This window comes from Streptomyces sp. enrichment culture (genome assembly GCF_964273255.1).
In the GTDB taxonomy this organism is placed as follows: Bacteria; Actinomycetota; Actinomycetes; order Streptomycetales; family Streptomycetaceae; genus Streptomyces.
The window spans coordinates 1-57196 of the sequence record NZ_OZ186835.1 but is presented as its reverse complement, the minus strand read 5'-3'; the positions used below and the strand labels follow the sequence as shown (position 1 = coordinate 57196).

Here is a 57196-nt window from a genome sequence, read left to right as displayed (position 1 = left end):
GACACCCAGGATGTTGAGCACCGTCGACATCCCCAGGAAGTGGTCGACGCGGTGCACGTGGTCCTCGGGCACGAAACCGTGGAGCAGTTCGTTCAGCGCGGTGGCGCTGGCCGCGTCCGTGCCGAAGGGCTTCTCGAGCACCAGGCGCGTCCCGGCGGGCACGCCGGTCCGGGCCAGCACCCGGCACGCCTCCACGGTGACGGCCGGCGGCAACGCGAAGTACAGGGTCAGACGGCCCCGGCAGGAGGCCATCACACGGCGCAGGTCGTCCTCGGCGGTGGCGTCCGCGACCACGTAGCGCGTGTCGCGGACGACGGCGTCGACGGCCGGCCCCTCCGCCCCGCCCGCCTCGAACGCCCGCGCCACCAGCGTCCGCCACTCCTCGTCACTGCTCTCTCCCCGGTCACTGCCGACCAGGTGGAGACCGGTCAGCCCGGACGACGCGACGAGATTGCCCAGGCCGGGCAGGAGCAGCCGCTGTGTCAGGTCTCCGCCCGCACCGAGGACGAGCAGCGTCTGGGTCCGCTCGTCGTCCGGGCCCGCCGCGGTGGCGTCGGGGGCGCTCATCCGGCGAACTCCCTCACCGGCACGCCCCGCACCCCTGGCGTGCAGGCGAACAGCGCGCCCGCCTCCGGCTCGCTCCCGGGCTCGAGGTGCTCACGCGACGTGGTGACGAACAGCCGGTCGAGGCCGGGCCCGCCGAAGGTGCACGCCGTGACCTTGCTGACCGGCAGCTCCACGACCTCGTCCAGGGTGCCGTCGGGCGCGTACCGCCGCACCGAGAAACCGCCGTACAGCGCGACCCACACCCCGCCCTCCGCGTCCACCGTCAACCCGTCCGGGCCGCCGTCCCCGTCCGGCACGGAGGCGAACGGACGCCTCCCGCTCAGCCCCGTCCCGCGGTCGTAGTCGAAGACGTCGACGCGCCCCGTCGCGGTGTCCGCGTAGTACGCGCGGTCCCCGTCCGGGCTCCACTCCAGACCGTTGGAGACCGTCACCTCGCCCAGGACCGTCGTCGTCGAGCCGTCCGCGTCGAGGCGGTACAGCGAGCCGGCCCCCTCACGGCCGTCGTAGGCCATCGAACCGCAGTAGAAGCGTCCGTCGGGGTCGCATCCCCCCTCGTTCATACGGACGCCTTCGTCGCTCCACAGGGAGTCCAAGACCGTCACCGTTCCGTTCGTGTCCTCGAGGGCGAAGCCGCGTTCGACACCGATCACGGCGCCTCCTCCTCGCCGGGGCCGGACCGCGGCCACGACGGTGTCGATGTGCCGCCGGGTCACGCTCTGGTCCGGGGCGAGCGACAGCACGTCGCCCGCCAGCATGTCCAGCCACCGCAGTCCGCCCCACGCCTCGGACCAGACGGGTCCCTCGGCGTGGTACGCCAGCGGCTCGGTGATCTGGTCGACCTTCACCATCACCACGTCCTTTCCACCGTGAGCCGCAGCACGGGCGCGGCTCGCCCGGGGCAGCAGGCGCCGGGTGCGCGAGGCGGCCGGCTGGCATAGTGGGCCGGGTGAGCGCGCCGCGAACCCGCACAAAAGTGCTCGCCGCGCGCGCACTGGTCCGCCGAGCGGCATCGCGGTTCGTGGCCGGCTGCCGCCGCGCCGTCCTGGACGTGTGGCTGCTCCTCCAGGCCACCGCCGGCGCCGCCGCGGCGTGGCTGGTCGCCCGGTACGTGCTCGACCACCCCGCCCCGTACTTCGCACCCATCACCGCGGTCATCGCCCTGACCGCCAACCTCGGCGAACGCGGCCTGCATGCGCTGCGGCTGCTGTTCGGGGTGTTCCTCGGGCTGCTGATCGGCCAACTCGTGCTCGCCGCACTGGGGACCGGTCCCGGCACGATGACCCTCGCGGTCTTCGTCTCCCTCGCCGCCGCCCGCGCCCTGCGGGGCGCGCAGATCGTCCTCGTCCAGGCCGCGGTGAGCGCCATCCTGGTCGTGGCGCTGGGGGACCAGGCGAACGGCGTCCAACGCCTCCTGGACGCACTGACGGGCGCGGGTATCGCCCTGGTGTTCTCGCAGCTCCTCTTCCCGCCCGAACCCCTGGCACTGCTGCGCCGTGCGGAGACCGCCGCGCTCCAGGCGATCGCCGGCGGGCTGTCCACCCTGGCCTCCGCCATCGCCCGCGACGACGACGGGCTGGCCCGGCAGGCGGTCGGGGAACTCCGCCGCGGCCTGGACCACCTGCAGGACCTGCGCCGGGCGGGCCGGACCAACACCCGCGTCACCCGGCGCGTCCTGGCGCGGGGGTCGAAGGTCGTCGTGCGGGAGCGGGAGAACGCGGAACACCTCGACCTGCTCGGCGCCAGTTGCCTCCTGCTCGCACGCCTGCTCACCTCGGCGGACGCCGGCACCCGCAGCCGGCTGGAGCAGCCGGTGCGCGGCCTGGCCGACGTCATCGAGGCGCTGGCCGGCGGACTCGGCGACCGCGCAGTACGCCAGCGCGCCGCGGACCGCTCGCTGGAACTGGCCACGCGGATCACCGCGGAGTCCGGGCCGGCCGACTCGGAGCGCACCTTCCTGGCCTACAGCCTGCGCACGGTCGCCACCGACGTCATCACGTTCGCCGGGGTGGACCTCGCCGACGCACTCGAGGCGATCCGTACGGGTGCCCTGGACCGCCGCGTGCCCCCCGCCGCGGAGCCGCCCGGCCGACTCCACCGCTGGGCCGGACGGCTGGTTGACCGGTCGCGACGGGCCCGGGACAGGATCGGCCGCTCGTTCGCCCGGAACGACGGGCCGTGAGAACGGCCGCCGCCGGACCGGGGGAGCGGGTGGTGCTCCGGTGGTGCTCCGAGGCATCGTGACTCCGTCCGGGGCATGCGGGGAAGGGGCTGGGCTGAGCGGACAGGGGGTGGCTCGCAGACGGCAGGCGCACCCTCACCACCCGTCCGATCGTCACCCGAGCCCCGGGCGCCCGCATCTCCACCGCACGGCCCGGGAGATCGGCGAGAAACGCCGGCGGGAGACACACCGGGTCGCGGGCGGGGGCCGGTGCGTACGTGTCCCGGAGGGTGTGGGGAGCCGGCCGACCGGCGCCGGCCGACGCCGGTCGACCGGCCCTCCGACCGGCGACGGGGCGGCTTGGGCGGCATCCGTGCGCGCGCCGCGGGACCGGCAGCCCGCGTTCCGCCTCCCTCCGGGTGAGGAGGCCGCCCGAGGCCGGCCACGGCGTCAGCGGGCAACGCGTCGACACCGTCGACCACGGACACGCGGCACGCGGACCGGCCTCGTCAGCCGCATGCGGCGCCTCCCCGACCGTGGCGGAGCAGCGGTCGGCCCGTCGGCGCAAGGGCCGGACGAGGAGGTCCACGGACGGCGCACCCCCTTCCCGCCCGCCCTCCCGGACGCTCCGCCGGCTCTCCCCGGCCGCCGCCCGTCCCGCCGGCGCGGCCCGCGTGTCCCGGGTGCCGTGCCACCCGGCGAAGCCCATCCTTGACTCACCGGCGCACGACACACGCAGAGAGAGGACTGGTGATGAGCGGACCGGTCAGCACCGCCGACGCGCCCGCCGACCAAGCCGACAGCGGCCACCCCGAACCGCCCTGCCTGGAGGTGAGCGACAGCCGTGAGGCGACCGTCGGCGCGATCCGGGTGCGCCGGGCCCTGCCCCGCAGGGGCCGGCGCACGGTCGGTGCCTGGTGCTTCGCCGACCACATGGGACCGGCCGACGTCACCGAGAACAGCGGACTGGACATCGGCCCGCACCCCCACATCGGTCTCCAGACGGTCACCTGGCTGACCGACGGGCAGGTACTCCACCGCGACAGCCTCGGTTCCGAACAGGTCATCCAGCCCGGCCAGCTCAATCTGATGACCTCCGGCAGCGCCGTCTCCCACGCGGAGGAGGCCACCGGTCACTACCGCGGCACCCTGCAGGGCATCCAGATGTGGACCGCCCTGCCGGAAGCCACTCGGCACGGCGCACCGGCGTTCGAGCACCACGCGGAGCTGCCGCGGACCGACCTCGACGGCGGGGCGGGCGTCGCCACGGTCCTGCTGGGCGAGTTCTGCGGCCTGACCAGCCCCGCCCGCCACGACACCCCGCTCGTCGGAGCCGAGCTGGATCTGCGGGCCCCGGTCACGGTCCCGCTGCGTCCGGACTGGGAGTACGCCCTCGTCGTCCTCCAGGGCGCCGTGGCCCTGCGCGGGCAGCCCCTGCACCCGGGGCGCCTCGGCTACCTCGGGGAGGGCCGGGACGAACTCCCCCTGGACGTCCGCGAACCCACCCGCCTCATGCTCATCGGCGGGGAGCCCTTCCCCGAGCCGATCCTGATGTGGTGGAACTTCGTCGGCCGGGACCGTGCCGAGATCGACGCCGCCCACGCCTCCTGGGCCCGCCGGGACGACCGCTTCGGGCGCGTGGACACCTCCCTCCCGTACATCCCGGCCCCCGTCCCCTTCTGGCAGCGGAAGCCGGGACACCCGTGAGCGGCCGGACGGCCGGCTGAGAACGGCCGGACGGCCCCGCCCAGGGAACCCGCTGAACTCCCGGCCTCGATCTGCCGTGTCGCCAGGCCGGACAGCTCCTCCCCGCGGTGCCGTCGCGGCCATTCCGCGATCCTCACCCGCCCCACCGTGGAGCGGGCCCTCGGCCTGCTCGTCGACACCTCCGACGCGGACCGAGCGCGCGGGGGACCGGAGCGGGCAACGGCGACCCCGGAGCAAGCAACGGCGACCCCGGAACAGGCAACGGCGGACGGCCTCGGCCAGGAACAGGCGAGCCGTACGCCCCGGCGCGCTGTCGAGCGGGCGGCGTCGGCCGGTGCCCGGGGGAGTGCGGCACGCGCACCGCCGCAGGGCGGGCCGTCCCCGCTGCCCGGCGAGCGACGGGCCACCCCGGGGGGGTGGCGACTGGACAAAAGCGTGCCGCTTCACCCGTGTTCGTCCCGTTGTGCACGGCGCGCCGCGGGGGCCAGGAGACCCCGATGGGCACTCTGTGCGCTCTTACGGTCCCAGTGAGTGACGGAAAGGATGGGCGGCACCGCACACGAACCGGGTGATCCGCCGGCCCTGACGGCCCCTCGGCCGAGGGGCCGGCGGCGAAAGGAGTTCACGGTGTTGCTTCTCATCTCCCCGGACGGTGTCCAAGAGGCGCTCGACTGCGCGAAAGCCGCGGAGCACCTCGACATCGTCGACGTCAAGAAGCCCGACGAGGGCTCCCTCGGCGCCAACTTCCCCTGGGTCATCCGGGAGATCCGGGACGCCGTACCGGCGGACAAGCCGGTGTCCGCGACCGTGGGGGACGTCCCGTACAAGCCCGGCACGGTGGCCCAGGCCGCGCTCGGCGCGGCCGTCTCGGGAGCCACGTACATCAAGGTCGGACTCTACGGCTGCACGACGCCCGACCAGGGCATCGAGGTCATGCGCGCGGTCGTCCGGGCGGTGAAGGACCACCGTCCCGACGCCCTCGTCGTCGCCTCCGGCTATGCCGACGCCCACCGGATCGGCTGCGTCAACCCGCTCGCCCTGCCCGACATCGCCGCCCGCTCCGGCGCCGACGCCGCCATGCTCGACACCGCGGTCAAGGACGGCACGCGGCTGTTCGACCACGTGCCGCCGGACGCCTGCGCCGAGTTCGTCCGGCTGGCCCACGCCGCCGGCCTGCTGGCCGCCCTCGCGGGCAGCGTCCAGCGGACCGACCTCGCCTCGCTCACCCGCATCGGCACGGACATCGTGGGCGTACGCGGAGCGGTCTGCGAGGGCGGCGACCGCAACGCCGGACGCATCCGGCCGCACCTGGTGGCCGCCTTCCGGGCGGAGATGGACCGGCACGTCCGGGAACACGCCGCCGACACCACCGCAGTGGGCTGACCGCCGCAATGCCGACGACCCAGACCGAGCCCGAGCCCGCCCGGGTCCCCGGACACCGGGCCGCGCCTCTCCCCGTCGTCGATCCGGCCACCGGAGAAGCCTTCGACGAAGCCCCCGACCAGCAGCCGGACGCGCTCGACGCCGTCATCGACCGGTCCCACCGCGCCTGGCGCGACTGGCGTACCGACCCCGCCCTGCGGTCCACGGCGCTGCGCGCGGCGGCCGACGCCGTGGAAGTGGCCGGCGACGACCTCGCCCGGCTGCTCACCCGGGAACAGGGCAAGCCCCTGACCGAGTCCCACGCGGAGGTCGCCCGCACGGCGGCCCGCCTGCGCTACTTCGCCGACCTGGCCCCCAGGACCCGGCGGATCGACGACGGCCGGCCCGTGCACAGCGAGGTCCGCTGGCGTTCCCTCGGACCCGTCGCCGCGATCGTGCCGTGGAACTTCCCCCTCCAGCTCGCGGCGGCGAAGTTCGCACCCGCGCTCGCGGCCGGCAACACCGTGATCCTCAAACCGTCCCCCCACACCCCCCTCGCCACCCGGCTGCTCGGCTCCGTCCTCACCACCGTCCTGCCGCCGGACGTGCTCACGGTCGTGACCGGCCGCGAACCGCTCGGCGCCCGTCTCACCTCCCACCCCGGCATCCGCCACGTCACCTTCACCGGCTCGGTGCCGACCGGGCGGGCCGTCGCCGGAGCGGCGGCCGCCTCGCTCGCCCGGGTCACCCTGGAACTGGGCGGCAACGACGCCGCCGTCCTGCTGGACGACGTCGACGTGGAACGCATCGCGGACCGGCTGTTCTGGGCCGCCTTCCGCAACTGCGGACAGGTCTGCATGGCCGTCAAGCGCCTCTACGTCCCCGCCCGGCTCCATGACGACGTCGTCGAAGCCCTCGCCGAGCGCGCCACATCCGTCACCGTCGGGCCCGGCCTCGCCCCGGGAACCCGGCTGGGTCCGGTCAACAACGCACCCCAACTGGCCCGCGTCACCCACCTGGTGCGGCAGGCCCTCGCGGACGGCGCGCGGGCGGCTGCCGGCGGCCACCGGCTCACCGGACCCGGTTACTTCTTCGCCCCGACGATCCTCACCGACGTCCCGCCCGACAGCCCGGTGGTGACGCAGGAACAGTTCGGGCCGGTCCTGCCCGTGCTGCCGTACCGGACCACCGACGAGGCCGTGGACGCCGCCAACAGCACCGGCATGGGACTGGGCGGATCCGTGTGGGGCACCGACACCGACCGCGCGGCGGAGGTGGCCGAACGGCTCGAATGCGGCACGGCCTGGATCAACCACCACGCCGAACTGTCCCTCGCCCAGCCCTTCGCCGGCGCCAAGGACAGCGGCGTCGGCGTGGCGGGCGGGCCGTGGGGGCTGTACGGCAACCTGCGGCCGTTCGTCGTCCACCGCCCCCGGGAGGCCCGCACGTGAGGTTCCGAGCGGCCGTCCTGCGCTCCTACGACGCGCCCTTCACCGTGGAGGAGGTGGCACTGCGGACGGAACCCGCCCCCGGCGAGATCCTCGTCGCCATCGCCGGCTGCGGGATGTGCCGGACCGACCTGGCGGTCCGGCGGTCGGCCGGCCGCAGCCCGCTGCCGGCGGTGCTCGGCCACGAGGGATCCGGGACCGTGCTGGCCACGGGCGACGGCCCCGACACCGGCATCGGCGTCGGTGACCACGTCGTCCTGAGCTTCGACTCCTGCGGACACTGCCGCAACTGCCACGGCGCGGCCCCCGCCTACTGCGACTCCTTCGCCTCCCTCAACCTCTTCGGAGGACGCGAGGAGGACGAGCCGCGGCTCACCGGCGCGGCGGGGGAAGCACTGGCCCCCCGGTGGTTCGGCCAGTCCTCCTTCGCCGAGTACGCGCTCGTCCCGGCCCGCAACGCCGTCCGGGTCGACCCCACCCTGCCCGTCGAACTGCTCGGACCCCTCGGCTGCGGCTTCCTCACCGGCGCCGGAGCCGTACTGAACACCTTCGCCGCCGGCCCGGGGGACACCCTCGTTGTCCTCGGCGCGGGGGCCGTGGGCCTGGCCGCGGTGATGGCGGCCGAAGCCGCCGGAGCCGTGACCGTGGCCGTCGACCGGCATCCCCAACGCCTCGCCCTGGCCGAACGGTTCGGCGCCATCCCCGTGCCCTCCGGGACGACCGGACTGGTCGAGCGCGTCCGGCGGCTCACCGACGGCGGCGCCCAGTACGCGCTCGACACCACAGCCTCCGCCCCGCTCATCAACGCCGCGCTCCGGGCGCTGCGCCCGAGAGGCAGCCTCGCCCTGGTGGCACGGCTGCACACCGCGCTGCCGCTCGAGCCCGGCACGCTCGACCGCGGCCGCAGCATCCGCCACGTCTGCGAAGGGGACGCCGTCCCCGCCGTGCTGATACCGCGGCTGACCCGGCTCTGGCAGGCCGGACGCTTCCCCTTCGACCAGCTCGTCCGCACCTACCCGCTGGCCGACATCAACGAGGCCGAGCGCGACTGCGACGCCGGCCGTGTGGTCAAACCGGTCCTGCTCCCGGCAGGAAGCGACCGGTAGGAAGCGACCGGTAGGAACCGGCCGGTCCGACGCCGCACGCGCACCCGCGCACCTCTCTCCCACGCTCACGAGGCACCCGGCCCCTCACCCCCACAACCCCCCCCACCGCACACCCCCGCATGGAGGAGACATGACCGGCACGACACACCAACAGGCCGACGTGGAAGGCGTGGACGGAGGAGTCGGCCTGACCGCCCTCCTGGTCGCCGCGGCCCGGGCGATCGAGACCCACCGCCCGGACAGCCTGGCCCGGGACACCTACGCGGAACACTTCGTCCGCGCCGCTCCGGCCTGCGCCCACTGGCCTGGCCGCATCGAGGACGTCCCGGACGGTGACGACGACCCGCTGTGGGGCCGGTTCGCCCGCTACTTCGGCCTGCGGACCAGAGTGCTCGACGACTTCCTCCTCACCTCGGTCCGCACGGGACCCCGGCAGGTGGTGCTGCTGGGCGCGGGACTGGACACCCGCGCCTTCCGGCTGGACTGGCCCGTCGGCTGCGCGGTCTTCGAGGTCGACCGCGCGAGCGTGCTGGCGTTCAAACAGCGCGTGCTCACCCGGCTGACCCCCACCCCGAGGGCGAAGCGCGTCCTCGTCCCGGTCGACCTGCGAGCGGACTGGGCCGGTGCTCTGACGACCGCCGGCTTCGACCCGGACGCCCCCAGCGTCTGGCTGGCGGAGGGACTCCTCTTCTACCTGCCGGCTCCCGCGGAGACCCACCTCATCGACACGGTCACCGGACTGACCACCGGAGGCAGCGCCCTGGCGTTCGAAGCCAAACTGGAGAAGGACCTGCTCGCCTACCGAGACAGCCCGATCTACACGGCGACGCGCGAACAGACCGGCATCGACCTGCTGCACCTGTTCGACAAGGAGCCGCGCCCCGATTCCGCCGGGACGCTGGCGGGCCGGGGCTGGTCCACCTCGATCCACACGCCCTTCGACTTCGCCCGCCGGCACGGACGCGGCCCCCTCCCCGAGCCGAACGACGCCTTGGAGGGCAACCGGTGGGTGTTCGCGCACAAACCCCGGCCCTGACGCCCGCAGCGCCCACGCGGCGGACGTCAGCGTGCCGAGGCGGCCCGGGCGGCCGGTCCTGAGGCGCCCGGGCCGATGGACGATCCCGCGGGAGCCGGCCCCTGGTCGACTCGGCCGGCGTCGGACCGTCGACGGCTCGGCAGGAGCCGGGCCTGCGGGCGCTCCCCGACCGGGGCCGCCCGGAACCGCACGCGTCCACGGACCTCGGTGACGGGCCGCCGGTTCAGACGGCCCGGGCCACCACCAGCCGGTCGCCGGGGATCCCGGCCAGGTCCGGTGCGTAGTAGTCCTCGATGCCCGCGGCCCAGGTCGCCACGGTGATGCGGTCCCCGGCGTCCGGACCGAAGGCATCGAAGAGGGCGTGGATGTTCGCCTCCTCGAAGCCGATCGCCCTCATCAGGGCCACGAACAAGGGGCGTTCGATGAAGCCGTCGCCGTCGGGGTCGCCGAGTGCGGCGAGTGCCCGGGCGAACTCACGGATCGTGGGGCCGAAGCGCTGCGGGTCGAGCACGAACGGACGGAACTCCTCCACGGTGATCACGCCGTCGCCGTTGGCGTCCAGCTCGGTGGCCAGCGTTGTCCAGTAGCGGCGGAACGCGGCCCGGATCGCCTCCTTGGCACTGTCGTCCGACGCGACCGCCGCCTCCAGAACGCGGTCCGTCATCAGATCGAAGTCGTCGGAGTCCAGGACTCCGTTGCCATTGGCGTCGAAGAGGGAGAAGACCAGCTCGACCCGCTTGGCGGCCTCGGTTCGCATGTCCATCACCTGTCGTCTGCGGCCCGTCGATGCCGGGCCGGCCCCATCAGTGCCGCCACCGCACCGGCACGCGAGACGGTCACGTCGGCCGCGCAGGAGCGACCGGACGGCCACGACGTGCGCGGCTCCGACTGCCCTGCCGCCTCGGCGCGAGCGGTGGCATGCGTTCATGGAACCCGCCCAGGAGGGCACGAGGCACTTCAACTGCGCATTTGGTGAGAAACAGCCAGAAAACGGCTGCATAGCTGAGCGAACGTGCCACGTTGGTCCCCGCACCTGCGCGATCGGGCTGCAGCGAGCGAACCCTTTCATCAGCTCATCGGACCGCAGCCGTGGCACGCGCGACCCCGCCCCGGGTGGGGCGGTCCTCACCCACTGACCCAATTGCCCACCGGCCCCACAGGCCCACCGGCCCCACCGGCCCACCGGCCCCACCGGCCCACCGACCTACTGGCCGAATGGCCAACTGGTCCACGGCCCACTGAACTGCGGGTCCGCACCTGCCTGCTCGAAGTCGGCGCGAGCGAACAGCTCTGCCGGGGACAGGCCCCGCCCCGCCCTGTCAGGTGCGCTCGAGCTGCCGGGCCAGGTAGGGGGCGGTGACGCTGGCCGGGTTCCCGGCGACCTCGGCCGGGGTGCCGGTGGCGACCACGCGGCCGCCCGCGTCACCGCCGCCGGGGCCCAGGTCGATGACCCAGTCGGTGGAGGCGACGGTGGCGAGGTCGTGCTCGACCAGGACGACGGTGTTGCCGATGTCGACCAGCCGGTGCAGATGCCGCAGCAGGAGCTGGACGTCGGCGGGGTGCAGCCCCTCCGTGGGCTCGTCGAGCAGGTAGAGGGTGTGGCCCCGGCGGGCTCGCTGCAGTTCGGTGGCGAGCTTGATGCGCTGGGCCTCGCCACCGCTGAGCTCGGTCGCCGGCTGGCCCAGCCGCAGATACCCCAGCCCGACGTCCCGGAGCGTTTCGAGACTGCGCGAGGCGGCCGGGGCGTCGGCGAGGAACGTCGCGGCCTCGTCCACCGACATCGCCAGCACCTCCGCGATGTTCCTGCCGCGGTGGGTCACCTCGAGCGTCTCGGCGTTGTAGCGCGCACCGTGGCAGGTGGGGCAGGGCGCGTAGGTGCCGGGCAGGAACAGCAGCTCGACCGCGACGAATCCCTCTCCCTGGCAGGTCTCGCACCGGCCCTCCGCCACGTTGAAGGAAAACCTGCCGGCGGTGTAGCCGCGCGCCCGGGCCTCGTCGGTCGACGCGTAGAGCCTGCGCACCGCGTCGAACATGCCGGTGTAGGTCGCGAGGTTGGACCGGGGGGTGCGGCCGATGGGCCGCTGGTCGACCAGGACCAGACGGTCGAAGGACTCGAGCCCGGCGGCATCCCGGAAGTCGACCCGGGCTGTGGCGTCGTCGTCCTGCTCCTCCGGCGTCTGGCCGAGATGACGTCCCACGACTTCGGCGAGCACCTGCGTGACGAGGGTCGACTTGCCGGAACCGGAGACACCGGTCACCGCCGTCAGCACCCGGAGCGGCACGTCGACGGACAGGTCGCGCAGGTTGTGGCGGGTCACACCGGTCAGGTGCAGCCAGCCCTGCGGGGACCGGGTGCGGTGCCCGAACGGCCGGGCGCGCCCGAAGAGGTGCCGGCCGGTGGCCGACTCCGCCACGTCCTCCAGACCGGCGACCGGGCCGCTGTAGAGCACCCGACCGCCGCCCGCGCCCGCGCCGGGGCCGATGTCGACCACCCAGTCGGCCCGGCGCACGACATCGAGATCGTGCTCGACGACGAACAGCGAGTTGCCCGACGCCCTGAGCTGGTCGAGCACGTCCAGCAGTGGCTCCGCGTCCGCCGGGTGCAGGCCCGCGGACGGCTCGTCGAGCACATAGACCACACCGAACAGCCCCGAACGGAGCTGCGTGGCGATCCGCAGGCGTTGGGCCTCGCCCGGCGACAGGGTCGTCGAGCGCCGTCCGAGGCCGAGGTAGCCCAGGCCGAGACGGAGCAGCACGTCGATCCGGGCGACCAGGTCGCCGCAGATGCGCACCGCCACCTCGGTCGACTCCCCGGACCCCGCGGTGGGCGTCGCGGCGGCCGCCTCGGGCAGGGCCGCCACCGGCCGCAGCAGCTTCACGACCTCGGCCAGCGGCATGGCGTTGACCTCGGCGATCGAGTGACCGGCGAAGGTGACCGCGAGCGCCTCCGGCCGGATGCGGCTGCCGCGGCACTCGGGGCAGGGCACGCTCCGGACGAAGCGCATCGCCCGGTCGCGCATCCGCTGGCTCTTGGAGTCGGCGAGCACGTGCATGATGTGCTTGCGGGCGCTCCAGAACTTCCCGTGGTAGCTGTGGTCGATGCGGCCGGGTTCGGGCGGGATCAGGACGGACGGCTGCTCGTCGGTGTACAGCAGCCACTCCCGGTCCTCCTTGCTGAGCTCATGCCACGGTGCGTCGACGTCGATGCCCAGAGCCCTCACGACGCTGCGCAGGTTGGCGCCCTGCCAGGCCCCCGGCCACGCGGCGATCGCGCCGTCGCGGATGCTCAGCGACGGGTCCGGCACCAGCAGTTCCTCGGCGACGTCGTGGACCACGCCCAGCCCGTGGCACCGGGGGCAGGCACCCGCCACGGTGTTCGGCGAGAACGCCTCGGCCTCCAGCCGCTCAGCTCCCCGGGGGTAGGTGCCCGCCCGTGAGTAGAGCATCCGCAGCAGGTTGGACAGTGTGGTGAGGGTGCCCACCGTCGACCGTGAACTCGCGGCCCCGCGGCGTTGTTGCAGGGCCACGGCCGGCGGCAGCCCGGTGACCTCCCGCACGTGCGGCGCGCCCACCTGATGCAGCAGCCGGCGGGCGTAGGGCGCGACCGACTCGAAGTAGCGGCGCTGCGCCTCGGCGTAGAGGGTGCCGAACGCGAGCGAGGACTTCCCCGAACCGGAGACGCCGGTGAAGGCGACCATCGCGTCCCGGGGGATGTCGACGTCGACGTTGCGCAGGTTGTGCTCACCGGCGCCCCGGACGCGGACGAAGCCGTCAAGGGGGTCGTCGGACATCTCGGCAGGCCAATCGACGGTCGGCGGAAACGGAGGCCCCGTGGAGGCGGCGGTCGGGCGGCCGGGCGGCCACCGGTGCGGAGAAGGGAACCACCTTGAACGTCACGGTACCCGCCCGGCAGAACCACCGCCGCCTCGCCGCCTCGCCCGCCGCGCCGTCCGCCGGGGCTTCCGGATCGTCCCCCGGGCGGCCAAGAGCAGTACCGCGGCGTGCGGCCGCACCTGGACGGACGCGGGCGGAGCGGATCGGTCCGGTCCGGCCCGGCCCGATCCGGCCTTTGGTGATCGTTACCGGGAGGCCGTCCGGACTCACCGGGATGCGACAGTGCCGGCCCCGTCGACATGGTGCAGACGTGAGGGGGAACCCGGCCCGAGCCCCTCCGGATGCCTCTCGATGCGGACTCCGGCCCCGGTCCGTGCTCTCCACGAAAGGTCGCACCCCGCCTCACGGCCCCGACCTCACAGTCCCGAGCAGGAGCGCACCACGCAGCCCCCGGGCGAGGACGAGGGGCAGCGACGAGGGCCAGTCCCGTTGAACCTCAGACGGTGCCGCACCCTCCGGCTCCCGCACGGTCGGCGGCGCCCCCGACGAAGGGAGACGCAGTGCGTGCACTGACCTGGCAGGGCAAGGAGAAGGTCAGCGTCGAGGACGTCCCCGACCCCGGGATCACCGAGCCGACCGACGCCGTCATCAAGGTCACCTCCACCGCCGTCTGCGGCTCCGACCTGCACCTCTACAGTCCGCTGGGGGCGTTCGTCGACCCCGGCTACGTTCTCGGCCACGAGCCGATGGGCATCGTCCAGGAGGTCGGCCCCGAGGTCACCCGCATCAAACCCGGTGACCGGGTCGTCATCCCGTTCAACGTCTCCTGCGGCAGCTGCTGGATGTGCGCCCACGGACTGCAGAGCCAGTGCGAGACCACACAGGTGAGGGAGCAGGACACGGGGGCCTCGCTGCTCGGTTTCGGCAAGCTCTACGGCGACGTCCCCGGCGGCCAGGCGGAATACCTCCGTGTGCCGCAGGCACACTACGGTGCCATCCCGGTCCCCGACGACGGCGAACCGGACGAGCGGTACCTGTACCTCTCCGACGTCGTGCCCACCGCATGGCAGGCGGTGCAGTACGCCGACATCCCCGCCGGCGGCTCCGTCGTCGTCCTGGGACTGGGCCCGATCGGACAGATGTCCGCCCGCGTCGCCCGCCACCGGGGCGCGGACCAGGTCATCGCGGTCGACCTGGTGCCCGAACGGCTGGCGATGGCCCGTCGCCACGGCATCACCACCCTCGACCTGCGCGACACCGACGACCTGCCGGCGGCGGTCCGCGACCTCACCGGCGGCCGGGGCCCGGACGGCGTCATCGACGCCGTCGGGATGGAGGCCCACGGCTCGCTCGGGTCGAAGGCCGCTGAGGCCGTCCAGAAGGGCGTCGGCCTGCTGCCCGACGCCCTGGCCCGTCCGATGATCAAGAAATTCGGCGTGGACCGCCTCGGCGCTCTGTACCTGGCCGTCTCCACCGTCCGCCGTGGCGGGACCCTCTCCTTGGCCGGCATCTACGGTGGCGTCGTCGACCCCTTGCCGATGCTGGAACTGTTCGACAAGCAGATCACCGTGCGCATGGGGCAGGCCAACATACGACGCTGGACCGACGACCTCATGCCCCTGGTGAGCGACCCCGCCGACCCGCTCGGCGTGCTGGACCTGCGCACCCACAGGCTCTCCCTGGAAGAGGGGCCCGAGGCGTACGCGGCCTTCCAGAAGAAGCAGGACGGTGCCATCAAGATCGTCCTGAATCCCACCGTCCCGGCCACCGGCGCGCTCGGGACACCGTCCGCGGAGGCCGAGGGCGCCCCGCCGGCGGTGGACCGGCTCTGAAGATCCGCGGGCCCCGGCGGCAGAGCCGGCGGGGGCGGTTCACGGCGGGTGGTACGCCCTGCTCCCGGAGCGCGGCGGGCCGGACTCGCGCCCGTACCGTCACACCGGACTCGGCGTGGCACATCACGCTCACGGGCATCGGCGTCCCGGGGCATCCCGTGGGTACCGAGGACAGTACGGACCGAGTCGAGGAGGAGACGGGGGAGGACGTATGGATGCGAACGCCTGGGACGAGCGCTACCGGAGCGACGAACGCGTCTGGTCGGCCGAGCCGAACCGCTGGGTGGCACGGGAGGCGGGCGGTCTGCGCCCCGGGCGGGCCCTGGACCTGGCGGCGGGGGAGGGGCGCAACGCCGTGTGGCTGGCGAGCCAGGGCTGGCGGGTGGACGCGATCGACTTCTCACCGGTCGCGGTGCGCAGGATCGAAACCACGGCCGGCCACTACCGGGAGACCGTGCGTGCCACGGTCGCCGACGTCACCCGGTACGACCCGGAAGAAGGCGCCTACGACCTGGTGCTGATCTCCTACCTGCACCTGCCCGCACCGGAGATGCAGGCGGTCCTGGAACGCGCCTGCCGTGCCGCCCGGCCCGGCGGCACGCTGCTGTTGGTCGGCCACGACGTCAGCAACCTCGAGCACGGCACCGGCGGCCCGCAGGACGTGCGGGTGCTGTCCAGCGTCGAGCAGGTCGGTGAGGCGTGGCGACGGTGCGCCGACATCGTCGTCGCCGAGGTGGCCCGCCGCCCGGTCGAGGACGCCGTGGCCCTCGACACGGTGGTGCGCGCCATCCGCCGGGACTGACTTCCGGGAAGCCCGGGCTCGCGGGCGCGGCCTGCTGCGGCGCCTCCTTCACGGTGCTCCCCGGGCGACGGCGGGGCGATGCCCGAGGGTGCCGGACCCGTAGGAGGGACCCGAGGCCCCGGGAAGGTACGGAACCTCAGGCCCCTCCCGGGACCCGCAGGGGATCAGTGAGGCTCCCGCGCGGTGCCGTCCGCGCCGACGCGCTCCGCCGGAGGGTGTCGTTCCTCCTTCCGTCCGGAACCGCTCCGCAGCAGCACGGCGAGGGCTGCGGCGGCCACGACCGCGGACAGGCCGAGCAGCAGGACGTGGTCGGGGACCGCGCCCGCCCACCGGGACAGCCGTTCCTCCCAGGCGAACTCCTGGTCCACCCCCATGAGGGACGGCAGGGCGGAGGTGCCGTCGAAGACCAGGAACAGGGCACCGAGCAGGATGAACATCGTCCCGCCGGCCAGGGAGGTGGTGTGCAGCGGAATCTTCCCGAGGTGGATCACCCGGCCGCGCAGCCACGGCCGGCGCCCGAGGTCGTAACGGTCCCACAGGGCGGCCAGGAAGAACATCGGTACCGCCATGCCCAGGGCGTAGACGGCGAGCAGCGCGCCGCCCCGCCACGGGTTGCCGCCCATGGCGGCGACGGTGAGGACGGAGCCGAGGATGGGGCCCGCGCAGAAGCCCGCCAGGCCGTAGACCGAGCCCAGCGCCAGCACGGAGGCCGCCGACCCCGACCGGCGTCGTCCGGCCGCCTGCTGCAGGCGGCGCGAGCCGAATCCACGGCCCAGCACCTGGGCCACGCCGAGTGCGATGACCAGCCAGCCCCCGGCCGTGATCAGGGTGTCGCGGTGTCCGTAGAACAGCCGCCCGGCGAAGGAGCCGGCCACCCCCAGCGGCACCAGGGTGAGGCAGAGCCCGGCGTAGAACAGGGCCGTGCGGCCCAGGAGCCGGGTGCGGCTGGTGAAGGAGTAGGCGAAGAAGGCCGGCAGCAGCAGGGCCGAACAGGGGCTGAGGAGAGCCAGCAGGCCGCCGAGGAAGGCGACCAGCACCCCGGGGTCACTCATCGCCGTCTTCCTGCTTCCGTGCCTGTTCGGCGGCCTCGTCGATGATGTCGGTGAAGACGTCCGTGGGCTGGGCGCCGAGGACCGGCCGGCCGTTGATCAGGAACGCGGGGGTGCTGGTGACGCCGATGCCGTAGCCCTCCTCGCTGTCCCAGGTGACGGCCTGCTGGGCGGCGTCGGAGGCCATGTCCTTCTCGAACCGTGCGAGGTCCTTGACACCGGCCGTCCGGGCCATGGCGAGGAGCTTCTCCTTGCTGAAGTCGCCCGCGTTGCGGCGGCGCGGCTCGGCGTAGGCCTCGTCGTGGAACTGCCAGAAGCGGTCCTGCTGTCCGGCCGCCCAGCCGGCTCGCGCGGCCTCCTTGGACTCGGCGCCGAAGACGGGGAAGTTGCGCCACTCCATGCGCAGGACGCCCTTGTCGACGTAGTCGCGGATCAGATCCGGCTTGGTCTCGCGGGCGAACCGGCCGCAGAAGGGGCACTGGAAGTCGGAATACTCGATCAGCACGACCGGCGCGTCGGGGCTGCCGATGGCGAGCGGGTCGTCGGCGTCCCTGCGGGCCAGGGCGAGCAGTTCCGGGTTCGCCGGCTCCTGCTCTTCGGGGGTGGCGACCGTGGCGGGCGAGGCCGAGCCGCCCCCGCCGGTGTCGCGGCCGAGGGTCAGGGCGAGGACGGCGGTCACGACGGCGGCGGTCAGCACGATCACGGCGACGACCCGCCGGGCGCGGCCGACGCGCGGCCGTCCGGATCGCGAGGACGCGGATGCGGTGGAAGTTCCGGGCATGGTGGTGCTCCGAGGATGTGAGGAAGGACGAGGAAGAGCGTGCGCGGGGCGGTGACGGCTCAGGGGCGGACGGGCACGGGGCACACGTCGGCCGTGGAGAGCCTGCGCAGGGCCGCCTCGGCCAGCAGGACGAGGGAGAGGACGGCCACCAGCGGCTGCAGCGGCGCCCAGTAGGTGAGCGCGCCGGAGGTGCCCAGCAGGACCAGGACGAGCTTGTTGCAGACGGGGCAGCCCACCGCCAGCATCGACAGCACACCGCCGGCCGATCCGAGCCGCCCGACGGTCTTCGCGGACGGATCGTGGCGGTCCTCCGGCTCACCCGGGCCGTCGGAACCGGTCCCGCGCCGCGGCCGGACGAAGGTGGCGAGCACCAGGCCGGCGAGCACCGCGGTGGCCGCGAGCACGGGGTAGTTCCACCACTGGACGGGGACGGAACGGGAGAACAGGGGCGAGGGGATGACCGCGGTGGGCACGCCCACCAGCACCGTGGTCAGTGCGGCACCGGCCGTGGCGGCGACCCACTGAGGGGACTGCCAGGCGGCCAGCGTCGCTCCCGCCCGGCGCAGGGACCGGGTGGAGGACATGGAAGGAACTCCGTTTCGCTGAGGAAGTGAAGGGACACGGCGCGCGGGCCGGTCTAGATCCTCAGGACGGAGAGCTGTACGACGTCGGGTGCGGGCGCAGCGGCCCCCGGCAACCCGGCGGCAGTGCCCCGGCTCACCGGCACGGCCGGCGCCCGGCGGTCCTCGCGGTCCGGCATCGGCAGCGGCGGGGACGGACGGGAGTCGTCGTGGGCGACCGCGATGTCACGGGCGGCTTCCTTGCCGCAGTGCCCGATGTCCGACGACGCGGGGCCGTCCGCCTCGTGGAGGGTGGCGGTTTCCCGGATGTCGGTGCTGTCCCGCTCCGCCGGGGCCGGGCCCACGAGAGGCTCCGCCGCGGGGCGTGCGTCGGCCGTGACGGCGGCCGACGCGGTGCGGCCGGATTCCGCCGCGGACTGTCCGGCCAGGCACAGGGACGACATCGCCACGGCCATCAGCACCAGAAGGCAGCGCAGCACGAAACCCGCTCTGTGGTGCGGGGAAGGCACTGTCATCGTGAGGGCTCCGAGAGGCGATGGCGCATGCGGGAACCACCATAGGTCATACGGGCAGGGGTATAACCCCGTGGGTGGTGGAGACATCACTCGCGCCGGGCCCGGGCCGGGACGGGTTCCCCTGTGCCGGACAGGCCGGCCGTCCGTGGACCGCCCGCGGCCTGTGCCGTGCCGTGCCCCGGCCGTGATCCGCGGCAGGCGTGTCAGGACCGGGGGAGCGGCGACGGGGGCCGCCCTGGGCAGAACGGTGCCCCACGTCGGCGCGACGCGGGTCGGCCCAGGTCGGCCGGGGTGTCACGGCAGTGGTGCCCCTCCGCGCCACGGAGACCGCGAGCACCGGGGGCCGGCCGGCGGCGCACCCGGTCGCTTCCTCCCTGAGCGGCGCGGCGCACGGCCCCCCTCTCCCCGTCCGGGGGCGCGTACGCGCAGACCCGAGGCGTGAGGCGCCTCACATTCAGATACCCCCCGGGGCATAAGGCGGACCCTGTTACGGTTGACTTCAGACATACCCCCCCGGGTATGAATGACGGCAAGTGAGCAGGAGTTTTCCGCATGGTTCCCGAGATCGGCCGGCAGCGGTCGGCCGAGGCGCACGCGGCAGGCTCCCTTGTTGTCGACGTACGCGACAGCGGCGACCACCGCGCACGACACGTCCCAGGCGCCCGGTCGGCACCGCTTCCCGGCCACCCGCCCGCCCCCGCCGGACCGCCCGAGGACCGGCCGGTCCACGTGATCCGCCGGAGCGGCGGACGCAGCGCCCGGGCGACCACCCCGCTGCGCGACCCGGGCCACGACGTCCACGACGTCCACGACGTCCACGACGTCCACGACGTCCACGACGTCAGCGGCGGCACCGCTGCCCGGCCCGGCGCCGGCCGCCCCACGGTCACCGGCGGCGGCGTACCCGGCACTCCCACCGCCCCCGAGGAGAAGTGATGATCACCGTTCTGCCCGTCGAGACCCCCGGTCTGGGGGACCGCACCTATCTCGCCCACGACGGCTCCGTGGCCCTGGTGGTCGACCCCCAGCGCGACTACGACCGTGTCACCGCGCTGGCCGACGCAGCCGGCGTGCGGATCACCCACGTGTTCGAGACGCACATCCACAACGACTACGTCACCGGCGGCCTGGCCCTGGCCCGCGACGTGGGCGCGCAGTACCTGGTGAACGCCGACGACGAGGTCTCCTACGAGCGGACCCCGGTGCGCGACGGCCAGGTGATCGAGGTCGGCGACACGATGCGGGTGCGGGTCATCCACACCCCGGGCCACACCCACACCCACCTGTCCTACGCACTGGAGGCGGGCGGGGAGCAGGTCGCGGTGTTCACCGGCGGCTCCCTGCTGTACGGCACCACGGGACGGCCGGACCTGTTGGGGCCGGACCACACCGACACCCTGGTGCGGGCCCAGTGGCGCTCGGCGCGACGGCTGGCCGAGGAACTGCCGGACGAGACGGCCGTCTACCCCACCCACGGCTTCGGTTCGTTCTGCTCCGCGACCCAGGCCACGGGCGTGGCCAGCACCATCGGCGAGGAGAAGCGGACCAACACGGCGCTGACCGCCGACGAGGAGGCCTACGTCGAGCAGCTCCTGGCCGGCCTGGACGCCTACCCGGCCTACTACGCACACATGGGTGCGGCCAACTCCGGCGGGCCCGGCAAGCCGGACCTGTCCCCGCCGTCCGTGGCGGACCCGGCCGAGCTGCGGCGCAGGATCGAGGCCGGCGAATGGGTGGTGGACCTGCGCGACCGCACCGCATTCGCCGCCGGGCACCTGGCCGGCAGCCTCAACTTCGGTCTGGACGGCCCGTTCGTCACCTACCTGGGCTGGCTGATCCCCTGGGGCACCCCGCTCACCCTGCTCGGCGAGAGTGCCGCCGACGTGGCCGAGGCCCAGCGCGAACTGGTCCGCATCGGCATCGACCGCCCGGCCGCCATGGCCACCGGCGGCCCCGAGGACTGGACCGGCGGTGAGCCCCTGGCCGCCTACGAGCGCGCCACCTTCGGCGACCTCAAGGACGCCCTGGCCGGCGACGACCACCTCGTCGTCCTGGACGTGCGCCGCAACCAGGAGCGCGACAAGGCGCACATCCCGGGCACCGTGCACATCCCGATCCACGAGGTGCCCGGCCGTCTCGAGGAGATCCCCGCGGGCCGCGTCTGGGTGCACTGCGCCGGCGGCTACCGTGCCGGCGTCGTCGCCGCGCTGCTCCACGCCCGAGGCCGCGACGTCATCGCCGTCGACGACAGTTTCGACAACGCCCACGACCTGGGCCTGTGCGCTCTCCCCTCCGCGATCCCTGCAACACCCGCAACACCCGCAAGCCCCGCAACCCCCGACAACCGACAGGAGTCCCCCGCGTGACCGCCTCCACCTCCCCCCGCAGCCTGACCATCGGCGAACTGCGCGCCCGGCTCGACTCGGCCAACCCGCCCCGGCTGCTCGACGTCCGCTCGCCCGCCGAGTTCGAGGGAGCGCACATCCCCGGCTCCTACAACGTCCCGCTGAACGTCCTGCGCGAACACCGCGATGAGCTGACGAAGCACCTGGACACCGAAGTGGTCCTGGTGTGCCGCTCCGGACAGCGCGCCGGCCAGGCCGAACGCGCCCTGGCCGAAGCCGGGCTCCCCGGCCTGGCGGTCCTGTCGGGCGGCATGACCGACTGGGAGAAGTCCGGGGCCCCGACCAACTACGGCCAGGAACGCTGGGACATGGAACGCCAGGTCCGCCTGGTCGCCGGTTCCCTGGTCCTGGTGGGCGCCCTCGGCAGTTTCGTCGTCCCCGGCCTCCAGGCGCTGTCCGCCTTCGTGGGCGGCGGACTGGCCTTCGCCGCCATCAGCAACACCTGCGCCATGGGCGTGCTGCTGTCGAGGATGCCGTGGAACCGCACCCCGTCCTTCGACCCGCGCAAGGCCGTCGCACAGCTCGCCGACAGCAGGTGACGTCATGACGCTGACGCTCGTCCTTGTCCTCGCGCTGCTGGTCGGCGTCTCCCTGGGGCTGCTCGGGGGAGGCGGGTCGATCCTGACCGTGCCGCTGCTGGTCTACGTCGCGGACATGGGCGCCAAGGAGGCCATCGCCACCTCCTTGTTCGTCGTCGGCGTCACCTCCGCCGTGGGCATGATCAACCATGCCCGCGGCGGACGGGTCCGCTGGCGCACCGGCGTCCTGTTCGGAGCGGCCGGCATGGCCGGCGCCTACACCGGCGGACTCCTCGGCGGTCACATCCCCGACGTCGTCCTGCTGATCGCCTTCGCGGTCATGATGATCGTCACCGCCGCCGCCATGCTCCGGGGCCGCCGAGGCGCCGACCCCGACCGGGTCCACCGGAAGACGCCGGTGAGGCGGGTCCTGCTGGACGGCGCGGTCGTCGGCCTGGCCACCGGCCTCGTCGGCGCCGGCGGCGGCTTCCTCGTCGTCCCCGCCCTGGCCCTGCTGGGCGGCCTGCCCATGCCGGTGGCCATCGGCACCTCCCTGCTGGTCATCGCGATGAAGTCCGCCGCGGGCTTCGCCGGCTACCTCTCGACCGTGCAGATCGACTGGCCCCTGACCTGGGCCGTCACCGCCTTCGCGGTCCTCGGCAGCCTTGCCGGGGCCCGGCTGGCCGGGCGCGTCCCCGCCCGCCTCCTCTCCCGGCTCTTCGCCTGGTTCGTGCTGGCGATGGGCACCTTCGTCCTGGTCCAGCAGACCCCCGCCCACATCGCCGTCCCCGTCCTGGCGGCCATCGCCGCACTGAGCGTCGGCGCGGGCGCCTGCTACGGCCTCGTGGCCCGCTGCCCGCTGCGCCGCGTCATGCACCACACCTAGCACTCCCCGCCCCGGCCGACCCCTGCCCCGGTCACCCCTGCCCCGGCGCGCGCCCTTCGGCGCGCCGGGGCAGCGGCATGCCGGCGCCCCGCGGGGAATGCCCTGCAACGCTCCGGCGTTCTTTACCCCGGGGGGTATCAAAAGCCGCTACTGTGACAAAAGGAAGGAAACCGCTCCATGAGTACCGTCGCCCTCACTGCTGCCGACTTCGAGAGCACCGTCACCGGCCATGACATCGTCCTCGTCGACTTCTGGGCCGCCTGGTGCGGACCGTGCCGGATGTTCGCCCCCGTCTACGAGAAGGCCTCCGAAGCCCACCCCGACATCGTCTTCGGCAAGGTCGACACCGAGGCCGAGCAGACCCTGGCCACCGCCGCGGACATCACCTCGATCCCCACGCTGATGGCCTTCCGTGAAGGCGTCCTGGTCTTCTCCCAGCCAGGCGCCCTGCCGCCCAGGGCCCTGGACCAGCTGATCGCCGCGGTGCGCGAACTCGACATGGACGAGGTCCGTGCCTCCCTGGCCGCCCAGGGCCCCCGTCAGTGACCGCGGCCGGCGCCCAGCCGGCCCAGTGAGAGGAACACCCGATGGTCCAGCTCCCCGCCGACCAGGTGCGGTCGGCCGCCAATCGGCTCAAGCGCGCCCAGGGCCAGCTCGCCGGCGTCGTACGCATGCTGGAGGAAGGACGCGACTGCGAGGACGTCGTCACCCAGCTCGCCGCCGTCAACCGCGCGCTGGACCGGGCCGGTTTCGCCATCGTCGCCAGCGGCCTCAAGGAATGCCTGAGCCAGGAGGGCGGCGCCGACAGCCTCGACACCCAGAAGATGGAGAAACTCTTCCTCTCCCTCTCCTGACGTTCCGTCCCCGGGACGAATCAGACGGCCGGCAGGGTCTCGCCGTCTCGCTGGATGACGGCACTGCACGGTGGGAGCAGGCTGATCAAACGGTCGGTCTCCAGGGCTCAGGGCTCGGCGGACTGCGGTGACGGCGGCGCCGAAGTCGGCGGCGGCCAGTCGGACGGTGCGGTCGTAGGGAGTGGTGGTGCACTGCTCCGTCGGTGCGGAAGCCTGGTTCCGCCATACCCCGCAGGGTACCCGCGGGAGTGGAAGCGCTACCGGACGGGTCGCCCGGGCGGGCCCGGTTAGATACCCCCCTAGGTATTGTTGTTAGGGTGGGCGAAACCGGATACCCCCCGACGTACGCAGTCTCTCGTGGAGGAGCCGTCGCCGTGTTCTTCGTCGACACCCTGGAGTTCGAGGGCCTGGGCAACCGCAGCCATCTGGCGGGCGGACCGCGCTCGGCGGTGGTCGTCGACCCGCCCCGCGACATCGACCAGGTGATCACCGCCGCCGCGAAACGGGGGGTGCGCATCGCCTATGTGGCGGAGACCCATGTGCACAACGACTACATCACGGGCGGACTGGAACTCGCCCGGCTGACCGGCGCTCCTTACCTGGTGCCGGCCGCGGCCGACGTGTCCTTCGCCCGCACCCCGGTCGCCGACGGCGACACCGTGCCGGTCGACGGGGCACTGATGCTGCGAGCGATCGCCACCCCCGGGCACACGCCGCACCACACCTCCTACGTCCTGGAGGCGGACGGGCGGGGGGCAGCGGTGTTCACCGGCGGGTCCCTGCTCATCGGTACCGTGGGCCGGCCGGACCTGGTGGAGCCGCGGCTGACCGAGGAGCTGGCCAGGGCCCAGCACGCCTCCGCCCACCGGCTCGCCGACGAGCTGGACGACGAGGTCCCGGTGCTGCCCACCCACGGCTTCGGCAGCTTCTGCTCGTCCATCCAGGCCGAGGGGGACACGACCACGATCGGCAAGGAGCGCGCCACCAATGACGCGCTCACCCTGGACGTGGACACCTTCGTCCAGCGGATGCTGGCCGGCCTCGACGACGTACCCGCCTATTACGCGCACATCGGCCCGGCCAACGCGGCGGGCCCCGCGCCGATCGACCTCACCCCGCCCGAGCCGGCCGACGCCGGTCAGATCGCCGCCCGGCTCGCCGCGGGGGAGTGGGTGGTGGATCTGCGCAGCCGGGTGGCCTTCTCCGAGGGGCACGTGGCCGGATCGTTCAACTTCGAGGGGGACGGCAAGCTCGCCACCTACCTGGCCTGGCTGATCCCGTGGGGCAAGCCCGTCACCCTGCTCGCCGACACCCCCCAGCAGGTCGCCGACGCGCAGCGCGAGCTCGCCCGTGTCGGCATCGACCGGCCGGCCGCCGCCGCCACCGGCGAACCGGAGGCCTGGGTCCGTGAGGGCGAGAAGCTCGCCTCCTTCCCCCGCGCCCGCTTCGCCGACCTGGCAGACGTGCGCCGGCGGGGTCAGGACGTGGTGGTGCTGGACGTACGGAGGGACTCCGAACGGGCCACCGGACACATCGAGGGCTCGGTGCACATCCCGATACACGAGGTGCACGGCCGCCTCGCCGAGGTGCCGTCCGGAACCGTGTGGGTGCACTGCGCCAGCGGCATGCGCGCGGCGATCGCCGCCTCCCTGCTCGACGCGGCCGGACGGCAGGTGGTCGCCGTCGACGACGGCTTCGACGCCGCCGGCGAGGCGGGTCTGACCACGGCCCGCCACTGACCACCCCATCCGTTCGTCCGCCCCATCCGTTCGTCACAGCTAGGGCACCACCATGTTCCTCTTCCGCCGCGGCCCGGGCCGCCTCACCCCCGAGCAGGCCCGCACCCGCGCCGACGACGGCACCGCCGTCCTGCTCGACGTGCGCGAGACGCCGGAGTGGAGGGCCGGACACGCGCCCGGCGCCGTCCATCTGCCGCTGTCCCGGCTGGCGGCCGGTGCCGTCCTGCCGCCGGACGCGCAGGGTCGGCCGGTGGTGGCGATCTGCCGCTCGGGGCACCGCTCGCAGCAGGCCGCGAAACTCCTGGCCGCCCGCGGTATCGACGCCGTCGACGTCACCGGAGGCATGAGCGCCTGGGCCCAGGCCGGCCTGCCGGTCGTCGACGACCGCGGACAGGGCGGCCGGATCGCGTGAGCGCCCTGATCCTGGCCCTGGTCGCGGGGGCCGTGGTCGGCCTGGCGCTGGGCGCGCTCGGCGGCGGCGGCAGCGTCCTGGCCGTCCCCGCCCTGATCTACCTGCTCGGCTTCACTCCCGCCGCGGCGACGACCGGCAGCCTCGTCATCGTCACCGTCACGTCCCTGACCGCCCTGTACGCCCACGCCCGTTCCGGAAACGTGCGCTGGAAGGCCGGAGCGGCGTTCGCCGCCGCGGGTCTGCTGCCCTCCGCGCTGGCGGGAGCCGCCGCCGGGCGCCTGCCCCAGGTCGCCCTCACCCTCGCCTTCGCGGTCGTCGCCGCCCTGGCCGCGACGAAGATGTTCCGCGGCACCACCCCGGCCGATGCGGGCAACCACGCCGTACGACCTCTCCGGGCGGCCGGCGCGGGAGCGGGACTGGGTGCGCTGACCGGACTGCTGGGCGTGGGTGGCGGCTTCCTCGCCGTCCCGGCTCTGGTCACCGTCCTGGGCTTCGGCATGCAGGCGGCCGTCGGCACCAGCCTGCTGGTCATCACCGCCAACTCCCTGGCCTCGCTCGCCACCCGGTCCGGCGCCGCCATCTCCCTCGACTGGGCGGTGATCGGCCCGTTCATCGCGGCTGCCGTCCTGGGCGCGTGGGACGGCAAACGCCTCGCCGCGAAGGTCTCCGGACCCCGGCTGCAGCGCGTCTTCGCGGTGGTCCTGCTGGCCGTGGCCGGCTTCATGCTCGCCGACGCGGTGACGTGAGGCGGTGCCCAGACCAAGGGACGTCAGGCGGGCTCGGGCCGGGGGACGCGAGGCGGCGCTCAGGCCGGGTGACGTGAGGCGGTGCTCAGGCCGGGTGACGTGAGGCGGTGCTCAGGCCAGTGACAGGAACAGTTTCTCCAGGCGGGCACGCATCCGGCTCTGGTCGCCGTTCACCTGTCCGTCCTCTGCCATGCAGTGCTGAAGCCCCGTCGCGATGATCGCGAAACCGGCCCTGTCCAAGGCTCGGGAGACCGCCGCGAGCTGCGTGATCACGTCCTCGCAGTCCCGCCCCTCCTCGATCATCCGGATGATCCCCGCGATCTGACCCTGTGCCCGACGCAGCCGGTTGAGCACGCTCTTCAGCTCGTCGGCCGCCATGTCCAGTTCCACGCAGACTCCTCCATTGATACCCTGCCGGGTATTTTACCCGTGCCCGTATCCGTACCCGTCCCATCGCCTCCCGTCCCGGACGAGAAGGCGGGAAAGCGAGCAGGCTGGCAGAGGAGAAGACGGGGAAACGAAGGACAGCCTCGCACCATCGACCGCCTCCCCTTCCCCCTGCCGTCGACTCCGTCGATGCCACCGAGCGCTGACAATCTACGGCCCCCGCGCGCCGTGACCGCCGCCGATTCCGGATCCGTTCCCCCGCGTCACCCCCGGACCTCGCCGGCCCCCTCCGACGCCCGGCGTATCCGTTCAGCCCCGTGATCGTCGGGCCGTGGGGGGACGGTCGGCAGCCCATGGGGGAGGCGGGTGCGGAGGTGAGCGATGTGCAGCAGAGGGGGCCGGCCGCAGCGGACACCCCGTGCGGACCTGTCCCTCACCGGGGACCCTCGTCTCGGGACGACCGCGGGAGTCACCCACGGCGCTATCTCACGATCACTGGTGATGCGCATGGTTGTCACCACTCCGGCTGCGGCAGCCCGTCAGGCATGCCCCAACGGAAGGGGGGACACATCACTGTGAGGGGGCGAGTGCCTTCCAGAAGGCGTAGTGGTGTTCGGCAGCGAAGTCGGTCCGTCCGATGCGGCCGAACGCGAGCCGCTGCACGTACGGGTGACGTGCTGTGAACCGTTTCCACGTGGTCATGCCCTTCCCGTTCATCTGCCCTGTGCTCGCGAACCGGCTCCAGTAGGCGGTCACCGTGTCCGACAGCGCGGCCTGCGCGGCGTCGAGCGGCTCGAACAGGTCGTTGTCGAAGAGGCAGGCCAGGGCGATCATGTGACCGGAGCCGAGCGAGAAGCTCGTCGGCCTCGGCACGCTGGTGAAGTACGGGGCGTTGGTCTCGGCGAAGTCGTAGGCGTAGACGGGGGTGTGGCGGGCGAGCGCGCGCTGGGTGTCGAGCGCCGCGGTCGACCACTCGGAGTCGGTCAGCACGGCCGACAGCGCCGCCCCGGGCGCGGGGTAGTCCGCCAGGGGATACTCGGCCAGGACCGCGGGAGCGTCCTTCCCGAACTGCTCGGTGACTTTCTTGATGTACCCCTCGGCGGTCAACGGCCTCCCAGTCATGATCTCGTCGAGCCCGGCCAGCCCGCTCATCTCGTCGTGAGTGGAACCGTGCAGGACCGGCACCCGGGCGAACCGCCCGGCAGTGATCGCCGGTGACGGGGCCTCGGGCAGCACCTTGCCGTCCACCACGGGGCCGGTAGCCGTCGTGTCCGGAGTCCGACGCCTTGATGAGTTCGGCGGTGGACCTGCGCCGCAGACAGGAGCCGGCGGTGCGCGGATCGTCGCAGCCCGCGGCGTGGGCCACGGCGAGGCCGTTGGTCCGTGCCTGCGCGAGGGTGAACGAGCCGTCCGGTCCGACGCAGCCCGCACTCTGCACGATCGCTTTGTCGAAGAGCCCGCGGGCTGACGGCGAGATCAACTGGGCGCAGACGAGGATGCGTGAGACCTCGGACCCTGGATCGGCAAGGACGCCTTGTGCGTCGCCTGCTGCGATGAACCTCCGGTCACTCCCGAACGGTCATGTCAGTCCTGAGTTCCGGCCGGCTGCCGGTGCGGCCCTCCGCGTCGGCCCCGGTTCGGATGGTGGCGGCCTGTTCGGCCAGGGCCTTGGTGTGAGCCAGACGGTATGACGCGGTATGACGAGGTACCGGCCCGGATGACTGGACCGTCGAAGATGAGCCGGTCGACGATGGCCGCGCAGAGGCGGGGGTCGGCGTAGATCATGGTCCAGCCGCCGAAGGAGTGCTTCAGAGCGTGATGCGTGAGGCGGGGGCGTGGCCTGGATGACTACCAGGTCCGCCGCGCTCCCGGTCGGCACCGCCACATGACGTCGCCCATGGCTGCCCGTGCCTGCCTGACCGACCCTGCCCTGGCCGGCATGGGCATCGCATACGACCACGTCAGGCCGGCGTCACGTCAGTTACGACAGACGGCGCTGGCCCGGCCCCGTGACCTGGTCAGCAGTCATGGCAAGCACCGTTGCCGTACTTGCCCCATGTGTGGATGCCCGTGGCGTGAGGTTGGCGTTGCTTCCTTTCCGCGGGGTGCGGCCCGGGTGTTCACCGGGGTTGTCTTGACCTGAACCAGGCTTGAGGTCGAAGAGTGGGGCACCGGACGCAGTCTCAGCGGAAGGGTGTAGCTCATGCGTGCGATCCAGGTGGCATCGTTCGGATCTCCGGAGGTGCTGGTCGCGGTGGATCTTCCCGACCCGCTGCCCGGCCCTGGTCAGGTCGTCGTCGGCATGACCGCGGCCGACGTCATTTTCCTGGACACGCTGCTGCGGAACGGCTGGGGCCAGGACTTCTTCCCACGGACACCGCCGTACGTACCGGGCGGCGGCGGGGCGGGAAGGGTGCTCGCGGTCGGTACCGGAGTGGACCGAGCGTGGGTGGGCCGGCGCGTAGCCGTACGGACCGGCACCGGCTACGCCGAACAGGTTCTCGCGGATGAGGCGGAGATCATACCGGTCCCCGACGGACTGCCGCTCAGGGCGGCGGCTGCCCTGGTGCACGACGGCGTGACCGCACTGAGTCTGCACCGGCTGGGCGCGCCGCAGGAGGGGGAGCGGGTGCTGGTGTCGGCGGCGGCCGGCGGGGCGGGCACGCTTCTGGTGCAGTTGGCCGTGGATGCCGGAGCCCGTGTGGTGGCCGCGGCGTCCAGTGCTTCCAAACTGGCCCTGGCTCGCGAACTGGGTGCTGAAGTCGCCGTCGACTACACGCGCGCGGACTGGATCGGGCGAGTGCGCGAAGTGACAGGCGGTGGTGCCGCCCTCATCTACGACGGTGCGGGCGGGGCGCTCGGCACGGCCGCCGTGGACGCTCTCGCGGACGGTGGCCGGTTCGTCACCTACGGCACTGCCGACGGCTTCGCGGCCCCGGACAGGGAGTCGGCCGCCCGCCGGGGCATTCGCCTGTTCACGCCGCTCATGGACGGCCCACCGGACCAGGAGACGGTCCGGGAGCTGCTGGGCCAGGCGCTGGCACGCGCCGCGCAGGGGCGCCTGCGCCCGGTGATCGGTGCAACCTACTTGCTGGAGCAGGCGGCCGAGGCCCACCGCTCCCTGGCCGCACGCACCACCGTGGGCAAGTCACTGCTGCTGACCGGCAATTGAGGCATGCCGCGGTGAAGGGCTGGCTGTTCGGCAGGCTGTGCCCGCCCCACGAGTGACCACCCAGGTGGTGTGGTGCCGTACCGAGCCGCTGGCGCCGACCGGAGGGGTCCTGGAACGGGGTGGGGCCGCCACCGCTCAAGCACCGGACGCCGTGCAAGCGGCTGATCGGACGGGCCGTTGACGGGTGCCCGGGAGATGATCCCCGCCGCCGCGGCAACGGCGGACGCCGACGACGGTCACTGGACGATCTCCGTCGGACGCCGCGGTCGTGCGGAGCCGTCGGTATGCCGCCGCTGGGTGCGTCAGGCCTTCGATGCCGCGCACCACCGGGGGGCATGATGCGCGCCGCACCCTCACACGTCTCCGGGGCGTCGACTGGGCCATGGCGGGCCGTTCCCAGCAGAGACGGCAGCGAGCCGTGTCCACAGTGACGGGGGCGGTGGCAGTGGCCCCGAGCACAACGGAAGCCGGGATGCGGGCCGATGTCGTGGGCGTGGCGGAAGCCGGTGACGCGATGGGCACCGACCGGGCCTACGCGGCGTCTTCCTTCCCGACCTCACCCGGTTCCCCTGTCGGCCGGGTCATCCCGTCGTCCGGGGCCGCACGGCGGCCTGGCTCGGTGTGGTCGAGGTCCCAGTGGTACTGGCACTCCTCACACCTCGTCCCGTCCATGACGGCGTCCTCCCCGTTGGGACAGTCCGTGCCGTCCCCGCGCCCCGCACACACGTCACCGGCATGCTCCATGCCTTTTGACGGTGCTCGCATGCGGCCGCCCCGGGAAGAGAGCGGGCGGGGCGCACAGGTGCCTGAGCCGTGCATCACGCCCCGCCAGCCATCACCAGCCCGCCACATCACGCAGGACCCGCATCGAGCCGCGAGCACCGACAGGCGCTGACGGGCCGAGGGACCGGGTCGGTGCGGCAGGCGACAACGCGGCAATGGAGAGCTTCTCCGCGCTGCTGCAGAAGAACGTCCTCGACCGCCGTACCTGGGCCACCCGCCAGGAGCTGCGGATCGCGATCGTGACCTGGATCGAGCGCACCTACCACCGACGCCGGCGTCAGAGACGCCTGGCCCGATTGACCCCCGTGGAGTACGAGACCATCATGACCCCCACCCGCAGCCCTGGCTGCATAAACCCCGCTGTCACCCAACCCTGTAGCAGTCCCTCAGAGTTGTCAGGAGGAGCATTGGGAGGTCACGGTGCCGTGGGCGGACAGGTCCTTCGCGGACGTGCTCATTTCGGCCGTGCCCGAACCTGACCGGCTTCACATGCTCGTGTCCTTGGTGCGCAGCCTGCTGGAGGAGTGGTGGGAAACCAAGGGGTATGAGCGGAAGTCAGCGAAGATGGGGCGTCAGTCGCCGTGAACGTGGCAGCCAGGGCGTTCAGGCGGATTCGGCCCAGGACTTCCACCACTGCCCCGCGGGCAAGTAATGATGTTCTGTCTTTGGTACGGTCCGGAGTTCCTGGTCACAGGCTCACAAGCGGACGTATGGCTTCGATGGGCGCCTCGACGGTGCTGATCGGTCGCCCGTGGCTGCCGGAGCCGAGCACGTACCCGGAGCAGGCGTCGCGGTCTTCTAGCTGTGCGTGGCCGGCTGTACAGTCCTGCGGCCCCGAACGTGGGCGAACGAACGCATCGACGGGGAATTCGGCGCACACCGCGTGCCGGGCCTTTCGCAGACCTCTCAGGACGGACCGGCGGCCAGTTCCGGGCACACCGGTGGAGAGACGTTCCCCTCGTGGTCGCGACCAGGAGCGTCCTGTCGAGGCGGTCGACGGTGTCGCCCTGCGGCTGATCCGTCTCCAGCCAGCCGCCGCTTCGCTGCGGGTGCCCATTCCTCACAGGCGGCCCGCCGCCCGGACTGGAGTACACGTTCAACGCCATGGCCGTCTCAGGTTCGATCAGCCCCGGCGGGGGTGGCGATCGTGTCGGCCGTGCTCTCGCTCCCCGCCTCCCGTCAACGATGGCGGCGCGTCGTTCGTCCCACTCGGAGGCGACGGCAGTGCAGCGAGGCTGGCGCGTCCGAGGCCCGCGGATGGGACGACGGCAAAACGGAGTGCCCTCCGGTAGTGCTACGGTGGGCAGTACCGGAGGACCCTCCGTATGGGTCCAGTCATCTCACGGGAACGAGAAACCATGATCCCCGAAGCAGCCTCCGCCACGTCCTCCGCTTCGCGCCCTGGAGGCGCCGGCCTGCTGGCCGGACGCACCGTCTCGCGCATCGGTTACGGCGCGATGCAGCTGGAGCGCCTGCACGACGATCGTCCCGCGGCCATCGCCCTGCTGCGTCGCGCGTTCGACCTCGGTGTGGACCACGTGGACACCGCCCACTTCTACGGCAACGGCTTCGTCAACGGCCTCATCCGCGAGGCGCTGCGCCCGCAGGACGACGTTCTGGTCGTCACCAAGGTCGGCGCCATGTCCACCCTCGGAGGACCGGTCCCGTTCCGGATGGCGCAGCGGCCGGAGGAACTGCGGGTCAGCATCGAAGCGGAACTCGCCTCGCTCGGCATGGAGCGGGTCCCGGTGGTCAACCTGCGCCGCATGGACGCCGGCATGACCATCCCCGCCCCCGACGAGCAGAAGGTCGACCTCGACGACCAGCTCGCGGAACTGACCGCCCTGCGTGACGCCGGAAAGATCGGCGCCATCGGCCTGAGCAGCGTCTCCGTGGAGGTGACCCGCCGCGCCCTGCCTGCGGGCATCGTGTGTGTGCAGAACCCCTACAGCCTCGTGGCCCGCGACGACGAGGATGTGCTCAAGCTCTGCACTGAGGAGCAGATCGCCTGGGTGCCCTACTTCCCGCTGGGCGGCGCGATCCCCGGCCTGGCCAGGGTGACCGATGAACCCGCCGTGATCGCGGCCTCCGAACGCCTGGGATGCACCCCGGCGCAGGTCGGCCTGGCCTGGCACCTGCATCACAGCCCCCAGACCCTCCTCATCCCGGGCACCGCCACCATCGCGCACCTCGAGGCGAACCTGGCCGCGGGCGCCATCGCCCTCGATGCGGAGACCCTCGCGGCACTCGATGCGATCCCCACCCGGCCGATGACGCCTCCGCGTCACTGAGCGACCCGGCCGGCCCCTGCCCGCTCGCAGCCGGCGGGCGGCCCGCAGTCGCCCCGGCCAGGAGCGGCCACCACGCGCAGGCGTCGCGACCGTCGAACCCTGCTCACTCACCTTGCCCGGCGCACGGGCCGACGGCCGGCGGCACGGGTGGGCCCGAGATGCCGGCCCGTGACGTGAGCGCCGACGCCCCCGGCCGGTGCCGCCGCCGTCAAACCCTCGGCCGATGAGTCCGCCCGCGGCCCCCCACCCATGACACGAAAAGACCTGCCCTTTCAGGAGGCGCCGTGACCCGTTCCCCGATTCCAGGGCTCCGCTCACTTCGGCATGACGCCTTCGGCGCCGAACCGACCGGCGAGCGGCTGGCGCGGATCCACAGATCGCCGCACTTCGCGGACGGCACCTTCCAGAATCCGGTCGGCGCCAGGATCGGACCGCAGGGCTCGAAGCTCGCGTTCGCCCGGACGTTCTGGGGCAAGGAGCAGCGCCTGAGCCGTGTCCCGGTGGGCACCGTGCCGGTGCATGCGACGACCCTCGCCGACCTTGCGAGACCCCCGGCCAGTGGGCTGCGGCTCACGTGGATGGGGCATGCCAGTGTGCTCGCCGAGATCGGCGGCCGGCGGATCCTGTTCGACCCCGTGTGGGGCGAGCGCTGCTCGCCGTTCGCTCTCGCCGGGCCGAAGCGGCTGCACCCCGTGCCGGTGCCGCTCGCGGCGCTCGGACCGGTCGATGCCGTGGTCATCTCGCACGACCACTACGACCACCTCGACCTGCCCACCATCAAGGCCCTGGCCGGCACGGACACGGTCTTCGCGGTGCCGCTCGGTGTCGGAGCCCACCTGGAACGCTGGGGCGTGCCCGCCAACCGGCTGCGCGAGCTGGACTGGCACGAGCGCAGCACCGTCGCCGGCCTCACGCTGACCGCCACACCCGCGCGGCACTTCTGCGGACGCGGAGTGCGCAACCGGCAGCACACCTTGTGGGCCTCCTGGGTCGTCGCGAGCGAGGAGCACCGGATCTTCCACAGCGGAGACACCGGCTACTTCCGCGGGTTCAGGGACATCGGCGAGCGGTACGGACCGTTCGACGCCACGATGGTGCAGATCGGGGCCTACTCCGACTTCTGGCCCGACATCCACATGACGCCCCAGGAGGGCATCCGGGCCCACCTCGATCTCCAGGGTGGCCCGCACGGCGTGTTCCTGCCGATCCACTGGGCCACCTTCAACCTCGCCCCGCACTCGTGGGACGAGCCGGGCGAGGACACCTTCGCGGCCGGGCGCCGCACGGGCGTGACGGTGGCGCTGCCGCGGCCGGGCGAGCCCTTCGAGCCGACCGCGGGCACCCTCCCGGTCACCCCGTGGTGGCGCGATGTCGCCCCCGAAACCGGCCGGCCCCGCCTCGCGCCCGAGGACGCCGGGAGGCCGCCGACCGGGCCGGGCGGGGAGAGCGGGCAGCCGAAGGCCGCGCCCCTCTCCTAGCCGGACAGGACTTCACCCCCGGCGGTTGGGGACGCCGCTTCGACACACGACAACGACATCCTCCTCGTCGACGCGGCTGAGGCGAACCGCGCGCACACGAAGGGCAGGCTGCGCGGCCTCGACAGCCACGCGTTCCACCCTGACGAGGCCGAGCATGCAGGCCGGCCGGCGTGCATGACGCGTCTCCCGCCATGGGCGCAGCCGCCCGTCCGAGCCAGCCACCTGCGGCCGCACTTCCCGCCTCGCTGCCTGTTCCTCCCCGCGAGCTCGCAGATCCAAGTGGTCCTGCAGTAACTGCCGCAGCAGGTGACGTCCCGCCCTCTTCTGCCGCGGCGTACGCGAGGCAGTCCTCGGTGTTCGGCACGAGCCGGGAGCCGTTGCGCTCGGGGAGCGCACCGCGGTCGCGGTGCGCACGGACCACGGCCGCGGCGACGGCGTCGCCGAACAGGCCGTTGGAGAGCAAGTTTTAGAACAGCGCACAGGGAAGAAGCGCCACAGCGCGCAGGCTGAGGTAGTCGCGTCGTGGATCGAATATTGCCGAGTACCTACTCTGAGGTCTCGCGCCCAGGATGCGCGGATCCAAGGCGCTGGACGATTTCCGGGTCGGCAGGCGCCTTGGGGGCGCAGAGCGCAGGAGGTGACAGGGTTGACTTGAGAGGTCATGGCCTCCCGTTCCCGTGAGACACTGGGCGTTTACGGAGGAACCTCCGTTACTTCCTGCCGCACCGCTACCGGAGGTAGCTCCGTTTTGTCTTCGTCGTCACACCCGAAGGCCCCGGAACCGGCCGAACCCGCAGGTCGACCGGTCCGCCGTGATGCCCGGCGCAACCGTGAAAAGCTCATCGCCGTCGCTCAAGCCGCCTTCGCCGCCGCCGAGGGCCCGGTCTCCCTGGAAGGGATCGCCCGCCAGGCCGGCGTCGGCATCGGCACCCTCTACCGCCACTTCCCCACCCGCGAGGATCTCGCCGAGGCCGTCTACGCCAGCGAACTCGCCGCCGTGGCCGCGAGCGCCCCCGACCTGCTCGGCAAGCACCCGGCCGACATCGCCCTACGCGCCTGGATCGGCCGCTATGCCACCTTCGTCGCGACCAAGCGCGGCATAGTGGACACCCTGCGCGCCGCCGTCGCCTCCGGGCGCCTCGCAGCTCCCTCGCGCGAACGTCTGGCCGCCACCATCGCCATGATTCTCGAGCGGGGCGCCGCGACCGGCACCCTCCGCAAGGACGTCGACCCCGATGACGTCACCACGCTGCTTCTCGGCGTGTTCGCCGTCATTGTCGACGGCGCCCCTCAAGAGCGAACTGACCGCCTGCTCGACCTCGTCGTCGACGCCGTGCGCCTCGCACCTGGCGCCCCGAGTTCCACCGGGCACTGATGGGCGGCGCCTACCCAGTCGCCGCCTACTGGACTTCGCCACCCGCCTGCGCGAAGAGCCGAACCTCTATCGCATGCGGGCCATTTCGTCGCGCCGCGAGCCAGAAAAAGGACGGCGCGGGGGACACCGCGCCCTTCTGGACGCCGCACCGAAGCGTGACGCGGAACGGGCCGAGCGCCTGAGCCGCTGCCATGTCCTGCACACCGCCAAGCTGATCCTCGTCCTCGATGACGACGAGTTCCGGCGCGAGACCCGGGGAACTACGTGGCCGGTGAGCGGTGTGGTGCCCGGCACAGCGCGGGCGCACTCGCGGTCACCGTCAAGGACGCGTTACGCCGATACGGGACCCGTCGACGCCTCCGGTAGCTCCTCCGTCGGCCGGTCGAAGTACGCCAGGAGGGCGAACCAGATCACGATGCAGATGCCCGCCGGAGCCAGGGCCGACTCGGGGAGCACGTCCCCCACGAGGGAGTACGAGGCGAGCCAGAACCCTGTGATCGTGCCGACCACGGTGACCGGCCAGGACTTGCTGACCAGTGAACTGGACATGATCCACACGCCGGCGAGAACATGCCCGCCGAGCCGGACCGGCCATGCTATGTCGTGCGGGACGTCGTTGATCGCCAGAATGCCGGCGAGGACGTCCAGGGCCACCCATCCATAGCCGGCGGCCTTGGCCCACGACGCCGCCTGCAGTCGTGGGACGAGGAAGAGGATGGAAAGGTGGAAAAAGACCCCAAGGTATTCCCCCCACGCCACGTCCGGCGCCGCGATGAGGGCGGCGGCAATGGGGATGAACAGCACGCACGGAAGGAGCGCCGCGCCGCGCAGGCTGAGGTAGTTCCGTCGTGAATCGAGCATCGCGGAAGTCCTTACTCGCAGGTCGCTTCGTCAAGTCGAACACTAGAAAGGAAGTGTTGATATGTCAACAGTAGGGGGGGCGGCCGAGCTGTGGCTGCTGTGGAAGCGCGCACACGAAACGGTTCGCGCCGCGGTCATCGCCGACATGACCGCGGCCTCTGGCCTCACGGAGGCCGAGTTGAGCGTCCTGGTCTGCCTCTACGAATCCGGCGGCACCCTCCGGCAGAACGCCATCGCTGCCACCCTGGGCTGGGACCGGACACGGCTCTCGCACCAACTGACCAGAATGGAGAAACGCGACTACGTGACGCGGGACAAGGTCACGAACGGCGTCGAAGTCGCGCTGCGGCCGGAGGGCCGACGCACGATCGAGGCAACGGTGCCCTCGCTGGAAGCCTCAACCCGCCGCCACCTCCTTGACCGGCTCGGCCCCGACGACGCGGCAGCCCTCAAGGCTGTCGTCGAGCGACTGCTGTCGAGCGACGACAGTCGCTGAACCGGTCGATCCGCGCGACGCTCCAGCAGGGACGGGAGGAACGATCCCATCCGCACCTTGGAAATCCTCGGATCGAGGTCGACGGCCTGCAGCGTCGGCAACCTCTCCGGCGGCCATCGCTCCAGGTTTTGCGGGCTTGCTGGAGTGCTCGCACGGGGCCAGGCCCGAGGCTTTCGGTCGCCTCGGCCACGACGAACTCCAGCAGGACGCGCTCGCCCAACACCCTGATCAGCACAGCTCCTTCGGTGCAGGGCCTACATGACCGTGGCGGGCTGCGACTCGTCGGCGGGCATGGCCACCACTCTCGCGGCGCGCACGGGGAAGATGCTGTACAGGCCGAGGGCGGTCCCGAACCGGGGGAAGTTGAGTTCCACCAGAGCGCGGTAGCCGGTGGGGGCGTCGCGCAGCACATCGGTGGCGACGGACTGGGTGAGTCCGGAGGAGGATGCCTGCCAGAGCCAGCGGGGTGGGGAATGCGTCCGGCCGGGGGCAGGCCGGGGGTGGGTGAGGCTGTCCCCGTGCACGTGGTGCAGGTGTGCGGTGAGCCAACGGACGTCGTCAGAGGCGATCTTGTGTCCTGGGCTCCATGGCAATGAGGCTCGCACCGCGTTATGCGGCCTTGGTCATCAAGACGTTCGGCTCGGGCTGCAGGCCATTGAGAAGATGTGCCGGCCGCCCCGGGAGGGACCCGCCCCCTTGGCCATAATCTGCCGTGCGAGGAACCGCGCGCGTTCGGCCGCAAGACGAGAGGCGAGGTAGGTGGCACGGGCAGGGTGCGCTGGCGCCTTCGTTGGGCCAGGACGGGGGCGCTGCCGGGAGCGGGCCCGTTCCGGGCAGACCAGGCGTCCGTGCGGGGCGGGGGAACTCGTCCCTTCGCGGAACTGGGTCAGGGGGCCGGGGGAAGCGATGAGAGGCGAGGTCGTCCCACGCGATGAAGACATTGTCCAGAACGCCCGGGCTGCGCTCTTGCGCGACGGTCAGTCATGTGCCAGGCCGGCGGCCCAGGAGAGGCGAGCTGGCGGACCCGGCCGTCGACGAAAGTGCCCTCCACATCCACGACGCCCTGGACCGACCCGCCTGAGCGGACCTTCCCCTCCTGGCCCGGCAAGAGCCTGCCGGGAGCGAAGGAGCCACTGCACCGACATGTCAACCAGACCAAGATCGACAAGAACCGCGAGAAGTCGATTCGCGTGCAAGAAAGTCTGGGGGACTACACGGCAGTGGCCAGCAGTGCGATGAGTACCCCTTCGCCTCCACCAAGGAAGGTGCCACCCAGACGGACAACTGCTTCTCCGTCCGGTTGATCGACGGCAAGGACAACCGCAAGGGCGGCGAGCGCCTCGCCGCGATGTGTACGCTCAGCTGCATCCTGGACGGCTACGCGTTCTACATGCAGATCACCGGTCAGTGGAGAGGGCGGCGGCACCATGGCACTCCTGACTGAGTACCGTTGCAAGGCCACGCCGGCCCGCTGCGTTGTGGAGGTCTACGACGCCGATGCCTACCTCGGCGACGAAGCAGCCCTGAACGCCGCTGAGGTACAGGTGGTCGCCGGCAGCGGCTACCACCTGTACCTCCTCAGCCTGCAACCCGACATCGAAGTCGAGGTCGCCATCCGCGTCTGGGACATGGCACCCGACCCGCCCGCCGAGGTCGAAGGCCACGTCCCTGTCAGCATCGAGTCGGAGACCGGCATCCTCGTCGTCAACCAACTGGAATACGGCCCCGCAGGTGAGATGACCCTGCCCCGCCCGGGCGTGTACGCAGGCCACGCCTGGTGGGAGAACAGGCAGGCGGCAGCCGACTACTACGCGACGACGCTCGACCACCCCACCGACGACACCTTCGAGGACCACCTCACCCAGGCGTGGAACAACCCCCCGGTCACCGAACGCTACGTCCTGGACCTCGCCTACATCCGCGAACCCGAACCCGTCGACGACGAAGATCTGTAAGTAGGCGCTTTTGATCCTGCGCCGAGAAGCGAGCCCTACGAGGGACACTGCTGAGGATCATCGATCTTGTGCAGGTTGAAGGCTGCCAGCAGGATGGGCCTGGCAGGGTTCAGCGGAAGGCAGGCAGGTGTGGCTGGTCATTGGGTGAAACTCGAACTTGACGTTGCCGGATTCGATCAGGACCGCTTCGAGCAGTACGTGATGAAGTGTCAGTCGCAGGGCTTGCGCTTCATGACTCTCGCGGATCTGGGAGACACGCCGGAGCATCGTAGGGCACTCTATGAACTCAACAAGGAGTGTGCTGCCGATATACCGGAAAGAGGGGAATTCTACTCTTTTGATGGGTATGTCGAGCGGCGCTTTGAGGTGGCGTCCTACGATCCCCGGGGTGTCGTGATCGCCTTGGACCGCGAGGCCTGGGTCGGTATGGCGGCGACGTCGAGGCGTGAGAGTTTTATGTTCAACGAGATGACTGGTGTGAGAGCCGGGTATCGAGGCCGAGGCATCTCGATTGCCATGAAGACGTTCGGGATGGCTTTCATAGGGGAGTGCGGAGCGAGCAGGGTCCGCACCTTGCATCATCCGGCCAACGCGAGCGCGATTGCCATGAATCGGAAGATGGGCTTCGTCGACACGGTCGACTGAGCGATGCTCCCTGGGCTTCGGTCACCCAGACTTCGTCCACTGGCTGGTGCGGGGGCTCTTGCGGGTGAGACGCCGGGTCATCATGGTGGTGAGTGCCCAGTTCAGGTGTGCTTCGGAGTGCTGGGGCATGCGTTCGTAGTCGCGTGCGTTGCGGCGGGCGTTCATGCACCAGCCGATCGTGCGCTCGACTTTCCAACGGCGGGGTATTACGACGAAGCCCTTGACCCCTTTGGGCCGGGAGACGATGCGCAGGGAGAGCCAGAGACGATCGCGGGCTAACGCTCGGAGGGGGGGTTGTTGGTGCGCCGAGCGCTTGTTGGCCTGGGGTGTTGTGGGTTCGCTGAGAAGTCGCGTGGGTGGTTCCGGTGGGGTGGGTGGGGGGTTTGAGCTGGGGTTGTGCGTTCTGTATGGAGTCTGGGTCGGGTGGGTTGCATGTTTCGCTAGCCCGTAATGGCTCGGTTGGTGTTTGTGCTGGCCAGGACGGTTTTGCCTGGTTGGTGGGTGGGGTTAGCGCGGTCGGGTGGGGCGGTGGTGGGTTTCGGCGAGGTGGTCGAGGGCTACGGCGTCCATAGCCGCTTTGGTGATGCGTTCGGTGCCGTCGTGGATGGCGGTGATGGCTGCTTGGCGGATGAGTCTTGTGAGGGATCCGATGCGGCCTGCGGTGCGCTGGTGGAGGTAGGGGGCGTGGCGGGGGAGGGTTCCGGGTTTGTGTTGGTGGAGGTCGAGGGCGTTTTCGATGTCGGTGATGACGCTGCGGAAGGGGTGGCGGGTGCCTTGGCGGGCGGGGAGGGGGCCGCAGGTGATGAGGGTGGCCCGTCCGGCGAGCTGAGCGCCGCGCGTCCCACTGAACAGGGGTGAGTCGGTGACGTTGATGCCGGCGTAGACGAAGGTGGCGGGGAGGCGTTCGGTGAGGTCTTTGAGCAGGTCGGCGGTTTGGGCGCCGGTGGTGGTGCGGGGGTTGAGGCGGTGGATTTCGTCGATGAGGACGAGTTGGACGCCCGCGGCGGTGTAGGTGTGGCAGACGGCGTCGGTGATCTGGGTCTGGGTCATGCGGGTGGTGACGGGGATGCCGAGGTAGCGGGCGAATTCGGTGATGAGGGTTTTCGCGGTGGCGCCGGGCGGGACCAGGACATACGCCACGGGTGCCGCGGCGTGGGCTGATCCGGGCGGTACGGGGCTCTTGCGTAGATGAGCGAGGTGGCAGGCGCGGCCGACGTTGAGCAGGGCTGTGGTTTTCCCGGCTGCGGCGGGTCCGGTGACGATGAGGGAGGGTCGTGCGGTGGTGTGCTGGTGGCGGCCGAGGATCATCAGGGTGCGGACCTGGGTGGCGAGGGCGCTGATGGCGGGGGTGCGGATGGTGACGAACGCGGAGTGGTAGGCGAGACGTTCGTCGGTGCTGCGGGGTGGGTCGCCGGGCTGGGGCGGTTCGGGCGGGTCGGTGGTGGCGAAGCGGTGCCAGCCCTGCCAGGTGGTCAGGGGCCAGGAAGGTTCGGCCGTGTTGCCGCTTCCCGTGTCGGCGGGCGCGCTGGGCGGTTGGTGCGCTGCGGGCTCGGGGCGGGTGTTCACCACTTGTCGGCTTCCTTGTGTGCGTCGTAGAGCCCGAATCCGGTGGCCGCGGCGGGGCAGGTGTCGTCGTCGAGGTCGTCGAGGTCGTCGATGTTGTCGATGTTGTCGTCGCCGTCGTGCTGCGCCGGCTCGCCGATGGTGGGGCCGGTGCCGGGGCGCGGGGGCCGTGCGGCGGGGACCGGCGTTGTGGTGGCGCGGGCGAGGAGGGCTTGTTCGGCGGTGGTGGCGTGGCCGGTGTGGACGCGGCGCATGAGCTGGTCGAGGGCGTCGGCCAGGTCGGCTTCGTGTTGCTGGGGGTCTTCGTGGTTGCTGTGCTGGGCGTGGGTGCGGATGTGCTGCCAGGTGTGGTCGTTGAACGGCTGGTGGACGTGGTCGCGGTGGATCCACGGGATTTCGGTCAGCTGTCCGTCGGGCAGGCGCAGCCAGATCTGGCGGACGTCATGGGGGTTGTAGTGGATCTCCCACTTCCCGCCCCGGCCGGCCACGGGGGAGGCCTGGCCGCGGTAGGGGGCGAGGAGATCGTGGTCGTAGGTGCGGTGGTGGATGGTGATGCCGGCGGGGGTGATGGCCTGCCAGCGCACGGGCAGCAGTTCGAGGTAGTCGTGGCCGGTGAGAGGGACGGGGACGTGTCCGGCGACGGCGACGAGCGCGGCCCACATCTGGTTCGGTGTGAGCGCTTTGCGGGGCATCAGCGGGTGGCGCAGGCCTTCGTGGGGCCGGTGGTGGTAGTGCACCAGCCACTCATCGAGGAGGTCCTGGAGCTGGGGGACGCTGTAGCAGGCGTCCTTTTCGGTGTCGGGGCCGCGGCGGGTGACGTCGGAGCCGGTGTAGCCGGGCAGGTGCTGGCAGAACAGCGCGTTGATGGTGCCGAAGGTCCGCTCGACGATGCCTTTGGCGGTGGGGGCGTGGGGCGGGGCGGGCTGGACGCTGATGCCGAGGTGTTCGCAGGCGGCGGTGAATGCGGTGGAGACGAAGATTTTGCCGCGGTCGACGACGATCGTCTCGGGCAGGGCGACGGGCCGGCCCGCCGCGCCGGCCAGACGCTCATCCAGTGCGGCCAGCCGCTGGTGGGGGAGCGCGGGGGCGCGGTCTATGCGCAGGATGTCGGGCCAGGTGGGCCGGGCGGGGTGGGGGACGGCCATCTCCGCGAGCAGCAGGGCGGCGTCGACGGCCTTGGTCGCGCTCGGGCACAGCACGGCAGCGAGGATGGCGCGGGTGGCGACGTCGACGGCGATGGTGAGCTGCCGGGCCCGCCGGTGAGCCCGCATTCGACTTCCCGCACGTGCCGCTGCCAGGCCAGCGCCCTCTCACGCGCCGCGGCGGGGGCGGTCTCGAACAGCCCCCACTGCGGGGCCGCCTGCGGTGCATCGGCCCCGACAACAGTGAAGCCGGGGTCGGCGAACAGGTGCCCGGCGAGCACGACCTCACCACCGCCGTCCGGGCCGAGGAGATGGATGTCCTGCCCCGAAAGGGCGACCACTTGCCACTTCACGCCACGGAAGCGGACGTGAGCACCGACCTTCACGGCCGGCCTGGCGTTGCGCCGCGCGCTCACCGGGTACCTTCCTTCTTGCTCGGGTCGCTCCAGCCCTGCGGGCCGACGAGGATGCGTTCGTGCAGTGGCGTGTCGAGATCAACCGTCAACCGGCCGTGCCACAGAGCGTGGAAGACGCAGGGAAAGACTTCGATCGGGTCGCCGACCGCTTCGGTGCCCTCGAGCAGCGGCCGCGGCCGCGTGAACGCCTCGACAACCGCCGCCAGCAGCCCCGGGCGGCCGGCGTTGCGGGGATGCCGGTAGCCGGCCAGCCATTTGAGGTTGGCGGCCAGGACGTCGTCGAGCGGCGGGATGCGCCGGTAGGTCCAGCCGACATCCGCGCATGCCTGCGCCACCGCCTCGGCGGCCTTCACCGCGCGTTCGCCGCCCGCTTCCGGGTGGCCGGGGCAGTCGGCGAGCAGCGCGGTGCCGTCGGCACGGCGGGCGAAGAGCTGCGGCACCCAGGAACGCACCTGCCGGCGGGGATTACGCCACAGCAGCCGTATCGGCCGCCCTGCCAGCCCCGTCACGTCGGGGTCGCGGTCCAAAACCATCAGCTGGGTGCGCATCGCGTTCGACCCGGCGGCCACGTGCCGCCCGGTGGTCGCCGACCACCACAGGCCCGGCCCCCAGCGCCGCCCCGGCACCACCGGGAACGCCGACACCGGCGCCAGGTCCTCGAACGCCACGGTCATGGCGGCATCCGCCCACCGCTGCTGCACCGCCTGCCCCACCGGGTCGAGGAACACCGCCTCGAATCCGCCCTGGTCGACGACCGCTCGCCCTGCCCGGCTCTTGGGCCGGGCCGCTCCTGTGCTGCTCACCCGCGCCAGCCAAACTGCTTCCGCCCGCCCGGACCGCTTTTTCAGTGTTCCTGCCACGAACGAGTGCCGTATCAGCTAACAGCCGACTTCTCCCCGGCGTATCGCTCTCAGCGGTCGTCTTCCTGCCTGTCCGCGGTCAGCATTTTCCGGAGCACCTCGACGGGCAGGTCCACCCACCGGGCCACCTCCTCAAGCGGCACCCCGCCGTTCACCGCCGCCACCGCGGTCCGCTTCCAGGCGTTTCCGATCAGGCCGGCGCTGTGACCGAGCCCGCGCAGCAGCCGCCGGGCGACATCGGCGGTCGGGCCGGTCTGTACCCCGCGCAGCTGCAGCAGCTGCTCCTCGGCGCTGTCGATCGTGCTGGTGATGAGCCTGCGCTGCTCTGCGGGCACCGCAGCCCGCCACATCGTCCCCGAACCGGGCGCCTTCTTCTCCTTGCCCAGCACCCGCAGCTGGCCGGCCATGGTCGCGGCCTGGTGTTCTTGGCGCAGCCACCACGGGTCGTTGTCGTACCCGGGCGGCCCGCCGGCGCCGCGGCGAAGACGGATGACACTGCCCATCCATGCAAGAAGCGGCCCGCCGTGATCCGCCGCGGCCAACGGCCCCAGCCACGACCTGCCCACGCGCTCACCGAGCCCGCGGCAGAACAGCCCGTCCATGGGCAGCGCCCGCGGCCGCCCGGCACCGCTGTCCACCCACACCAGCTCGGCCATGGCCGGGTCCAGCAGCGTCTCTGCTACCGCCACCACCTCCGGGAAGACGACCGCGTCGCGCCCCACGATCCGCCACCGCTCCAGATCACCGCCTGCATCCCCGCCCGCGACCAGGTGCAGGCGACGCGGCCAGATCGTCTCCCGCTCCCAGCCGTAAGCCTGCTCCCACCACCGGGCCACCACCGCCTGCGCCAGCGCGAACACCCGCTCCGGCTCGACTCCGGCCCGTACCGCCCGCCGCGCCACCGCCGCCCACCGCCGCTGCGCCGCCACCACCTCCGGCAGACCACGCAGGTCGAGGTGCTCCAGCGGCTGGTTGGCGTCCGCGTCCAGCAGCCACCGTCCATGCCGCACACACGCCCGCTCCCACCGCGGCGTGTACCGCATAGTCCGCACGGCCGTCCCCGTGCGCCGGGCCGTGCACAGCCGGCAACCGAACGCCACCGGACCGGCCAGCGCGCCGCCGATCCGCCACAGCCCCACCGGATCGCCATCTTCGGCGGGCAGCTTGGCGTCCCCTTCTGCCCAGGACGGCAACGCCTGCGCCAGCACCTCTTCCTCGACGCCGCACATGTCTGCCAGAAGCCGGCGTCCGGCAGCGTTCAGCAGCACCTCGGCGTCGGCCCGTGCGCCGCCGCCCTCGTGGCCGGGCGGGTAGTTGCGCCACTTCCAGCAGGCCCGCAGCACCTTTGCTTGCATCCCGTAGCGGCTCGCGATGCGCCCGATCAGCGACGAGGTCATCTCTCCCTGCAGGGGAGCTGTTCGCAGGAGGCCGGGATGGTGGGTCACTCCACTACGGTCTCGTGTTCGCCGTCCCGGCGGGCGTCTTCGCGATGGATACACACACCGAGACCACCTCGCCCCTGCCGAGCACTGGAACCCTTGAAGCGTACGTGAGGCGTGCTCCTCGCGTACCTATACCGTACAGGAGGCGCACATGGCCACGGCGCTCCCCGCTGCTCCTGGCTGAGCTTGTCCCGCCTCGATTTAGTGCGGTGTACTTCCAGGACGGTGGCCGCCGTCCTGGCAGCCTGGAAGAGGTCCGCTTCACCGAGATCGAGCAGCCCTCCGAGCTCCGTCGACCACATGGACGCGCCGGTCGGACTGTGTGGTGGGGCCCCGGGCCGGCCGGGGTCCGGTCGGCCCGATGTACCCCTGCCTCACGTCACGGCCGGGACCAGCACGGCCAGCAGCGCGATGAACAGCGTCATGACGCTGAAGAACACAAAGCCGCCGCGACCGATGGCTGTGGAGACCGACGAGCCCCCCTCGCGGGAGACGCTGTAGCCGATTAGACCTGCGACGGCGGAGACGGCCGCGAGGGCAACCAGAGCCAGAAGAAGGATCAGGAGGTTCTGCACGCTCACACCGCACCCCGCTGCTGGTGCCCGCGGGAGACGGCCTTCGTGTGCAGCTCCTCCGGGATCCAGATCAGGCGCTCGCGGGCCGCCTGGTACAAGACCGTGCGGAACCGCGACCTACGCTGGCGGACGGTCACGTGGGTGAGGTTCAGCCGCTCGGCGATCTCGGTGTCCGGGAAACCCATGACCGTCAGCCGCACGACCGCCTGCGTCTCCGGCGCCTGCTCATCGAGGATGTCCTCGAAGTCGGTGCCGAGCACCTCCGAATCCATCTCGTAGCTGGTGGACTGGAGCAGCCCGCCGATTCCGGCCTCGTTCGCGGCGTCCTCCGTGAAGTCGTATACGGCGTGCAGCCGCGCCCAGTCCACCCGCTCCTGGGCCCACCTCACGTACGCCCGCCGGAACACCCATACGCACTGGCCGATGAAGTACGTCATCAGGCTGCAGGCGCCGCGCGGTCCCTTGTGGTCCGCCGTCCAGCCCCGCCCGTTCTGCAGGTCGCGGCGGAACTTGCGCATCGCCTCGGCGAGCACGTCGACCATGATGATGTCCCGCTCGCGCCTGCTGCCGCGCAGCAGGCGCATGTCGTCCTCGTGGACGAAGAACTTCCAGCCGCGGCTCTTGCACTGCTTCAGAGCGAGCCGGGCCAGCGTGCCCTTGCGGAGCATGCCGAGCAGGATCGGCTCGGCCTCCCGGTACAGCTCGATCTCGAACACCTCGTAGGCCAGCCCCTCGAACCCACCGCAGGCCAACTCCTCGATTCGCGCGGCGTCCTGCTCGATTCGCGCCGTACCTCCCCCGCCCAGCACCGCGTCGATGGTCTCGAGGATCTCTGCATCCATACCCATGGCCATAAGCCCCCTCGTCGTGGTCTGCCCCCGATCCCCGGCAACTTCTTCAAGTCGCGCGAATGAGCTGCGAAGCAGATCGCTTGTTGTACGGGCTTATGTGCAGGGGAAGTTGGCGAACGTGACACGCCAGCTGAAATATTTTTTCGCGAGGCTCAGAAGCAATCTGCGGGCCCGCAAATGCTCCACGGACCCGCAGGCGAAATCTCGCACCCGGCATTGACTGGACGAGCGCAGGCCCTCACCCTGTACCAGGGATCAGGACCGTGCTTTGACGATCAGCCGACGTGTCACGCCCACTGCATGCCGAGCTCCCGCAGCGCGTTCCGCTGCTCCGCCGTGAGCCTGTCCCGCCTCGACTTGGTGTTGGAGACCCATACTCCCAGCTTGATGACGACGGGTTCCTCCTGGCCGTCGACCGTGATCTCCTCGGCGTGGCCGCGGGGCACGGGCCGGTCCGCGCCTTCCCGTTCCACCCACTGCGCGAGCGCCGTCAGACCCCGCTGGAATGCCTGCTGTACCTTGCCCTGCCCCTTGGCTGTCGGTTATTCGTACAGTTGAGACACGTCCATCGCTGTGACCTGCAACATCTCAACCGCACTCATAGAAATTGAGGTTGGGCCGTCTGCTTGGCTGACCTGGTCTGATGAGATGCAAACGCTCCTGAGGTCATCGGCAGCAAGTCTGTGACCTGGGGTACCGCATCTCCATCGAGAATGTCTCAGCTGCACGGATAGTTTCTTGGGATTGGGGTCCGGGGGGTGTGGAGAAGTTGATCTTGGTTTGAGGAGTGGGGAGTCGCTTCAAGAGGGGGCGGGCGGAGACGAGGAGCAAGCCAGCGTTCATCAAAGTGCGCCCGCAGCGGGGGTGTCCCTGTCCCTTCGTAGCCAGCGAGGGTGGCCCCAGAAGTGGGGGCGGCTGGTCATGCAGGACCGTCCTGCCGGCGCTGTCCGCTTTAGGCTGGCTGCGGCAGTCGGCCCCGCGCGCCAGGGAGAGCACGTTGACGCAGCAGCACCGGTTTCCTTGGCAGCGGCGGGTGTTCGTGCTGGATGAGCCGCCCGCCCAAGGCCGCTATGGATGGCCGCCCAGTGACGCTGAGGCCGGTGTGCTGCTGTCCCAGGAGCGGGCCACCGCGGTCATCGTCCTGCGCGGCGAACGCGGCATGGGCAAGACGTACGCTCTGCGTCAGGAACACGATGCTCTGCTGGCCGATGGTGTGCATGCTGCCTGGCTGGAGCTGAAGCAGTGCACCACGACGCGGCTGGCGCAGAGGCGCCTGCAGGAAGCGTTGACGCCTCCTGCGGGGCCGGGGGAGTGGCACGTTCTCCTCGATGGCCTGGACGAGGGTCTCAACGACCTTCCTCAGCTGGACCAGCTCCTGGACGAGGCGCTCGAGGATGTGCCCGAATCTGACCGGGAGAGGCTGCGTCTGCGGGTCACCTGCCGCAGCGCACGCTGGCCCGGCCGGTTCGAGGAAGCCCTGCGCACGCGCTGGCAACCCGACCAGATAAAGATCATGGGACTGGCTCCACTCGGCCTAGACGACGTAGCCGTCGCGGCCCGCGCGGTCGGGGTGGCGGAGACCGACGCTCTCCTCGGGTCGATTCAGCAGCAGGGTCTGATCGCGCTGGCCACCCATCCGGTCACCCTGCTGCAGCTCCTCGACAGCTATGCCGACAACGCTCGCCTGCCGGCAACGGTGCACGACGCCTACCTTGGAGCATGTCTGCGCCTGTGCGCTGAAGAGCGTCGCTCGACCGATCCGCGTCAGCTGCAGGCTCAGGCATCTCCTGAACACCTGCTGGCCGTCGCGGCACGGCTGGCTGCCACGATGCAGTTCGGTCCGTACACCGCCGTGACTGATGCCCCCGGCACCGACGACTCGGTTACGCCGGCAGACCTGCGGCTGTCGCGCCTCGACGACTCCGACGAACCCGGGCACCTGGGTGGCCGCGTCCCGTGCACCCTGTGGAATCTGCGTCAGGTGACCGAGTCGAGCCTGCTGGTCCCGACCGGTGACCTGCGCTGGGTGTTCGCCCACGACAGCTACCGCGAATTCCTTGCCGCTCATTTCCTGCGCATGCGCAACCTGCGGCCGCAACCGCAGCGCCAGCTGCTGTGGATCGGTGACGGCGAGGCCCGCCACATCATCCCCGCCCACCAGGAAGTCGCCGCCTGGCGCGCCACCAGCGACGCCACCCTCTTTGCCGACCTGCTGCGCGACGACCCCCTCGTCCTGCTCCTGGCCGACCTGCCCAGCCTTCCCGACACCGCACGGGAGCGCACGGTCGACGCCCTGTTCGCCCTGCTGGAACGGGATGACACGGTGCGCCTCGACCTCAGCCTGCTGCACCGCCTCAACCACACCGGCCTGGCCGAGCAGTTGCGCCCCCGCCTGCAGGAGGCCGGCGCGGACCATCTGCTGCACGCGGCCGTCATTATGGCCCGGGCCTGCCCTTGCCCCGAGCTCGCCGAGGACTTGCTGGCGGTAGCCGAAGACACCCGCCACGGCACGGGCGTGCGCACCGCGGCCCTGGCCGGTGTCACCGAGCCCACCCTAGACGCCCTCACCCGGATCGAGGGCCTGACCCAGGACGCCTCGCCCGAGGTGATTGCGGCGGCACTGCGCCACCTCTATCCCGGCCATCTGACAGTGGCCGACTACCTCGGCCGCATCCGCGACCCGGACCCCGCCTACGTGGGAGCAGCCTTCTTCCTGCGCCGCGAGGCTTCGGCCCAACTCGACGCATCCACCATGGTTGAGGCAGTCGGGTGGGCCGGCCGTGCCCTGACGGCGGGAGACACCCAGGACGCCAGTCCCGGCCTGGCCCTGGCCGTGCTGACCCGCGCGGTCACCCTCAACGAGGACACCCCCGCCCTCGACCTGGTGCCCCTCATCGGCGAGGGACTCCTGGGCCTGGCCGGACACGAGGACCTCCTGCACAGCCACACCCTGCACACCGCCCTCGATGATCTGGCCCGGGTGCTGGACGGCTGTGCCCGTACCCGCCGCCTGCTCGCCTGCCATCTCCTCCAACACGGCAACGACGACCTCTTCTACCTTCTGCTGGCCGCCATCCCCGGCGGCTCCTTCCTACCCTCCACGGACCTGCTGTACTGGATGGAGCACTGGGACCAGCTGACTGCCATCAGCCCGGACCGCGCCCAGCACGCCGTCCGCTTCGCGCCTCCCGAAGACCCCGAGACCACGGCACGTGCCGAAGCCTTGCGCCGAGCCCACCCCAGGCTCGCCGCCGCTACCGACTTCTGGGACACCTACCGGCACGACCAGCAAGAACGCGCTGCACACGCCGAAGCGCAACGGCAGCAACGCCGCTTCGACCCGGCCGCCTTGAACACGGCCCTCGACGAGGTCCGCGCCGCCCGCGGCCCCGGCGTCCTGACCGCATGGAACCAACTCCTGCGCTGCCTGCGACGCACACCGGACGGCGCACCGCCAGCGCGGCAATCGACCGGCATACTCACCCTCGCCGCCCAGGCGCCCTCACGCCCCGCCGCCGGCACCGGCCCCGCCCGACGCCTTGACGAGGCGGCCATCCACCTCCTGACCGAACTACCCCCGCTGACCGCCCCCCACTTCCAGCCAAGCACAACCACCCGCCCGCCGACTGCAGAACTCACCGCCTTCGCCCTCGTCGACAACCCGCAAGCGCTACACGCCGACCCGGCGCACTGGGCCGGCTGGGCCATCGCCCTCGCCTCCAACACCGTCTACAGCGACGACGAACGCGACCTCCAGCACACCTGGCTCCAGCTGTGCGTTCCCCGCGCCGAAAACCAGCTGCCGCCGCTGCTACTGGACGCCCTCGACCACGCCTCAGAACAGACCCTCCGCGACCTGGCCGGCGCCCTGGGACAAGACCCCTCCCTGGGGCTCAGACCCCTCCTGCACACCTGGGCTCTGCACCGCGACCGCAGCCCCGAGCAGTGGCAGGCTGTAATTGGCGAACTCGACACAGCCGACGACCCCGACGCCCTCGGCCACCTGATACACGCCCTGGACACCGACCCGAGCCAGCACGAGGCCGGATCGCCCCCACGGCAACGATGGCTGTTCGCCGCCCGCACGCTGCTACGCCACGACATCCTTCCTGAGCACTGGCCCGCCCTGCGCCGCGGCCTGGGCGACCCCGCAGTCCTCAAGGAGTACGGCGACCTGCTGGCCGGCCTGACGACCGGGTCCGACAACTGGCCCTTCGACCACCTCGACGAAGACGCACTTGCCGACCTCTACACCCTCCTGCTGGAAAATATCGGCGTCGAACGCCTGCAACGGCCCCTGCGCAGCGGCTTCATCCAGGAAGAAGACCGCCTCGTCGACCTGCTGCGCCACCTGCCGCTCAGCCTCGCCTCCTGCGGTACCCACCAGGCGGCAACCGCCCTGCACCGACTCGCTCAGGCGTATCCGCAGGTGTGGCAACTGCGCATGCTCGCCCGCGACACCGCCCGCACGGCAGCAGACCACAGCGTCCGGCCCCTCGAACCAGAACAGCTGATCCGGCTCGCCACCGACCGCCAGGCACGTCTCGTCCGCGACGCACGCCAACTCCTCGACCTGGTACGTGAATCCCTGGACGCCCTGGAGGAAGACCTGCAGGGCTACAACGGAACGGCCGTCACCCTCTGGAACCGCGACCAGCACCGCTTCAACTCCACTACCCAGTGCTGGCCCTGCTGGGAAGACGACCTCAGCGATGCCGTCGCCTCCTTCCTGCGCCGCGACATCGGCGGCCACCGCGTCGTCGTCAACCGGGAAGTCCAGGTACGACGCGACGGCCTGCCCGGCCTGCGCACCGACATACAGATCGAAGCCCCCGCGCCCGCCGACACCGGCCAGTACACCCTCAGAGTCATCATCGAGGCCAAGGGATGCTGGAACCCCGAACTGCCCACCACCGCCCGCACTCAGCTGCGCGCCTACCTCAGCGAACCCGACACCGCCGGCCTGCTCCTGGTCGGCTACTTCAACTGCACCCGCTGGAACACCAAGAAACGCAGCTGCCCCGCGACCAACCACGCCATCGACGATGTCCGCCGCGACCAACACGAGCAGGTACGCCAACTAACCGATGACGGCACACTGCTGGCCGCAGCGCACGTACTGGACTGCCGGCTGCCCAGTGAGGACAGCGACTGGCGCAAGACGGACGAGATGGAGTAGACGCCCGGCCCGCCGCGGCAGTCCTCAACTCGAGCTGCATGTCCAGGCCGCCCGCACGCCGCGAGAGGACCGGGACCGCCCCCTGAACGATCACCATCGTCAAGGCACCGCAGGTCCGGCTGGCGCCCACCCTCTGACCCATCCCAACAGCCTGCGTCTGCGGGACCGCGCCTGTCCCGCGGCGCCACCCAGACCAGCGCCCGTAGTGTCGCCACGCCCAGGTTGCGGCCGCCGCGGACGGAGCCGCCCAGCACCTGCACCCGGCCCCCTCCCCTTGCCGCCCCGTCCGGAGAGGGGGAGAGACGGGCGGGCACGGGCTGGCAAGGGAGGGGAGAGAACCCGCGCTGGGGCCTGCGTGCGTGGGCGCCCAAAACGACCTGCTGGGACTGAGTCTGCTCCCGCTGGCTCTGGCGGCTCCACCAGGCGCTCAGCAGCGCTGGCACACCGGCCAATACCCCGCCGGTCGCCACGCCCACCACTGCGGCCCACTGTTCATCCATGCCGATCATCATCGCTCAGTGGTCCCGTCCGACTCGGACTGGCCCGGCAGCAGCGTCGTGGGGAGCTAGGCTGCAGGGCAGGTGTGGGCTTCCTGGGCTGCGGGCCGGGTGGTGATCTGGTCGGTCCGCACGCGCAGCGCTTTGTCCGCGAGGTTATCGGTGCCTCGGGCGCGTTGGGGATCCCACAGCCAGGTCTCGTCTCCGGTGGCGCCGAACGCGACGACCGGGTGGCCGGTGGGCAAAGGGCCCGGCTGCACGGCCGTCTTCGTCGCGTCGAGCGGGATGACACAAACCCGCCGGGCGGTGATCCCGAAGAAGGGAGCGAGGTCGTGTCCGGCTGCGGCCTGTGCGGCAGTGCGCTTGGCGGCTGTGCTGGCAGAGGACAGGCCGCCTATCAAGGCCACCAGCATCATCAGCGCGGTGAGCGCGCCTACGGAGGCGATGCAGTACGCCCTCGAGCCGGTGATCCAGTAGAAGTGGCGGGCCCAGCCCAGCGCAGCCAGTCCGCACAAGGCGGCACCGATGCACCACGCAGCGGGTTTCACGCCGGCCAGATATGTCCACAGCAGGTCGGTGTTGGCGGCTGAGAGCGGGATGCCCAGGCTCACACTCAGGTAGAGACCCTGAGCCAGCCGTCCCATCCAGGGCACCACCCACACCAGCGGCAAAACGACAACGGGCAGCAGCGTGGCGGCGTTACGGGAGAACCAGCTCTGGCGCAGCGCATAGACGCACCCGGGCAGTACCAGTAGCCCGCCCATCAAGAGCCCCATCGGCCCCAGAAGATTGACGTCCGGCACCACCGTGGACAGCACCCGTGCCGCATACCCGCACAAGCCTGCACCGCCGACCAAAGCCAGCCCACACAGCCAGACGACCGCCCTGCGGTGCCGTTCCCCGTCAGCGATCCACGGACCCGTCCACCACGCCACTGCCAGAAGCAGCGGCGCCAATACGACCTGCCACCACGCACCGAGTCCCGCCAGTACCCAGCCGAAGACCACGACGGCGGCCCACGCCGCCAAGACGGGCAGCCCCAGGACGCGGGTGTACCAGGGAGCAGGGTCCTGCGGCCGTAAGGCATGGGCGGAAGCGATTCCGGGCCGCACGCCGTAGTCCTCACCGAAGGGGCCGTCCCCCAGGTCAGATTGCAGGTGAAGCGCCGCCAGCGCCTCCTCCTGCGTGCCCGGGCCGTCCAGGCGCACCCGCCGGTGCACGTCTGCTCCTCCCATCTGCTCCCACAGTCTTGCCGCTCGTGTCTGCCACCAGCGATCTCCCCAGTCCACCTTCCGGTATACGTGCCAGGTGCTGGCCGCCGTCGGCACGTCGTCGGGTTCCAGGAGCGTGGCGTCGCCGAGGCGCGCCGTCACCCGGCCCGTCAGAGCTGTCATGACACGCCGCTCCGCCTCGCTCAGGGCGCCCCAGCGGCTTCCCAGCAGGCGTACCTCCACCCGAAACAGCGCCGCCCCATTCTCCTGCGGGGCATCACCCACTCGTGAGAACAGCAAACCGCGCCGTTCCCACTGCTCACGGGCTACTGCCTCCTCCTGGCCGGGTACCCGGACCAGCACAGCCGCACGCTGCGTGAACTCCCCTGGCGGCGGTGGTGGACTGTCAGCGCCAGCCTCACTGTCAGGGTCGGATGTACGACGGAATCGGATCGGGGCGACGAGCGCGCTTGCCATGACGACGGACCTCCAGCAACAGATCTTGCAGACACCAGACAGTGCCGACACAGTCAGGGAACGCTCACGAGGGCGGCCGCCGGACTTGCAACGGCAGGACCCACAGCGGCACACACATCCATTTCAGTGCGGCTCCGAGCGGCCGCAATCGTCCCTTGCATCCTGCCCAGTGCCATTGCCGACCGCGGCTATATCGAGCCACTGGCACGCTGGCGCGTGCTCCCGAAGAAACGATCCCGGGTGCGAACCTGTTTTCAGCACCTGCAGCGTGCCCTGTACACAGGGGAGTTCAGCGTCAGCAATCCGCGGTGCATCCCGGGTGTCCAGGAGCTCGCCCTGTCTGCGCAGCGTGTGCAGTCCCCGGTGCTGCTCGACCAGAAGGTGGTCCCGCTGCGCCGGGCTGAGGCTCTTCAGACGCGCCTTGTAGTGGGCCTGTAGCCGCTGTGCCCACACCTGGTGCTGCTCCAGGACACTTTTCAGGGCGAGACGGGTGCCCAGCGGGGCTCTGACACTCACCCTCGCCGTACCCTCGTCCTCCTCCTCTTCGAATTTCTCGTTCTCCTCGAGGAAGTCGTGCTCCACGCCTGTTCTTCCCTTGCTCGGTGAACTGTCACCAGAGTCCGTGCCTGAGTGTTGTGCCTGCCCGGGCGGCTGCAAGCGATGTCAGATAGTGCGGCTGCGGCCGATGGCCAGGGAATCCAGCAGCTCCTCGGTGATGCGCTCCTGCTTGTTCCAGATCGCTTTCTGGGCGCCCTGGCTGACGAGCTGGGACAGGGCCCGCAGGTAGCCCTTGGTGCGGCGGTGCAGGTATTCGTGCAGGTTGGTCAGGTCGTCCGGCTGGTGGTGGTGCAGGCACAGGTTCTTGTCGAACTTGCGGACGATCTTCGTGAACAGTTTGTGGCCGTCCGTGTCGTAGCCGATCCGGCTGGTGCGCAGGGCGGCGTAGTCGCCCCAGATCTCCTCGTTGTCGGCCAGAGCGGTTTCCCGGTCCCGGGTCAGGGGATCGATGATGGAACGGGCGGCCCGTCCGGCGAAGAGGAAGGTGGCACCGGTGCTTTCACTGATCTCTTCCAGGTAGGCGAATGACTCCTCGGCGTCCGCGCCGGCCCGCAGCTGCTCGATGCCGTCGATGAGGACCAGCAAGGTGGAGCTGTTGCGCATCACATGGCAGATGGAGCGGGTGGGGTCGCTGCCGCCGTCGTGCTTGAGGCCGAGGAAGGAGGCGAAAGCTGCCGGCCAGTTCCGCCGTCCGCCGCGGGCCAGGGGAGGCACCCGCAGCGCGATCACCGGGATGCGGTTCTCGTCCGGCTCATACAGGCGGGCGATCTTGTTCTCGTAGTGGCGGCCGATGTACTGCAGGATCTCGGTCTTGCCGGTGCCGCGGGGGCCGTCGATGATGACACCGGTCTTGCCGTGGATGCGTTCCCGGTTGGCCAGCAGATGCTCGTGGACGACGACCAGGGCCCGGCCGATGGCGGGGGTGACCACGGTCGGCATCAGGGCGTGATAGCGCAGCCGCAGGTCGTTGTCGGCGACTTCCGTGCCGGGCGGCGGGCTGTCGGCCAGGTCGGGCCGGGTGCGGTCCAGGGCGGCGAAGGTGCGCCAGTTGCTCAGGGTGTTCAGCCATACCGGCCGGGGCGCGGTGAACACCGGCGTGGGGGCGGGGGAGTCGATGAGTAGACGGATGTCATCGTCTTCGGTCTCCTCGATGACCGGTGGCTGCGTCATGTCCTGTCCTCCTGCGGGGGGTCGGTTTCGGCGGGCAGGTCCAGCAGGTGACGCGCCACGCTGTCGAGGCTGTCGTCCAGGTCACCCAGATCCGCCAGGAGCGAGGACACTTCGGTGTCCGCGCCGCCGGGAGCGTCCGGTCCGTGGGCGGGCCTGGGCGCGATCTCTTCTTCCGCGGGGGAATACAGGCTCGGCTCGTCCAGCTCCAGCACCGTCAAGGGTCCCAGCGCGTCCAGGTCCAGCGCCTCCGCGTCGGCGAACGGGTCGAAAACGCCGTCACCGGACGGCTCCCACCCGCCATCCAGCCCCGGCACGGGCGCGTAGCCGTCGGGCACGCTCACCACACCCGGGTCGTCCGGACCCTGTCCCGCCCGCTCCAGCAGGTCGGCCAGGACCTGCGCGATGGCTTCGTCCTGCGTGTGGCGGCCGCCGCGCGCCACGCACTCCGCGGTGGCCGAGTCCCACAGGTGCTGTGTCCACGGGGCGCCGATCAGGTGCTGGTGCTTGAAGACGGCAGTGATCCACTCGCCGGAGCGGTGGTCGCGCAGCCACACCTGCTCGGGCGTGTAAGGGTTGTAGCGCAGCTCCCACCCGTCACGCTTCTTGCCCTTGAGCCCCGACGGCGTGTTGCGGACCTCCTCGAGTTCCCCTTTGAAGTTGTCGTAGGTGCGGTTCTTGAACCGGATGCCGTCATCGCGCACCCCGACCCAGGCGGTGGGCAGCAGCTGGAGGTAGTCCGCAAAGCCCAGCGGGATCGGTAGGTAGCCAGCCGCCTGCACGCCCGCTGCGTACATCTGGTTCGGAGTCAACGGCGGCAGGTTCGGCTCGTAAGGGCTGCGCAGCTCCTCATGCGGCCGCGCCTGCCAGCCGACCGCGATCCACTCCTGCAGCAGATTGTCCAGCTCCTGCAGCGTCCACAGCCGGTCCGGATCGATCTCCTTCCCGCGGCGGCTGAAGTCCCGCCCGGTGTAGGAGTTGACGTGCTGGCTGAACAGCGACTTGATCGACGCAAAGGTCCGCTCGACGATCGCCTTGTCGGTCGGGGTGCGCTTGCGCGCCGGACGCACAGAGATGCCGAGGTAGGAGCAGGCGTCGAAGAAGGTTTGCCCGGTGAAGACCGTGCCGTGGTCGATCACGATCGTCTCCGGCATGATGACCGGCCGGGCCGCTGCGTGCTCCATCCGCGCGTCGACCTCCAGCAGTTCCTCATACGGCAGATCCGAACGGGCCGCGGACGCGGCCCCGTCGAAGCCAGGCCGCATCGGGGCCGGCACCATGCACAGCGCCAGCAGCAGTGAGGCGTCCACTGCCTTGGTGGCCCGCCCCTTGCTCGTGCCGGTGCTCAGCAGCGCCCTCGTCTGTTGCCGGGTCTTGCGCCGGCCCGCAGTCTTGGGCCGTAGCACGGCTGCGATGATGCTGCGCGTGAAAACGTCGATGGCTGCCGTGAGTTCCACCTGGGTGGGCCGTCCGTCAT

The 57196-nt window shown here is 71.4% G+C and carries 47 protein-coding genes and 6 pseudogenes (1 of these 53 cut by a window edge); 28 read left to right on the top strand and 25 right to left on the bottom strand.

Annotated elements, in window-relative coordinates; translation table 11 throughout:
* Both ACSU53_RS00265 and ACSU53_RS00260 read right to left on the bottom strand, forming a co-directional pair.
* A protein-coding gene (locus ACSU53_RS00265) for a glucose-6-phosphate dehydrogenase (protein ID WP_437024040.1) crosses the window boundary here: on the bottom strand, nucleotides 1–567 show its start. Its footprint begins 846 nt before the window's first position; only the first 567 of its 1413 coding nucleotides appear in the window; the start codon lies at nucleotides 565–567; its stop codon lies off the left edge, out of view.
* Nucleotides 564–1415 (bottom strand): SMP-30/gluconolactonase/LRE family protein, encoded by an 852-nt coding sequence (locus tag ACSU53_RS00260; protein WP_437024038.1) that lies wholly within the window; start codon nucleotides 1413–1415, stop codon nucleotides 564–566. The genes ACSU53_RS00265 and ACSU53_RS00260 overlap by 4 nt, the downstream gene beginning before the upstream one ends.
* Nucleotides 1416–1513: 98 nt before the next feature.
* On the opposite strand from ACSU53_RS00260, the gene ACSU53_RS00255 reads away from it, so the two are divergent.
* The 6 genes from ACSU53_RS00255 to ACSU53_RS00230 all read left to right on the top strand — a co-directional run bounded on the left by ACSU53_RS00255 (nucleotide 1514) and on the right by ACSU53_RS00230 (nucleotide 9384).
* On the top strand, nucleotides 1514–2746 hold the full coding sequence (locus tag ACSU53_RS00255; RefSeq protein ID WP_437024036.1) for an FUSC family protein: 1233 nt from the start codon (nucleotides 1514–1516) through the stop codon (nucleotides 2744–2746).
* 732 nt (nucleotides 2747–3478) lie between these two features.
* Nucleotides 3479–4432 carry a pirin family protein gene (locus ACSU53_RS00250; RefSeq protein ID WP_437024034.1) on the top strand — a complete coding sequence of 318 codons (954 nt, stop codon included), beginning with the start codon at nucleotides 3479–3481 and terminating at the stop codon, nucleotides 4430–4432.
* 627 nt (nucleotides 4433–5059) lie between these two features.
* Nucleotides 5060–5815, top strand: coding sequence for a (5-formylfuran-3-yl)methyl phosphate synthase (locus ACSU53_RS00245; protein WP_437024032.1), 756 nt, complete (start codon nucleotides 5060–5062; stop codon nucleotides 5813–5815).
* Between the two features lie 8 nt (nucleotides 5816–5823).
* Nucleotides 5824–7245, top strand: coding sequence for an aldehyde dehydrogenase family protein (locus tag ACSU53_RS00240; protein ID WP_437024030.1), 1422 nt, complete (start codon nucleotides 5824–5826; stop codon nucleotides 7243–7245).
* Nucleotides 7242–8348, top strand: a complete 1107-nt coding sequence (locus ACSU53_RS00235; protein WP_437024028.1) for an NAD(P)-dependent alcohol dehydrogenase — start codon at nucleotides 7242–7244, stop codon at nucleotides 8346–8348. The genes ACSU53_RS00240 and ACSU53_RS00235 overlap by 4 nt, the downstream gene beginning before the upstream one ends.
* A gap of 130 nt (nucleotides 8349–8478) precedes the next feature.
* Nucleotides 8479–9384 carry a class I SAM-dependent methyltransferase gene (locus tag ACSU53_RS00230; RefSeq protein ID WP_437024025.1) on the top strand — a complete coding sequence of 302 codons (906 nt, stop codon included), beginning with the start codon at nucleotides 8479–8481 and terminating at the stop codon, nucleotides 9382–9384.
* Between the two features lie 223 nt (nucleotides 9385–9607).
* Here the strand turns inward: ACSU53_RS00230 and ACSU53_RS00225 are convergent, their stop codons facing one another.
* Together ACSU53_RS00225 and uvrA are read right to left on the bottom strand one after the other, a co-directional pair.
* The gene (locus ACSU53_RS00225) at nucleotides 9608–10141 is read right to left on the bottom strand and encodes an EF-hand domain-containing protein (protein WP_437024023.1); all 534 of its coding nucleotides are present in this window, start codon (nucleotides 10139–10141) and stop codon (nucleotides 9608–9610) included.
* 562 nt (nucleotides 10142–10703) lie between these two features.
* The gene (gene uvrA, locus ACSU53_RS00220) at nucleotides 10704–13175 is read right to left on the bottom strand and encodes an excinuclease ABC subunit UvrA (protein WP_437024021.1); all 2472 of its coding nucleotides are present in this window, start codon (nucleotides 13173–13175) and stop codon (nucleotides 10704–10706) included.
* Between the two features lie 603 nt (nucleotides 13176–13778).
* Between uvrA and ACSU53_RS00215 the strand changes: the two genes are divergently transcribed.
* Nucleotides 13779–15050 (top strand): alcohol dehydrogenase catalytic domain-containing protein, encoded by a 1272-nt coding sequence (locus ACSU53_RS00215; protein WP_437024019.1) that lies wholly within the window; start codon nucleotides 13779–13781, stop codon nucleotides 15048–15050.
* Between the two features lie 211 nt (nucleotides 15051–15261).
* Nucleotides 15262–15852: a methyltransferase domain-containing protein gene (locus ACSU53_RS00210; protein WP_437024017.1), complete on the top strand. Its 591-nt coding sequence runs from the start codon at nucleotides 15262–15264 to the stop codon at nucleotides 15850–15852.
* A 164-nt stretch (nucleotides 15853–16016) separates the two neighbouring features.
* Here the strand turns inward: ACSU53_RS00210 and ACSU53_RS00205 are convergent, their stop codons facing one another.
* The 4 genes from ACSU53_RS00205 to ACSU53_RS00190 are packed head-to-tail and all read right to left on the bottom strand — an operon-like array spanning nucleotide 16017 to nucleotide 18778.
* Nucleotides 16017–16904: a cytochrome c biogenesis CcdA family protein gene (locus tag ACSU53_RS00205; protein WP_437024015.1), complete on the bottom strand. Its 888-nt coding sequence runs from the start codon at nucleotides 16902–16904 to the stop codon at nucleotides 16017–16019.
* Nucleotides 16897–17682 carry a DsbA family protein gene (locus tag ACSU53_RS00200; RefSeq protein WP_437024013.1) on the bottom strand — a complete coding sequence of 262 codons (786 nt, stop codon included), beginning with the start codon at nucleotides 17680–17682 and terminating at the stop codon, nucleotides 16897–16899. Before ACSU53_RS00200 ends, ACSU53_RS00205 begins: the two co-directional genes overlap by 8 nt.
* Nucleotides 17683–17741: 59 nt before the next feature.
* Complete coding sequence (locus tag ACSU53_RS00195) at nucleotides 17742–18266, bottom strand: hypothetical protein (RefSeq protein WP_437024011.1); 525 nt, start codon at nucleotides 18264–18266, stop codon at nucleotides 17742–17744.
* A gap of 53 nt (nucleotides 18267–18319) precedes the next feature.
* Entirely contained in the window at nucleotides 18320–18778 is a 459-nt protein-coding gene (locus tag ACSU53_RS00190; protein ID WP_437024009.1) for a hypothetical protein, read from the bottom strand.
* Nucleotides 18779–19330: 552 nt separating this feature from the next.
* Between ACSU53_RS00190 and ACSU53_RS00185 the strand changes: the two genes are divergently transcribed.
* The 9 genes from ACSU53_RS00185 (at nucleotide 19331) to ACSU53_RS00145 (ending at nucleotide 26338) form a co-directional block, all read left to right on the top strand.
* Nucleotides 19331–19714 carry a rhodanese-like domain-containing protein gene (locus ACSU53_RS00185; RefSeq protein ID WP_437024007.1) on the top strand — a complete coding sequence of 128 codons (384 nt, stop codon included), beginning with the start codon at nucleotides 19331–19333 and terminating at the stop codon, nucleotides 19712–19714.
* A complete protein-coding gene (locus ACSU53_RS00180; protein ID WP_437024006.1) occupies nucleotides 19714–21144 on the top strand; it encodes an MBL fold metallo-hydrolase in 1431 nt (476 codons plus the stop codon). Before ACSU53_RS00185 ends, ACSU53_RS00180 begins: the two co-directional genes overlap by 1 nt.
* On the top strand, nucleotides 21141–21722 hold the full coding sequence (locus ACSU53_RS00175) for a rhodanese-like domain-containing protein (protein ID WP_437024005.1): 582 nt from the start codon (nucleotides 21141–21143) through the stop codon (nucleotides 21720–21722). Before ACSU53_RS00180 ends, ACSU53_RS00175 begins: the two co-directional genes overlap by 4 nt.
* Nucleotides 21723–21726: 4 nt before the next feature.
* Nucleotides 21727–22587: a sulfite exporter TauE/SafE family protein gene (locus ACSU53_RS00170; protein WP_437024002.1), complete on the top strand. Its 861-nt coding sequence runs from the start codon at nucleotides 21727–21729 to the stop codon at nucleotides 22585–22587.
* Nucleotides 22588–22764: 177 nt separating this feature from the next.
* Entirely contained in the window at nucleotides 22765–23133 is a 369-nt protein-coding gene (gene trxA / locus ACSU53_RS00165; RefSeq protein ID WP_437024000.1) for a thioredoxin, read from the top strand.
* Between the two features lie 41 nt (nucleotides 23134–23174).
* Nucleotides 23175–23441 carry a metal-sensitive transcriptional regulator gene (locus ACSU53_RS00160; protein ID WP_437023999.1) on the top strand — a complete coding sequence of 89 codons (267 nt, stop codon included), beginning with the start codon at nucleotides 23175–23177 and terminating at the stop codon, nucleotides 23439–23441.
* A 374-nt stretch (nucleotides 23442–23815) separates the two neighbouring features.
* Complete coding sequence (locus ACSU53_RS00155) at nucleotides 23816–25180, top strand: rhodanese-like domain-containing protein (RefSeq protein ID WP_437023997.1); 1365 nt, start codon at nucleotides 23816–23818, stop codon at nucleotides 25178–25180.
* 52 nt (nucleotides 25181–25232) lie between these two features.
* Complete coding sequence (locus ACSU53_RS00150) at nucleotides 25233–25592, top strand: rhodanese-like domain-containing protein (protein WP_437023995.1); 360 nt, start codon at nucleotides 25233–25235, stop codon at nucleotides 25590–25592.
* Nucleotides 25589–26338, top strand: coding sequence for a sulfite exporter TauE/SafE family protein (locus tag ACSU53_RS00145; RefSeq protein WP_437023994.1), 750 nt, complete (start codon nucleotides 25589–25591; stop codon nucleotides 26336–26338). The genes ACSU53_RS00150 and ACSU53_RS00145 overlap by 4 nt, the downstream gene beginning before the upstream one ends.
* A 111-nt stretch (nucleotides 26339–26449) precedes the next feature.
* Here the strand turns inward: ACSU53_RS00145 and ACSU53_RS00140 are convergent, their stop codons facing one another.
* Nucleotides 26450–26728, bottom strand: a complete 279-nt coding sequence (locus ACSU53_RS00140; RefSeq protein ID WP_437023992.1) for a metal-sensitive transcriptional regulator — start codon at nucleotides 26726–26728, stop codon at nucleotides 26450–26452.
* Nucleotides 26729–27295: 567 nt separating this feature from the next.
* Nucleotides 27296–28163, bottom strand: a pseudogene (locus ACSU53_RS00135) (carboxylesterase family protein).
* A 765-nt stretch (nucleotides 28164–28928) separates the two neighbouring features.
* Here ACSU53_RS00135 and ACSU53_RS00130 point away from each other — a divergent pair.
* The 4 genes and pseudogenes from ACSU53_RS00130 (at nucleotide 28929) to ACSU53_RS00115 (ending at nucleotide 34449) form a co-directional block, all read left to right on the top strand.
* Nucleotides 28929–29897, top strand: coding sequence for a zinc-binding dehydrogenase (locus ACSU53_RS00130; RefSeq protein WP_437023990.1), 969 nt, complete (start codon nucleotides 28929–28931; stop codon nucleotides 29895–29897).
* An 887-nt stretch (nucleotides 29898–30784) separates the two neighbouring features.
* Nucleotides 30785–31006, top strand: a pseudogene (locus tag ACSU53_RS00125) (IS3 family transposase); the annotation flags it as partial.
* Between the two features lie 1032 nt (nucleotides 31007–32038).
* Complete coding sequence (locus ACSU53_RS00120) at nucleotides 32039–32971, top strand: aldo/keto reductase (protein ID WP_437023988.1); 933 nt, start codon at nucleotides 32039–32041, stop codon at nucleotides 32969–32971.
* A 284-nt stretch (nucleotides 32972–33255) separates the two neighbouring features.
* The gene (locus ACSU53_RS00115; protein WP_437023986.1) at nucleotides 33256–34449 is read left to right on the top strand and encodes an MBL fold metallo-hydrolase; all 1194 of its coding nucleotides are present in this window, start codon (nucleotides 33256–33258) and stop codon (nucleotides 34447–34449) included.
* Between the two features lie 316 nt (nucleotides 34450–34765).
* Here ACSU53_RS00115 and ACSU53_RS00110 read toward each other — a convergent pair.
* A pseudogene (locus ACSU53_RS00110) lies at nucleotides 34766–34915 on the bottom strand (type III polyketide synthase); the annotation flags it as partial.
* A 282-nt stretch (nucleotides 34916–35197) separates the two neighbouring features.
* Here ACSU53_RS00110 and ACSU53_RS00105 point away from each other — a divergent pair.
* Nucleotides 35198–35824 (top strand): TetR/AcrR family transcriptional regulator, encoded by a 627-nt coding sequence (locus tag ACSU53_RS00105; RefSeq protein WP_437023984.1) that lies wholly within the window; start codon nucleotides 35198–35200, stop codon nucleotides 35822–35824.
* A 330-nt stretch (nucleotides 35825–36154) separates the two neighbouring features.
* On the opposite strand, the gene ACSU53_RS00100 is transcribed toward ACSU53_RS00105, so the two are convergent.
* Nucleotides 36155–36685, bottom strand: coding sequence for a hypothetical protein (locus ACSU53_RS00100; RefSeq protein WP_437023982.1), 531 nt, complete (start codon nucleotides 36683–36685; stop codon nucleotides 36155–36157).
* Nucleotides 36686–36746: 61 nt separating this feature from the next.
* Here ACSU53_RS00100 and ACSU53_RS00095 point away from each other — a divergent pair, with 61 nt between their 5' ends.
* Complete coding sequence (locus ACSU53_RS00095; protein WP_437023980.1) at nucleotides 36747–37181, top strand: MarR family winged helix-turn-helix transcriptional regulator; 435 nt, start codon at nucleotides 36747–36749, stop codon at nucleotides 37179–37181.
* A gap of 254 nt (nucleotides 37182–37435) precedes the next feature.
* Here ACSU53_RS00095 and ACSU53_RS00090 read toward each other — a convergent pair whose 3' ends face one another.
* Complete coding sequence (locus tag ACSU53_RS00090; RefSeq protein WP_437023979.1) at nucleotides 37436–37705, bottom strand: hypothetical protein; 270 nt, start codon at nucleotides 37703–37705, stop codon at nucleotides 37436–37438.
* Nucleotides 37706–38277: 572 nt separating this feature from the next.
* Here ACSU53_RS00090 and ACSU53_RS00085 point away from each other — a divergent pair.
* From ACSU53_RS00085 to ACSU53_RS00075, 3 genes are all read left to right on the top strand, one after another.
* Nucleotides 38278–38625: a NucA/NucB deoxyribonuclease domain-containing protein gene (locus tag ACSU53_RS00085; protein ID WP_437032943.1), complete on the top strand. Its 348-nt coding sequence runs from the start codon at nucleotides 38278–38280 to the stop codon at nucleotides 38623–38625.
* Entirely contained in the window at nucleotides 38609–39136 is a 528-nt protein-coding gene (locus ACSU53_RS00080; protein WP_437023977.1) for a hypothetical protein, read from the top strand. The genes ACSU53_RS00085 and ACSU53_RS00080 overlap by 17 nt, the downstream gene beginning before the upstream one ends.
* Nucleotides 39137–39202: 66 nt before the next feature.
* A complete protein-coding gene (locus ACSU53_RS00075) occupies nucleotides 39203–39781 on the top strand; it encodes a GNAT family N-acetyltransferase (RefSeq protein WP_437023974.1) in 579 nt (192 codons plus the stop codon).
* 21 nt (nucleotides 39782–39802) lie between these two features.
* Here the strand turns inward: ACSU53_RS00075 and ACSU53_RS00070 are convergent, their stop codons facing one another.
* The 5 genes from ACSU53_RS00070 to ACSU53_RS00050 all read right to left on the bottom strand — a co-directional run bounded on the left by ACSU53_RS00070 (nucleotide 39803) and on the right by ACSU53_RS00050 (nucleotide 45159).
* Nucleotides 39803–39946 carry a hypothetical protein gene (locus ACSU53_RS00070; protein WP_437023972.1) on the bottom strand — a complete coding sequence of 48 codons (144 nt, stop codon included), beginning with the start codon at nucleotides 39944–39946 and terminating at the stop codon, nucleotides 39803–39805.
* Nucleotides 39947–40288: 342 nt separating this feature from the next.
* Nucleotides 40289–41257 carry a TniB family NTP-binding protein gene (locus ACSU53_RS00065; RefSeq protein WP_437032941.1) on the bottom strand — a complete coding sequence of 323 codons (969 nt, stop codon included), beginning with the start codon at nucleotides 41255–41257 and terminating at the stop codon, nucleotides 40289–40291.
* A gap of 86 nt (nucleotides 41258–41343) precedes the next feature.
* The gene (locus tag ACSU53_RS00060; protein WP_437023970.1) at nucleotides 41344–42615 is read right to left on the bottom strand and encodes a Mu transposase C-terminal domain-containing protein; all 1272 of its coding nucleotides are present in this window, start codon (nucleotides 42613–42615) and stop codon (nucleotides 41344–41346) included.
* Between the two features lie 283 nt (nucleotides 42616–42898).
* On the bottom strand, nucleotides 42899–43630 hold the full coding sequence (locus ACSU53_RS00055; RefSeq protein WP_367477686.1) for a TnsA-like heteromeric transposase endonuclease subunit: 732 nt from the start codon (nucleotides 43628–43630) through the stop codon (nucleotides 42899–42901).
* Nucleotides 43631–43812: 182 nt separating this feature from the next.
* A complete protein-coding gene (locus tag ACSU53_RS00050) occupies nucleotides 43813–45159 on the bottom strand; it encodes a DNA-binding protein (protein WP_435843161.1) in 1347 nt (448 codons plus the stop codon).
* Nucleotides 45160–45410: 251 nt separating this feature from the next.
* On the opposite strand from ACSU53_RS00050, the pseudogene ACSU53_RS00045 reads away from it, so the two are divergent.
* Nucleotides 45411–45479, top strand: a pseudogene (locus ACSU53_RS00045) (telomere-protecting terminal protein Tpg); the annotation flags it as partial.
* A 99-nt stretch (nucleotides 45480–45578) separates the two neighbouring features.
* Here the strand turns inward: ACSU53_RS00045 and ACSU53_RS00040 are convergent.
* The 3 genes and pseudogenes from ACSU53_RS00040 to ACSU53_RS00030 form a co-directional block, all read right to left on the bottom strand.
* On the bottom strand, nucleotides 45579–45785 hold the full coding sequence (locus ACSU53_RS00040) for a hypothetical protein (protein ID WP_069974925.1): 207 nt from the start codon (nucleotides 45783–45785) through the stop codon (nucleotides 45579–45581).
* Nucleotides 45782–46627, bottom strand: coding sequence for a hypothetical protein (locus ACSU53_RS00035; RefSeq protein ID WP_437023967.1), 846 nt, complete (start codon nucleotides 46625–46627; stop codon nucleotides 45782–45784). The genes ACSU53_RS00040 and ACSU53_RS00035 overlap by 4 nt, the downstream gene beginning before the upstream one ends.
* A 290-nt stretch (nucleotides 46628–46917) precedes the next feature.
* A pseudogene (locus ACSU53_RS00030) lies at nucleotides 46918–47166 on the bottom strand (helicase associated domain-containing protein); the annotation flags it as partial.
* Between the two features lie 566 nt (nucleotides 47167–47732).
* Here ACSU53_RS00030 and ACSU53_RS00025 point away from each other — a divergent pair.
* Nucleotides 47733–51809, top strand: coding sequence for a hypothetical protein (locus tag ACSU53_RS00025; protein WP_437023965.1), 4077 nt, complete (start codon nucleotides 47733–47735; stop codon nucleotides 51807–51809).
* A 565-nt stretch (nucleotides 51810–52374) separates the two neighbouring features.
* On the opposite strand, the gene ACSU53_RS00020 is transcribed toward ACSU53_RS00025, so the two are convergent.
* The 4 genes and pseudogenes from ACSU53_RS00020 to ACSU53_RS00005 form a co-directional block, all read right to left on the bottom strand.
* A complete protein-coding gene (locus ACSU53_RS00020; RefSeq protein ID WP_437023963.1) occupies nucleotides 52375–53880 on the bottom strand; it encodes a hypothetical protein in 1506 nt (501 codons plus the stop codon).
* A gap of 237 nt (nucleotides 53881–54117) precedes the next feature.
* Nucleotides 54118–54576: a hypothetical protein gene (locus ACSU53_RS00015; RefSeq protein WP_437023961.1), complete on the bottom strand. Its 459-nt coding sequence runs from the start codon at nucleotides 54574–54576 to the stop codon at nucleotides 54118–54120.
* An 81-nt stretch (nucleotides 54577–54657) separates the two neighbouring features.
* Nucleotides 54658–55722, bottom strand: coding sequence for an AAA family ATPase (locus tag ACSU53_RS00010; RefSeq protein WP_437023960.1), 1065 nt, complete (start codon nucleotides 55720–55722; stop codon nucleotides 54658–54660).
* Nucleotides 55719–57196: pseudogene (locus ACSU53_RS00005) on the bottom strand (Mu transposase C-terminal domain-containing protein); the annotation flags it as partial. The gene ACSU53_RS00010 and the pseudogene ACSU53_RS00005, both read right to left, overlap by 4 nt.

What these genes read in the sequence shown, in the direction of transcription:
- ACSU53_RS00095 (WP_437023980.1), top strand. Translation starts at nt 36,747, where the DNA reads ATGTCAACAGTAGGGGGGGCGGCCGAGCTGTGGCTGCTGTGGAAGCGC.
- ACSU53_RS00100 (WP_437023982.1), bottom strand. Translation starts at nt 36,685, where the DNA reads ATGCTCGATTCACGACGGAACTACCTCAGCCTGCGCGGCGCGGCGCTC.
- ACSU53_RS00060 (WP_437023970.1), bottom strand. Translation starts at nt 42,615, where the DNA reads ATGCGGGCTCACCGGCGGGCCCGGCAGCTCACCATCGCCGTCGACGTC.
- ACSU53_RS00120 (WP_437023988.1), top strand. Translation starts at nt 32,039, where the DNA reads ATGATCCCCGAAGCAGCCTCCGCCACGTCCTCCGCTTCGCGCCCTGGA.
- ACSU53_RS00225 (WP_437024023.1), bottom strand. Translation starts at nt 10,141, where the DNA reads ATGCGAACCGAGGCCGCCAAGCGGGTCGAGCTGGTCTTCTCCCTCTTC.
- ACSU53_RS00260 (WP_437024038.1), bottom strand. Translation starts at nt 1,415, where the DNA reads ATGGTGAAGGTCGACCAGATCACCGAGCCGCTGGCGTACCACGCCGAG.
- ACSU53_RS00035 (WP_437023967.1), bottom strand. Translation starts at nt 46,627, where the DNA reads ATGGGTATGGATGCAGAGATCCTCGAGACCATCGACGCGGTGCTGGGC.
- ACSU53_RS00250 (WP_437024034.1), top strand. Translation starts at nt 3,479, where the DNA reads ATGAGCGGACCGGTCAGCACCGCCGACGCGCCCGCCGACCAAGCCGAC.
- ACSU53_RS00240 (WP_437024030.1), top strand. Translation starts at nt 5,824, where the DNA reads ATGCCGACGACCCAGACCGAGCCCGAGCCCGCCCGGGTCCCCGGACAC.
- ACSU53_RS00170 (WP_437024002.1), top strand. Translation starts at nt 21,727, where the DNA reads ATGACGCTGACGCTCGTCCTTGTCCTCGCGCTGCTGGTCGGCGTCTCC.
- ACSU53_RS00080 (WP_437023977.1), top strand. Translation starts at nt 38,609, where the DNA reads ATGGCACTCCTGACTGAGTACCGTTGCAAGGCCACGCCGGCCCGCTGC.
- trxA (WP_437024000.1), top strand. Translation starts at nt 22,765, where the DNA reads ATGAGTACCGTCGCCCTCACTGCTGCCGACTTCGAGAGCACCGTCACC.
- ACSU53_RS00185 (WP_437024007.1), top strand. Translation starts at nt 19,331, where the DNA reads ATGGTTCCCGAGATCGGCCGGCAGCGGTCGGCCGAGGCGCACGCGGCA.
- ACSU53_RS00070 (WP_437023972.1), bottom strand. Translation starts at nt 39,946, where the DNA reads ATGAACGCCCGCCGCAACGCACGCGACTACGAACGCATGCCCCAGCAC.
- uvrA (WP_437024021.1), bottom strand. Translation starts at nt 13,175, where the DNA reads ATGTCCGACGACCCCCTTGACGGCTTCGTCCGCGTCCGGGGCGCCGGT.
- ACSU53_RS00195 (WP_437024011.1), bottom strand. Translation starts at nt 18,266, where the DNA reads ATGTCCTCCACCCGGTCCCTGCGCCGGGCGGGAGCGACGCTGGCCGCC.
- ACSU53_RS00210 (WP_437024017.1), top strand. Translation starts at nt 15,262, where the DNA reads ATGGATGCGAACGCCTGGGACGAGCGCTACCGGAGCGACGAACGCGTC.
- ACSU53_RS00230 (WP_437024025.1), top strand. Translation starts at nt 8,479, where the DNA reads ATGACCGGCACGACACACCAACAGGCCGACGTGGAAGGCGTGGACGGA.
- ACSU53_RS00010 (WP_437023960.1), bottom strand. Translation starts at nt 55,722, where the DNA reads ATGACGCAGCCACCGGTCATCGAGGAGACCGAAGACGATGACATCCGT.
- ACSU53_RS00190 (WP_437024009.1), bottom strand. Translation starts at nt 18,778, where the DNA reads ATGACAGTGCCTTCCCCGCACCACAGAGCGGGTTTCGTGCTGCGCTGC.
- ACSU53_RS00150 (WP_437023995.1), top strand. Translation starts at nt 25,233, where the DNA reads ATGTTCCTCTTCCGCCGCGGCCCGGGCCGCCTCACCCCCGAGCAGGCC.
- ACSU53_RS00200 (WP_437024013.1), bottom strand. Translation starts at nt 17,682, where the DNA reads ATGCCCGGAACTTCCACCGCATCCGCGTCCTCGCGATCCGGACGGCCG.
- ACSU53_RS00205 (WP_437024015.1), bottom strand. Translation starts at nt 16,904, where the DNA reads ATGAGTGACCCCGGGGTGCTGGTCGCCTTCCTCGGCGGCCTGCTGGCT.
- ACSU53_RS00180 (WP_437024006.1), top strand. Translation starts at nt 19,714, where the DNA reads ATGATCACCGTTCTGCCCGTCGAGACCCCCGGTCTGGGGGACCGCACC.
- ACSU53_RS00050 (WP_435843161.1), bottom strand. Translation starts at nt 45,159, where the DNA reads ATGACCTCGTCGCTGATCGGGCGCATCGCGAGCCGCTACGGGATGCAA.
- ACSU53_RS00160 (WP_437023999.1), top strand. Translation starts at nt 23,175, where the DNA reads ATGGTCCAGCTCCCCGCCGACCAGGTGCGGTCGGCCGCCAATCGGCTC.
- ACSU53_RS00130 (WP_437023990.1), top strand. Translation starts at nt 28,929, where the DNA reads ATGCGTGCGATCCAGGTGGCATCGTTCGGATCTCCGGAGGTGCTGGTC.